Origin of the sequence: Pseudoalteromonas sp. NZS127 (assembly GCF_015864805.1) — a bacterium.
Lineage (GTDB): Bacteria > Pseudomonadota > Gammaproteobacteria > Enterobacterales > Alteromonadaceae > Pseudoalteromonas > Pseudoalteromonas nigrifaciens.
Map to the genome: position 1 here is coordinate 1 of NZ_JADYWN010000024.1, position 56,690 is coordinate 56,690.

Consider the following 56,690-nt stretch of genomic DNA (forward strand, 5'->3'; position numbering starts at 1 on the left):
TGTTACCGCTCGACTTGCATGTGTTAGGCCTGCCGCCAGCGTTCAATCTGAGCCATGATCAAACTCTTCAATTAAAAAGTTTTATGTCTTTCGACAGCTCAATGAATTCTGAATTTATTTTTAATATCTTTCGATATTGAATTGACTGTGCCGAAGCAACTTATAAATAAGTTACTTCTGTTGGTCACTCAGTTTTCAATTGAGACTCTAATTTGTTTGCCTCGCTAATTACCCATAAAGAATAAGTAGTTTGGCTGTTAGAACTCAATCTGTACGAGTGCCCACACAGATGATTGCTTTATATTGTTAAAGAACGTTTTGAGTCGCTTTAGCGTCTCAAGGGATGCGTATAATACATCCTTTATTTTTCGAGTCAANTCAAGGGATGCGTATAATACATCCTTTATTTTTCGAGTCAATACTTAGTTTTAAACTTTCTTTTTGGAAGATTTAAAACCGAAGTTTTATTTAACTCTCTGAGTAGTTGCTGCCTTGCTATGCTTTGGCGTTTCCCTTCTCAGTGGGGTCGCATTATAGGGATAAACGAGTGAGGGTCAACACTTTATTTCCGCTTTATGACAATTAAATGAATATTGTATAAAAGACATACAAACAAAGGCTTGCAATGAAGTTTAAGCTTAAAAAAGCACCAAATAAATGGCAGTAATAGGGAAGTTATAGTTACGCTAGGTAGAAGGTAGGTTGTTTAGTTTAAATGTTATGTTTAAATAATTAAATGCGGCTTAGTTATAGTACTTTACTGAGTAGCTCTAAATAAATTAAGAGCCGGTACTTTGCACCTTTTAAGGTTTAGCAAAATACTCAGTTAAATATCTGATGTAGAGTAGGGGGCTCATATCGTTCAGACAATAAAAAAGCGAGTTAATAACTCGCTTCTATCTACTTATACTTTTTAACTAAATATAAGTCGTTATTTTTTAACTGGGCGTTTCCAGCCATCTAAATTACGCTGTTTGCCTCGAGCAATAGCTAGTTGCTCATCTGCTACTGTATTCGTAATAACAGAGCCTGCACCAATTGTTGCCATTGCACCAATATTTACGGGTGCAACAAGCGATGAGTTAGAACCAATAAAGGCATTGTTGCCAATAATGGTTTTTGCTTTATTAACGCCGTCATAGTTACAGGTAATAGTACCCGCGCCAATATTAACCTTTTCGCCAATTTCAGCATCACCTAGGTAACTTAAGTGATTAGCTTTAGAGCCTTTACCTAAACGGGTTTTTTTCATTTCGACGAAGTTACCAACATGTGAGTCTTCTTCCATAATTGCACCTGGGCGAAGGCGGGCATAGGGACCAAGCGTACATTTAGCAGCAACTGTTGCATCTTCTATGAGTGTATTAGCTTTTATTATAACGTTATCGCCAATGCTGCAGTTTTTGAGCACACAGTTTGGTCCAATTTCAACGTTATGACCTATAGTCACTTTGCCTTCAAAAATCACGTTTATATCTATTAGTACATCTTCACCGGTGGTGACTGTTCCGCGAACATCTATACGGGCAGGATCGGCAAGTGTTGCCCCATTAAGCATTAATTCTTGTGCTTGCCATGCTTGGTACGCACGTTCAAGGCCAGCTAGTTGTATACGATTATTAGCGCCTTCTACTTCCATTGGGTGATCTGGCTGAGCTGATGTAATTTCGACACCTTCGCTATGCGCCATTGCCACTATGTCGGTTAGGTAATATTCGCCTTGTGCATTATTGTTAGATAAGTTGCCTAACCAGCTTTTTAGCAATCGACCATTAACGGCCATAATACCGGTATTTACTTCGCTAATAAGTAATTGCTCTGGGCTGGCATCTTTTTGCTCAACAATACCCACTAACTTGCCATCAACACGTAGCATACGTCCGTAACCATTTGGATTGGCTAAATTTACGGTTAATACCGCTAAACCATGTTTAGGTGTCGCAGCTAATAAACGTTCAAGCGTTGATTGCTTAGTTAAAGGCACGTCACCGTATAAAATCAGCACTGTATCATCGTCATTAACATGAGAGTTGGCTTGCGCTACTGCATGACCCGTACCTAACTGCTCAGCTTGGAGTACCCAATTTACGTTGTTGTTGGCCAGTTGTTGTTGTAATAGTTCGCCACCATGACCGTAAACTAAGTTAGTAGTAGTTGCACCTAGTGCTTTTGCGTTATCAATAACGTGCTGCACCATAGGTTTGCCAGCCACTTTATGAAGAACTTTAGGTAGCGCTGAGCGCATGCGAGTACCTTTACCCGCTGCAAGAATAACCGTTGTTAGAGACATTAAAACAATTTCCTTTTTTCGTTGTTTTAGCTAAATAAGCGCGTACTGGTGCACAGTAGATTATGTAAATCACATCATGTGCAAATACTCAGTAGCTTAATTACTGACTACTGAATCTTGGCTGAAACACTCAGACACTTCAATGGCGTTATTGTAACGGGGATTAGTGATGGATATAAGTAACAAGGGATAAATAGTGAGCACAAAAAGTAAATTTATAATTTTTATAACATTGCTGATTTATATTACAGGCACAAAAAAGCCCACGTTATGTGGGCTTTTAAAAACCAGATAGGCTTACTTTTTACGTAATTGCTGAATAATGCGTAGCTGAGCAATTGCTTCAGCTAGTTGCACTGCGGCTTGATTATAATCAAGTTCAGCAGATGCACCTTTCGCCATTTGAGCTTCAGCGTCACGTTTAGCAGCTTCTGCAGCTTGCTCGTCAAGGTCTTCACCACGAACAGCTGTATCAGCAAGAACAGTCACTAGATTAGGTTGTACTTCTAATGTACCGCCAGCAATGTAGATGAACTCTTCTTCACCAAATTGCTTAACTAAACGTACCATACCAGGTTTAAGGGCAGTAAGTAGTGGAGCGTGACCAGCATTAACGCCTAACTCACCTTCACTACCAGTAACTTGAATCGATTCAACACGGCCAGAGAACAAACTCTGCTCTGCGCTTACTACATCAAGATGTACAGTCATAGCTGCCATACTCCCCTCCTAAGTTACATGCTTTTGGCTTTTTCTTGAGCTTCTTCGATAGAGCCAACCATGTAGAACGCTTGCTCTGGCATGTCATCAAATTCACCGTTTAAGATGCCTTTAAAGCCAGAAATTGTATCTTTTAGTGATACGTATTTACCAGACGCGCCTGTAAACACCTCTGCCACGAAGAATGGCTGAGATAGGAAACGTTGGATTTTACGTGCACGAGATACAAGTTGCTTATCTTCGTCAGAAAGCTCGTCCATACCTAGGATTGCAATGATGTCTTTAAGTTCTTTATAACGCTGAAGAACTGTTTGAACGCCACGTGCTGTATCGTAGTGCTCTTGACCAATTACTTGTGGGTCAAGTTGACGTGAAGATGAATCAAGTGGGTCTACCGCTGGGTAGATACCAAGTGACGCGATATCACGCGAAAGTACTACAGTTGCGTCTAAGTGAGCAAAGGTAGTTGCTGGAGATGGATCCGTTAAATCATCCGCAGGTACGTATACCGCTTGGATTGAAGTGATTGAACCCGTCTTAGTAGAAGCAATACGCTCTTGTAATACACCCATTTCTTCAGCAAGTGTAGGCTGGTAGCCTACCGCTGATGGCATACGACCAAGAAGTGCAGATACTTCTGTACCAGCAAGTGTGTAACGGTAGATGTTATCTACGAAGAAAAGTACATCGCGACCTTCGTCACGGAACTTTTCAGCCATAGTAAGACCTGTTAACGCTACGCGTAAACGGTTACCTGGAGGCTCGTTCATCTGACCGTATACAAGCGATACTTTATCAAGTACGTTTGAATCGTTCATCTCATGGTAGAAATCGTTACCTTCACGTGTACGCTCACCAACACCGGCGAATACTGAGTAGCCGCTGTGCTCGATTGCGATGTTACGGATAAGTTCCATCATGTTTACGGTTTTACCAACACCGGCACCACCGAATAAACCAACTTTACCACCTTTAGCGAATGGACATACAAGGTCGATAACCTTGATACCAGTTTCTAAAAGCTCAACTGAACTTGATTGCTCTTCGTAAGTAGGCGCTGCACGGTGAATAGACATACGGTCTTCTTCGCCGATTGGGCCAGCTTCATCGATTGGCTCACCAAGTACGTTCATGATACGACCAAGTGTTGCTTTACCAACTGGAACTTGAATCGACTCACCTGTATTCATTACCGAAGCACCACGACGCAAACCGTCTGTAGTACCCATAGCGATAGTACGTACCACACCGCCACCTAACTGTTGTTGAACTTCTAGAGTCAACCCAGTTAAATCGCCATCTGTTACTCTTAGCGCGTCATATACGGCTGGCACGTTGTTTTGTGGAAATTCAATATCCACAACGGCACCGATAATTTGGACGACCTTACCTAAACTCATGTCTATTCCTCTCGTTAATCTTTGCCTGAAGCATTAAACTGCTGCTGAACCAGAACAAATCTCACTAATTTCTTGTGTGATTGCTGCTTGGCGAGCTTTGTTATAAATAAGCTGTAACTCATCCATAAGGTCGCCGGCATTGTCTGTTGCAGCTTTCATTGCAACCATGCGGGCAGCCTGCTCAGATGCAGCATTTTCAACTACACCTTGGTATACTTGAGACTCAACAAACCGTACTAACAACGCTTCTAAAATAGCGTCTGGGTTTGGCTCATACAAGTAATCCCATGTGTGGGCAGATACTTCTTCTTCAGCTTTTGGCAAAGGGAGTAACTGATCTACTGTTGGCTCTTGCTTCATGGTATTTACAAACTTGTTGTATACCAAGAATAAACGGTCAATTTTACCTTCAGAGAATGCATCAAGCATTACTTTTACAGGACCAATTATATCCTGAATTGAAGGTTTATCTCCTAAGCCTGCTTTTTTAGCAAGGACTTGACCACCAAAGCGTTGGAAGAAACCAGCAGCTTTACTGCCTAAAGTTGCAAACTCTGCGCTTACACCTTTTTCTTTCCATGCTTTAATATCTAGTGCAACTTTTTTAAACTCATTTGAGTTTAAACCGCCACACAGACCACGGTCTGTAGAGATAACAATATAACCAACTCGTTTTACTTCACGCTCTTCTAAAAAAGGGTGGGTAAAATCAAGATTTGCCTGAGCAACACGACCAATCACTGTGCGTAATTTTGCAGCGTATGGACGGCTTGTAGCAACGCGTTCTTGCGCCCTTTTCATTTTAGACGCAGCAACCATTTCCATTGCGCTAGTGATCTTTTGAGTATTTTTAATACTACCGATCTTGCTTTTAATCTCTTTTCCGCTGGCCATGACTCTCTCTCCGAATCAAGGTGTGCTTTAGTTTCCTAAAGCGCACCATTAATAACTATATTACCAAGTTTGCGTAGACTTGAACTTCGTTAGAAGTTCTTTAAGTTGCGCTTCGATCTCGGCGTTGTAGTTACCAGTTTCATTGATTTGAGCCACAAGCTCTGCGTATGTGCTATTTGCATACGAAAGTAAAGCCGCTTCAAAATCCATGATCTTAGCGATCTCGATATCTTGAAGGAAACCTTTTTCAGCAGCAAATAACGACAAAGACATTTCAGCAACAGACATTGGCGCGTACTGTTTCTGCTTCATTAGCTCTGTTACACGCTCACCATGCTCAAGTTGAGCACGAGTTGCATCATCAAGGTCAGACGCGAACTGCGAGAACGCAGCTAATTCACGGTACTGAGCTAGGGCTAGACGAATACCGCCACCTAGTTTCTTAACGATTTTAGTTTGTGCAGCACCACCAACACGCGATACCGAAATACCAGCGTTTACTGCCGGACGGATACCTGAGTTGAATAGGTCAGTTTCTAAGAAAATTTGACCATCGGTGATAGAGATAACGTTAGTCGGTACGAACGCAGAAACGTCGCCGCCTTGAGTTTCAATGATTGGCAATGCCGTCAATGAACCAGTTGTACCTTTCACTTCACCATTAGTGAACTTTTCAACGTATTCAGCGTTTACACGCGAAGCACGTTCTAAAAGACGAGAGTGAAGATAGAATACGTCACCTGGGTATGCTTCACGACCTGGTGGGCGCTTAAGTAGTAATGAAATTTGACGATAAGCAACTGCTTGCTTAGACAAATCATCATATACGATTAAAGCGTTTTCACCGCGGTCACGGAAGTATTCACCCATAGTACAGCCCGCGAACGGTGCTAAGTACTGAAGTGCCGCTGATTCAGAAGCAGATGCAACAACTACGATAGTATTTGCTAATGCACCGTGCTCTTCTAATTTGCGAACTACGTTAGCAATAGTAGATGCTTTTTGACCAATCGCAACGTACACACACTTAACGCCTGTGCCTTTTTGATTGATGATTGCATCGATTGCTAGTGCAGTTTTACCTGTTTGGCGGTCACCAATGATAAGTTCACGTTGACCACGACCAACTGGAATCATCGCATCGATAGATTTATAACCAGTTTGTACTGGCTCATCTACAGATTTACGCTCGATTACACCTGGTGCAATTTTTTCTACAGGTTCAAACCCGTCATTATCTAGCGCGCCTTTACCATCGATCGGAGCACCTAGTGTGTTAACAACACGACCAAGTAGACCAGGACCAACAGGCACTTCTAAAATACGACCAGTTGTATATACTTTTACGCCTTCAGTAAGATCCGCGTACGGACCCATTACTACTGCACCAATTGAGTCGCGCTCAAGGTTTAGTGCGATAGCATAACGGTTGCCTGGAAGCTCAATCATCTCACCTTGCATACAGTCAGCTAGACCGTGGATGCGGATGATACCGTCTGTAACAGATACAATAGTACCTTCGTTACGAGCTTCACTTACAACTTCGAACTGCTCAATACGTTGTTTGATCAGATCTGAAATTTCAGTGGAATTAAGTTGCATGCTCTTTTTCCCAATTACGATTGTAGTGTTGTGGCTAAGCGGTTTAATTTACCGCGAATAGAGCCGTCGATTACAGTGTCACCCGCCTTAATAATAAGGCCTCCAACTACTGCTGCGTCTTCACTACAATTCAGCTTAACTTTGCGTGCGAAACGTTTTTCAAGTGCCGCTACCAATGACTCTTGTTGCGCTGCAACAAGAGGGGTTGCCGAAATCACATCAACGTCGATTTCTTTGTCGTATTCTGCTTTAAATTTAGCAAATAACTGTGCAACTGCTGGTAGTGCGATCAAACGTCCATTTTCAGCCATCACCTTAACTAGGTTCTGACCTTGTTCGTTGAGCTGCTCAGCACAAATTTGAATAAATAATTCAGCTTGTGTAGTAGCAGTAGGCATACCCGCTAGAAGCGCAGATGCTTTTTCATTGCTAGCAACGTGGCCAGCAAAAAATAACATCTCGTTCCAACTTTCAATAGTGCCTTTTTCAACGGCAAGTTCAAAAGCCGCTTTAGCGTATGGGCGAGCGATAGTAGTCAATTCAGACATGCTCATACCCTCCTAGTTACAGCTCAGCGACAAGTTTTTCAACGATGTCACTATGTGCAGCTTGATTAATTTCACGCTCTAAAATTCTCTGTGCGCCAACCACTGCCAGAGTTGCTACTTGCTTACGTAGCTCTTCTGTCACACGGTTACGCTCTGATTCAATTTCAGAGTGCCCTTGAGCAATGATTTTTTCACGCTCTTGTTGACCACGAACTGTCTCTTCGTCAACAATTAGCACAGCACGCTTTTTAGCTTGGTCTATGATATCAGCCGCTTGAACTTTGGCATCTTTAAGCTGTTCTGCAGCTTTCTTTTGCGCTAGTTCTAAGTCTTTTTCGGCTCTATCAGAGGCAGCTAAACCATCTTCGATTTTTTTCTGGCGAGCTTCAATTGCACCGTTTAGTGGTGGCCATACGAACTTCATACAAAAAAGTACGAACACCGTAAACGCAATCAATTCACCGATAAGAGTGGCGTTTAAATTCACAACCGCTCCTCCTTAAATAGTAAGCTGTTCAAAAAATAAAATTAAAGTACGAACAACAATACCATAGCGATACCAACACCAATCATTGCTACAGCATCGATTAGACCAGCAAGGATAAACATTTTAACTTGTAGCGAAGGTGCAAGCTCAGGTTGACGCGCACATGCTTCAAGGAATTTACCGCCCATGTTACCAAAACCAACTGCTGTACCGATTGCACCGAAGCCAATTAGTAAAGCTACTGCGATGTACTTAAGACCTAATACTAGTTCCATTTTTTTCTCCAAAGTTTCAATTGTAATTAAAGTTAAATATTAAAGGTAAAGATTATAAATTAGTGATTATCTGAACTTGCCATGCTTAGGTAAACAATGGTCAGCATCATAAATAAGAATGCTTGCAGTGTAATAACTAAGATATGGAATACTGCCCATACAAAGTGCAGTGGTAACTGCATAAAACCAATTGCGCCAATCAAGATGAAAATCAATTCACCTGCATACAAGTTACCAAATAAACGTAGTGCTAACGAAAATGGCTTAGAAACCAATGCGATAAGCTCAAGTAACAAGTTGAAAGGAATCAATAAAATTTGCACAAACACGTTATTAGAGCTAAACGGGTGAAGCGTTAGTTCTTTAATAAAGCCGCCAATGCCTTTGATTTTTATTGCAAAACCAACCATTAAAATAAATACACCCAGCGCAAGTGCAGAGGTCATATTAATATCGGTAGTCGGTACAATTTTCATGTACACGTCGTGTGAGTCCATACCGAATGCTGTTTCACCAACGAAACCTGCAAATGATGGTAAAAAGTCAACCGGGATTAAGTCCATTAAGTTCATTAAGAACACCCAAACGAATATCGTTAGGGCTAATGGCGCAATAAGCTTACTTTTACCGTGGAAGGTATCGCGTACGTTGTCGCCAACGAACTCAACGATAATTTCAATAAAACACTGAAATTTTCCTGGTACACCAAGTGTTGATTTTTTTGCGGCACTACGGAAGATCCATAAAAATATTAGACCTAATCCGATAGACCATGCGAGGGTATCCACATGCCATGTCCAGAATCCACTATCCGCACATGCTTTATTGAAGGCTAAACCGGCATCGGTCGAACACATCTTCGCATTGGTCAAGTGGTGCTGAATATGGCTAGATAGAGTAACTTCTTCTGCAGCCATGTTATATCCCAAAGTTAATGTTTAAAAAAAACGGGTGCAAACAATCCAGTAAACAACACCAACACATAAGCACTAAAAAAAGGCAGTAACACTACCGGGTAAAGCTTTAGTATTAGCGCGAACAATATGATTGTTAGCATAAATTTTAGTCCGTTGCCGCGTTTTAACGAGGCATACGCTTGATTTGCTTTACTCGCACCCATATATCTGAATGCGTAGAGGGCAAATACTAAGTGGGGGAGTACTGCTACGGTGCCTCCAGCAAATGCTGATAGCCCGGCATTTATTCCCCAACCTAAAAAAATAATTACTGTAGTAACTAACGCTACTACTCCCTGCAGAAGAATTAATTTCAATGCGGCAAGCCTATACGGTCTTGCTAACTTATTCGTCACGTTTAGTTAACCTTAATGGCGTTCTAATTGTCAGGGTATGAAAACTGGCGAAATTATACTTAATCCTGCCAGTTTTGCAACTTGAGTAGCTGTATTGTGGTGTAAAATAACGACAATTGTCTCATTTTAGACATGTTATTTATTAATGCTGGGAATAGTCTTGGTTGATACGATTTAAAATGCCATCTAATTCATCAAGGTTTGTGTAAGAAATAACCAACTTACCTTTGCCTTTTTTGTTATAGTTTATTTCTACTTTGGCACCTATGTTTTCAGCGAGTTGTTGCTCTAACTGTTTAACATCTGGATCTTTTTCTGTTGCTTCTTTAGCGGCTACAGGCTCTAAAATTGAACGTACAAGCTTTTCGGTTTCTCGCACTGTAAGTGCTTTAGCCACAGCTAAACGCGCCGCATCAGATTGCGTATCTCCCTCAAGCGCTAATAAACAACGAGCGTGGCCCATTTCAATATCGCCGTGTTCTAACAATGTTTTTACGTCATTATTTAAATTATTTAAACGCAATAAATTAGTCACTGTAGTACGAGATTTACCAACGGCATCGGCTACTTGTTGATGGGTTAATTCAAACTCATTTAGTAAACGGTTTAAAGCAACCGCTTCTTCCATGGCATTTAAATCTTCACGCTGAATATTTTCTATTAAAGCAATAGCAACCGCAGCTTCATCGGGTACATCTTTAATAATACAAGGTACAGTATCAAGCTTAGCTATTTGTGCTGCACGCCAACGACGTTCACCGGCAATAATTTCATAGCTATTTTGAGCAATAGGGCGCACTACAATTGGCTGAATAATGCCTTGTGCACGAATTGAACTTGCTAACTCTTCTAATGCTTCTTCCGACATATCTTTACGCGGTTGATATTTACCCGAGTGTAAAAATTCGATCGGTAATTTTTGTAATTCGCTTTGTTGAGATTGCGTTACATTGTGCATAATGTCAGTTGTATTTGACGAATTTTGCTCATTGCTACTTGTTGGTGCAGGTTTTGATGAACTTAACAGCGCATCGAGTCCTCGGCCTAAACCTCTTTTTTTAGCAGACATATTATTTTTTTACCTCAAAGTTAGGCGACAACTGGCGTTGTTTTTTCTTTTCTGCGTAACATTTCACCAGCCAGTGCTAAATATGCTTTAGCACCACTTGATGCCCGGTCATAATACATCGCTGGTGCACCAAAACTTGGTGCCTCGGCTAAGCGAACATTACGCGGGATCACTGTGCGGTAAACTTTATCGCCAAAATGTTGTTTTAATTGTTCTGATACATCATTAGCTAATCGATTACGCGGGTCGTACATAGTACGAAGTATGCCTTCAATTTGTAGCTTAGGATTAACTAACTTGGCAAGTTGCGTAATGGTGTCCATTAATGCGGTTAAACCTTCTAACGCATAATATTCACATTGCATAGGGACTAAAATAGAGTCGGCTGCAGCCATGGCATTTACTGTTAACATATTTAAAGAAGGAGGGCAGTCGATAAAAATGAATTCATATTGGTCTTGAATTTTTTCCAGCGCATTACGCAAACGTACTTCGCGGGCAAATAATTCCATTAATTTTACTTCTGCAGCGGTTACATCACCATTTGCAGCAATCATATGATATTCACCAGAGGTTTCTTTAATTATAACCTCTTCAATTGGCTTGTTTTCTATCAGCAAATCGTAAATAGTTGGCACGTCGCCATACTTATCTACGCCACTACCCATAGTGGCATTACCTTGCGGATCGAGATCAATTAACAACACTTTTCGTTTTGTTGCAGCCATAGATGCAGCGAGGTTAACAGCGGTTGTAGTTTTACCTACACCACCTTTTTGATTTGCTAATGCGATGACTTTTGCCACAGTGTCTCTGATCCCTAGTCTTTAGAAAGAATAATTAAATGTCGTTGTGCATCTAAATTAGGTACTTCTAATGCAATTTTTTGCTCAAACTTAACGCCAGTCGGTAATGACTCTAGCTCTTCGCTAGGGAACACACCTTTAAGGGCAATAAATTTTCCTGAATGATCAATTAAGTGTCCACACCAGTCAACCATATCTTGCAATGAAGCAAATGCGCGACTGAGTACACCATCTAATTTAACACTTGGCTGATATTCTTCAACTCTTGACTGCACCGGAGTGACGTTATCAAGTCCTAGCTCATGTTTAACATGCATTAAAAAACGTACACGTTTACCTAAACTATCAAGTAACACAAAATGAGTGTTAGGTAATGCAATCGCTAATACAATACCAGGTAAGCCAGGGCCAGTTCCTACATCAATATAATGATGACCGGGTAAATGAGGTGCAACAACTAAGCTGTCCATTATGTGCTTAACCATCATTTCTTCAGGTAAGCGTACTGAGGTTAAATTATAAGCTTTGTTCCACTTAGTTAATAACTCAACGTAACGAACCAGCTGTTGCTGTTGTTTTTCGGTTAGCGCAATATTAGTTTGCGCTAACAATGTAGTTAATTGTTGCTGTAACACTAGGTACCCTCGCCGTTATGCTGATTTGCGTAACAAGCCTTGCTTCTTCAGATACACCAATAATAACGAAATCGCCGCTGGGGTGATACCAGAAATACGCGAAGCTTGACCAATAGTGTCTGGACGAGCATCAATCAGCTTAGCAACAACCTCATTTGATAAACCCGATACGGTTTTATAATCAAACTCTTTTGGTAAAATTGTTTGCTCATGGCGTAACTGTTTATTGATCTCATCTTGCTGGCGCACAATATAACCTGCGTACTTTGTATGGATCTCAACTTGTTCAAGCGCGGCTTGATTAGTAAATTCAGATCCTAAGCCGTCAATTGCCATTAGATCGTTATAACGAATTTCAGGACGACGTAATAATTCCTCTAAACTAGCTTCACGCGTTAATGGCGTTTTTAGCAATGCATTAACTTGATCTATCATAGTATGATCTTTGTGGATCCAGGTATCTTTAATACGCTGTTTCTCTTTAGCGATCACTTCCATTTTTTCGTTATATGCCTGCCAACGTTCGTCATTCACTAAGCCTAATTCGCGGCCTTTTTCAGTTAAACGAATATCGGCATTATCTTCACGTAATAATAAACGGTATTCAGCACGGCTAGTAAACATACGATAAGGTTCTTTCGTTCCCAAAGTAGTTAAGTCGTCAATAAGTACACCCACATAAGCTTCGTCACGACGTGGAGTCCAAGACTCTTTACCCTGAACTTTTAAAGCAGCATTCATACCTGCAATTAAACCTTGAGCACCCGCTTCTTCATAACCGGTAGTACCATTTATTTGGCCCGCAAAAAATAAGCCATCAATAAATTTAGTTTCTAATGAACGTTTTAAATCGCGCGGATCAAAAAAGTCATATTCAATAGCATAACCAGGACGACAAATATGAGCGTTTTCAAAGCCAGTAATAGATTGCACAATTTCAATTTGCACATCAAACGGTAAACTGGTCGAAATACCATTTGGGTATAACTCATATGATGTTAAACCTTCTGGCTCAACAAAAATTTGATGTTTGTCTTTATCAGCAAAACGAACAATTTTATCTTCAATAGAAGGGCAGTAGCGCGGGCCTATGCCTTCAATAACACCACCATACATTGGCGAGCGATGTAAGTTTTTACGAATAACATCATGGGTCTTTTCATTAGTAAAGGTGATGTAACACGGTATTTGTTGTGGGTGATCACTTGGTTTACCCATAAATGAAAATACCGGTATAGGCGTATCACCTGCTTGTTCTTGCATTTTACTAAAATCAACAGTACGGGCATCAATACGTGGTGGAGTACCGGTTTTTAAACGATCCACTCTAAAAGGTAATTCACGTAAACGATCAGCCAATGCAATTGAAGGAGGATCGCCTGCACGACCACCTTTAAAGTTTTCTAAACCTATATGTATTTGGCCACCTAAAAAAGTACCTACGGTTAGCACAACACTTGGAGCACTAAAACGTAAACCCATTTGGGTAACCACACCAGTAACACGATCGTTTTCAACAATAAGATCATCACACGATTGTTGAAAAATCTTTAAGTTATCTTGGTTTTGCAATGTTGTTTGAATTGCCGCTTTGTACAAAGCGCGATCAGCCTGTGCTCGGGTTGCACGAACGGCTGGGCCTTTTGAAGAATTAAGTGTGCGAAATTGGATCCCGCCTTTGTCAATGGCCTGTGCCATTGCACCACCTAGAGCGTCAATTTCTTTAACTAAGTGACCTTTGCCAATGCCACCAATTGCTGGGTTACATGACATTTGACCAAGGGTATCCATATTGTGAGTTAGCAGCAGGGTATTCATCCCCATACGTGCGGCTGCCAATGCGGCTTCAGTGCCAGCATGTCCACCACCTACTACGATAACGTCAAAATTTTCGTGAAAAATCATTAATGGGATCCTACTTAAATCAAACCAGTAAACTTCAAAAGGGAGCGTATTCTACCTAGAATTTAGCAGAAGATAAATGATTAACAGCGGTCAAGATCTAAGTGTGTGATCTCTAATAATATAAAGGATCTTTTAAAGAGATCTTTTATTACTATTACTACTACTGAAGCACTTTTCTGTTGATAAGGTTTAGATCTTTATTTAAAACATGCGATTAGATCAGATCTAAAGTTGTGAACATGATCGGATCATCCAGCGAATAAGCTCTGATCAAAAAGGCACTTTATGCACAGGGCAATATCAACCGGATCTTATCCAATGGATAAGCATAGCTATAAATGCAGTTTAATCAGTGTTTATCCACAAAAACTATTAAATTATTAGTAAATTGTGGGTAACTTTAATTTGGTTTTTTAGCTTGATCTATTAATTTAAGCCTGTTTTAGCTAGCCAAGAGTCAAGCCAGGCCAGTGCAGTATCCTCTGGTAGCGCTTCATCAAGAATATTAAGCTCTAAGCGTTCGGCTACTCTAAGTGCACCTTTTTGTGCTAATAACTCATCTATATTGCGCCCAGCAAGGTTATAAGTATCGTAACTGGTATCGCCTAAACCAATGACTGAGTATTTTATATTAGATAAATCATCAGCTTGTGTTAAATCGTCAATAAAGCTAATCAGATTTTCAGGGTAATCCCCTGCACCATAAGTAGATGTACATATTAACCAAATAGTATTTTGCTGATCTATATCGTTAAATACAGGCTGTTCATGTAGTTGCGTACTAATACCTTGAGCATTAAGTTGATCAGCTAATTGTTCTGCAACATATTCAGCGGATCCCATTTGGCTGCCAATAATAATATTTACTGCACTCATTAATTTTTGTGATCACATAGCTTTTAATTACCGCTCATAATAACTGAGTTTGTATAACAGTAAAGTTAAGAGTGCTTTTTTGTATAACTATTTTAGCTGTAATTTTAGCCTTGGTTATTTATAACGACTCAAGTTGTTGATTAAATAGGGTTTAACAAATAATCTTTAAATGTAATCTTCTGATCAAGTTGTTGATAACAGTGGGGAAAGCTCTGTTTAAAGCCACTTTTTTATTTATGATTGATCGCTAAGTTATTGATTTAAAGAATATGAAAATGCTTAAATAGAGCTTATTAAGCAATAATATATACCCTGATCATAATGTGGATAGAATGCCTGTTGATAAGTGCTATTTAGATCATAAAATAAATTTAAATGAGATCAAATAAAGCTGATCTTTTTATTAAATGAGTCAATTAACAGTAAATAGTTAGTTTTAATGGCGGATCTAGGATATTTACTTAGTTAAATACGGAAATTTAAGTCTCTATAAAAGGTAATAAAGGCTAATTGTGGATAACTGATCTGAGATTATTTATTTTTTCAGCGCAGATCATCATTAATTTTAGCTAACTTGGCCGACCAAAAATATAATTCATGCTTACTTGGTGTTGTGTTGCTCTACTCAATTTTATAAATATGCGTAATTTAGAGTCAATAAAAGCCTAAAATAGGCTCCTATATTGAATGAATTATAAACATATATTGCAGTTCTTAAGCTTAATTAAGGCTATTTTAATAGGAAGTATTACCATAATAGCCACCGTAAAATTGATCCACTGCAGTTAAAATAGCAGTCTGTTTTGTAAAAAACAGACTGCATTAATGCTATAAATTAGCCGTTTTATAGCTATTAAAGTGGCATTATTTTTAGTTAATAACGACATTACTCTAACAAATAAAGACTGGCCAGCTCTTATCAGGCATTAATATTAGCGCAATAAAGCTGTTTTTAGGGAGGAAATAGGTAGTGAAAGCAGGGGATTTTGACAATAAAAAAGAGCCTCTAGGGCTCTTTAAAATATATTTGGCAACTTATTTACCAATACAAAACGAGCTAAATATTTTTCCAAGTAGGTCATCTGAGGTGAATTCACCGGTAATTTCGTTTAGATATTGCTGGGTTAAACGCAATTCTTCGGCGAGTATTTCGCCCGCTATATGCATTTCTAACTGAGCTTTACCTGTATCTAAGTGGTACGCTGCATGCTCAAGCGCATCAAGGTGGCGACGACGTGCCATAAAGCCGCCTTCTGTTGCACCATCAAAACCAATACAGGCTTTTAAATGCTCGCGAACCAGCTCAATACCGTCGGCATTTTTAGCACTTAAACTGATGACCGGGTATTGCTGATTTTGCTCCATACCAACAACATCGCCCGATAAATCGGCTTTATTTCTAATCACTGTAACCCCTAATCCAACGGGTAATTTAGCCATAAATTCTGGCCAAATTTTATGGGGATCAGTATCAATAGTGTCGGTTCCATCAAGCATAAACAGCACTCGGTCGGCTTGGTTTATTTCATCCCATGCGCGCTCAATACCTATTTGTTCTACTAAATCAGGGCTTTCACGCAGACCTGCTGTGTCTATAATATGCAGTGGCATGCCATCTATATGTATATGTTCACGTAGTACGTCACGTGTAGTGCCGGCAATTTCGGTTACAATAGCGGCTTCGCGCCCAGCAAGGGCATTTAATAAGCTTGATTTACCCGCATTAGGGCGACCGGCAATAACAACCCGCATACCTTCGCGCATTATGCTGCCTTGCTTAGCTTGATCGGTTACCGTATTGAGCTGGGCAATAATGGCATCTAAATCGCCAGAAACTTTACCGTCAGATAAAAAATCGATTTCTTCATCGGGAAAATCAATTGCGGCTTCTACGTACATACGCAAGTGAATTACTTTTTCTACAAGTGTTTCTATGTGCTTAGAAAATTCACCTTGGAGAGACTGTAGGGCGCTTTTAGCGGCTTGCTCGCTTGTAGCATTAATTAAATCGGCGATGGCTTCTGCTTGTGTTAAATCAAGCTTGTCATTCATAAATGCACGTTCAGAAAACTCCCCAGGCTTTGCTAAACGAACGCCCTCTATTTTACTAATTTCTTTAAGTAACATATCCAGTACTACAGGACCGCCGTGGCCTTGTAGTTCAAGTACATCTTCACCAGTGAATGAGTTAGGGCCGGCAAAGTAAATGGCAATACCTTGATCAAGTTGCTCGCCAGCAAGGCTTTTAAATGGCACATAATCGGCGTAGCGAACTTTAGGTATTTTACCTACTACTTTTTCGGCAACACTTTTAGCAAGGCTGCCTGAAACGCGAATAATACCAACACCACCACGTCCGGGGGCTGTTGCTTGTGCTGCAATTGTGTCTTGATTGATCATGCTATTAATTTGCCAACAATGAGTAACTTTATGGCGGTATTGTAACCTATGGATTTATTTGTAGCGAATAGCTGTGGTGAAAAACAGGTAATAAAAAAGGCGACCGAAGTCGCCTTTATATAAGTAGGAGCTTAATTAGCCTCTTACTTTAATACCTTTCTTTTCCATGCCGCGGTAGATGATGAGCATCTGGACAATAGAAATAAGGTTAGACACTAACCAGTAAAGAACTAAACCAGATGGGAACCATAAGAAGAACACAGAGAAGATAACCGGCATAAAGGTCATCATTTTTTGCTGCATTGGATCGGTAACCGTCATAGGCTGTAATTTTTGCGTAATAAACATACTGGCGCCAAATAAGATTGGTAACACGTAGTATGGGTCTTTCGCAGAAAGGTCAGTTAGCCAAAAAATAAATTCAGCGTGGCGAAGTTCTGTTGATTCTAAGAACACGTAGAACAAGGCTAAGAAAATAGGCATTTGTAGCAAAATAGGGAAACAGCCACCCATAGGGTTCACTTTTTCTTTTTTGTACATTTCCATTGTGGCTTGGCCGAATTTTTGACGGTCGTCACCAAATTTTTCTTTAAGCGCTGCCATTTTAGGCTGAAGGGCACGCATTTTAGCCATTGAAGTATATTGCGCTTTAGTCAGTGGGTACATTAACGACTTAACGATAATAGTAATGGCAATAATAGCCACACCCCAGTTACCTAAAATACTGTGTAACCACTTTAACAATACAAATAAAGGTTGTGAGATAAACCATAACCAACCGTAATCTACGGTTAAATCTAAATCTGGGTGAATAGCTTCAAGTACATCAGACTCTTTAGGGCCCATATAATAAGTCGCAGTAAGTGTTTGCTCACTACCAGCTTGAATATTAACCGCTTCGTCTTTAACACCAATGATGGCAGCATTACTCTTAGTAATTAAACTATAAAGTGTATTTGACTGATCCTGCATTGGAACCCAAGCACTTACAAAGTAATGTTGAATAAACGCAACATAGCCACCAAGTGTAATTTTATTTAGGTTTTTGTCAGCCATATCTGAAAAACTGTACTTTTCGTACGGGTCATCATCAGTACCGTATGCTGCACCTAAATAGTTTTGATCAACCATGCTGCCTTTGTCTTGTACAGTGCGCTTAACTTGTGTGTAAAGCTGTACTTGAAGTGGCGTGCTAGTGGTGTTGTTAATTGTGTATTCTAAAGCAACATCATATTGACCTTTTTTGAATACATAGGTTTTTGTAAAGTTAACACCATTACTATCAGTAAACTGTAGCGGCACTCTAAGCTCATCACCCGTTAAAGTGTATGACTTTTGCTCTACGTGGTAAGTTGGGCGACCTTGTGCAGAAGCATCAGGACCATTTAAGCCAATTAAACCACTTTGTGAAAAGTATTGTTTACCATCAAACTCACCAAGCAGCATATAAGGTGTTTCACTGCCTTTAGTTTCTTCATATTGAAGTAAGTAAGTTTCAACAATATCACCGCCTCGGGTATCAATTTTAACTTTGAAAACATCTGTTGTAATTTCAATTACAGAGCGTTTTGCTAAAGTTGCTGAGGCAGGTAACGCAGAGTCAGATGAAGTTGGTACATAATCTTCTGATTCTGATGATGTTGGGTTTAATGTTTGTGTGGTGGCACTCGGATCGGCTTTTGGCGTGTTGTAATCAGTATTCCATTCTTGAAATAATAAAAACGACACCAGCATCAGGCCAATGAATAAAAACGTGCGTTGCGATTCCATAACAGCTCTTATTTCTCGTGTTGGTGGTTAATATGGGTTAATTTTTCAGGAACGGGGTCGTTCCCACCTGAATGTAAAGGATGGCATTTTAATATGCGTTTAACTGCTAACCAACTGCCTTTTACTGATCCATGCAAATTAATTGCTTGAATAGCGTAACTAGAGCACGTTGGATTAAAACGACAATGCGGACCTAATAGCGGGCTAATCCACTTTTGATAACCGCGGATAAATAAAACTAAACAATACGTTGGCAAAGCAACAAGTGGTTTAAGTAACCTCATGATATATATGCTCCTACGTAAGTTTAGTAAATAGATACCATGTATTTAAAGACTCAATATGAGATTTCAAATGCATGATTAAAAGGTGAGCTAAAGATACCTTAATTAACCCTGTAATTCTATTGCTATTAGGTCTGTTTATTTGATTTAACTGATTTATTAGGGCGCTTTTTAAAAGGTGGTGGTTTGGGCGCACCCGGTTTGCAGCGCTCATTAATTTTACGCCACAACTTGGTCAGTTGTTTGGTTAATTCTTCATTAGACTGCTCATCAATACCACTTTTAACCATAAGCACAATATCTATATTGTCGATGTTGTGTTTATTTAAACGAAAGCATTCGCGAGCTAAACGTTTAATACGGTTACGTTGACATGCCTTTTTAACTCGTTTTTTAGCAACAGTAAGTCCTAACCGAGGTTGATCTTGGTCATTAGGTTTAGCTAAAAGAGTAAAGAAAGGAGTTGCAGCCCGGGCGGGTTCATTAAATATGCGAGAGTAATGCGAGGGAGTTAACAGACGTAACTCCCTGCCAAAGTTAAAGTCTTCCACTTATAAATTAAGCAGAAAGAACTTTACGGCCTTTAGCGCGGCGACGAGCTAATACTTTACGGCCATTTACAGTTGCCATGCGAGCACGGAAACCGTGAGCACGTTTGCGTTTTAAAACGCTTGGTTGAAAAGTTCTTTTCATAACAATCTCTTCCGATCGGTTAAAGTTAAAACATCCTATGCAGGTCGCGATCCTGGCACAGGTGCCATTGCGAGCGCGAGATATTATAGATGAAGTGTATTAAAGTCAATCATAATTACGCACTACCCTTAGAGTATACCAGCTATTTAATGTAGATCATAAAGAGTGATCTATTAGGATCATCATTAATAAGAAGTTTTCCACAGCCCCTGTATAAAAAGTGAATAAAAGCAGGGGAAAACTAAATTAGATCGCAGATTTGTTTCGCGATCCAGAGCTAATTTTGTTATGATCTATGCTCAGGCTTTAAAATTAAACTTGTATTAAATCATTGTGTTAAGTGTTTTATACCGTGATATCAACAATTTTATAAAAATCAGTCTTTTACTTGTGGATAAAGTGTCTTCATAATAGCCGGTCTTGGGTCGCTTATTGGGCCATTTAAACGCATTACAGAGGTGATTTTTAATCATTAATGATGTGCGGGAATAAAAATTATATCTCTGGGAGTTTGACTGTGTATCTGTCGGTTTGGCAAAGTTGTTTATATGTATTGCAAGATGAATTGCCTTCGCAGCAGTTCAGTATGTGGGTGCGACCACTACAAGCAGAAAGTACCGAAGATACCTTGACGATTTATGCACCTAATCGCTTTGTACTAGATTGGGTAAGAGAAAAATACCTAAATAGAATTAATGAATTATTAGTAGAGATTTGTGGTGTTGAAGCTCCAGAGCTACGGTTTGATGTAGGCAGTAAGCCTTTATTAAATGCACAGCCTGTATCTGTTGCTGGAACGCAATCGGCGCCAACTACACAAGCCAAACAACAATCACGACAACCAAAACCTGTTGTAGAGCCAGCGCCAAAATCTGAATATAAATCGAATATAAAAGAAAATTATACCTTTGACAGTTTTGTTGAAGGTAAATCAAACCAGTTAGCAAAAGCAGCAGCAACACAAGTTGCAGATAATCCAGGTGCCGCTTTTAACCCTGTATTTATATACGGTGGTACAGGTTTAGGTAAAACGCATTTATTGCATGCTGTAGGTAATGGTATTTTGGCTAATAAGCCAGATGCAAAAATAGTTTATATGCATTCAGAGCGCTTTGTACAAGATATGGTAAAAGCACTGCAAAATAACGCGATTGAAGAATTTAAGCGTTACTATCGTAGTGTTGATGCGCTAATGATTGATGACATTCAATTTTTTGCTAACAAAGAGCGCTCACAAGAAGAGTTTTTTCATACCTTTAATGCGTTATTAGAAGGCAATCAGCAAATAATTTTAACCTCTGATCGTTATCCAAAAGAGATAGAAGGCGTTGAAGACAGACTTAAATCGCGTTTTGGTTGGGGTTTAACTATTGCAATTGAGCCTCCTGAGCTTGAAACACGCGTTGCTATATTGATGAAAAAAGCGCAGCAGAGTAAAATTAATTTACCGCACGAAGTCGCCTTTTTTATTGCTAAAAAATTACGATCTAATGTACGCGAACTAGAAGGTGCGCTTAATCGTGTTATTGCCAATGCTAACTTTACCGGTCGTCCTATATCTATCGACTTTGTAAAAGAAGCGCTACGCGATTTACTTGCCTTACAAGATAAGCTAGTTACCATAGATAACATACAGCGCACTGTGGCAGAGTATTACAGAATTCGTATTTCTGATCTGCTGTCTAAACGCCGTAGTCGCTCTATAGCAAGGCCTCGACAAGTTGCTATGGCATTATCTAAAGAGTTAACCAATCACAGTTTACCTGAGATTGGAGACGCCTTTGGTGGCCGCGATCATACAACTGTATTGCATGCGTGTCGTAAGGTTAAATCACTACGTGATGAAAGCCACGAAATTAAAGAAGATTACCAAAATTTAATAAGAACATTGTCATCTTAAGGCTGACTTTATTATGCAAATAACAATATCAAGACAACAGTTTTTAAAGCCATTAGTGCAAGTATCGGGCGCTATTGAGCGTAAGCATACATTGCCAATTTTATCTAACGTATTGTTAGCAGTAGAAAACGGGCAACTTTCAATGACAGGTACCGACCTTGAAATTGAACTCGTTGCAAGCGTGTTTGTAGGTGATGATATTGCCGATACTAAGTTAACATTACCGGCTAAAAAATTACTCGATATTTGTAAAAGCCTACCAGATGGTTCAGACCTAACGTTAAGCTTACAAGAGCATCAGTTATTACTAACCAGCGGTAAAAGTCGTTTTTCGTTAACGACCTTAGCCGCCGAAGACTTTCCTAATTTAGAACAGTGGGATGGCGAAGTTGAGTTTCAACTAACGCGTTTAGAGCTGCGAAAATTACTAGAAAGCACGCATTTTTCGATGGCGAATCAAGACGTACGTTACTATTTAAATGGTATGTCGTTTGAAGTAGACAATACTGACATTAAAACAGTGGCCACTGATGGACATCGCTTAGCTATTGCACAAAAGCAATTAAAGCAATCGCTTAATACGCAGCGTCAGCTAATTATACCTCGTAAAGGGGTGCAAGAAATTATGCGCCTTATGGTAGCCGACGAAGAACTAGTCACTATTCAGTTTGGTGCTAATCATATTCGTATTATCGATATAGAGTTTACCTTTACTAGTAAGTTAGTTGATGGACGCTTTCCTGATTACCGCCGTGTGTTACCTCGTGGTGGCGATAAAGTCATTACTGCTAATCGCGAATGGTTACGTAGTGCGTTTCAGCGAGTCTCTATTTTATCTAACGAAAAGTTTAGAGGTGTGCGTTTAAACTTATCTAATGGTTTGTTAAAAATCACTGCTAATAACCCTGAGCAAGAACAAGCTGAGGAAGTAGTAGAGGTTGGTTACGAAGGCGCCGACCTAGAAATAGGCTTTAACGTTTCTTATGTACTTGATGTATTAAACACATTAAAAACAGAAGATGTACTGTTTACATTGGCCGATTCAAACAGCAGCGCACTAATTGAAGGTGCAGGCGATGAAGAAGCAATGTACGTAGTTATGCCTATGCGTTTATAAGACTATAAGTACCCAATGAGCTTAAGTCATTTGAGCCTCAAATATTTTCGTAATATTGAGGCGCTGACGCTAGAACCAGTTAACGGCGTTAATATAATTTATGGTGAAAACGGCAGCGGAAAAACCAGCCTTTTAGAAGCTATTTATTACCTTTCACACGGCAAATCTTTTAGAACATCAAAGCATAAAAGTATTATTGCGCATCAGCAAGAGCAGTTTGTAATTCATGGCCGCAAAGCTATACACGACTTATCTATTCCTATTGGTATTAGTAAAACCCAAGCGGGCGAAACGAATTTAAAAATTCAAGGTAAGGCGAGCCGAAAAATATCAGAACTTGCACAGCTTATGCCGGTACAAATAATTACTCCAGAGAGTTACTCGTTATTTTTTGGTGGGCCTAAAGAGCGCAGAAAGTTTTTAGATTTAGGTTTGTTCCACGTGGAACATGAGTTTTTCTTTTTATGGCAATCGTTCAATAAAGTGTTAAAACAACGAAATGCGCTACTAAAAAGTAAGCCAAAGAATTATTTTGACCAAATTAAGTTTTGGGACAAAGAATTTGTTAGACTGGCTGAGCAAATAAATAAATTAAGAATGGCGTATATAAGTAGGTTTAAGCAGCAGTTTTTTGATAAAATGTGTGCAGAATTAACGCTAATACGCGATTTAGAAATAAGCTTTAATGCCGGCTGGAAAGAGAGCGAATCTCTTAGCGATGCATTAGAGTTAAACTTTGAGCGAGATGCTCGCCAAGGTTTTACTAGTAAAGGGCCTCATAAGGCTGATTTTAGTTTTAGTGTCGCTGGCAGTAGCGTTGAGAATATTTTCTCTCGTGGACAATTAAAGCTATTACTTTATGCGTTAAAAGTAACGCAAAATAGTTTAATTGAGTCAGAGACAGATAAGCAATCTATATTGCTAATAGATGATTTACCTTCAGAGTTAAGCGAAGATACAAAAGAGAAAGTGGGGCAACTATTAGCTCACTGCAGTTCTCAAATTTTTATATCTTCAATTTTGTCTGAAAGTATTTCTGCTGTGGTGGAACCCATGCAACGAGAACTGCAAATGTTCCACGTGAAACATGGCAACCTAATAACAAGATAAGTGGGATTAACCATGTCTGAGAATTATGACTCGTCGAGTATAAAAGTACTTAAAGGATTAGACGCAGTAAGAAAGCGTCCTGGAATGTATATAGGGGACACCGATGATGGCACGGGCTTACACCATATGGTGTTTGAGGTCGTCGATAACTCTATAGATGAAGCCTTAGCAGGTCATTGTGATGATATTTTTGTAACGATTCACTTAGATGGTTCGGTATCTGTACGAGATAACGGCCGTGGTATCCCAACTTCAATTCATGAAGAAGAAGGTGTATCTGCAGCCGAAGTAATCATGACGGTACTGCATGCCGGTGGTAAGTTTGATGATAACTCTTATAAAGTTTCAGGTGGCTTACACGGTGTTGGTGTATCGGTTGTTAACGCATTATCAGAAAAGCTTAAATTAACAATTCGCCGTGAAGGTAAACTTCATGAGCAAACATACTCTCATGGTGTACCAGATGCGCCATTAGCCGTAATTGGCGACGCAGACACAACTGGTACAGAGTTACGTTTTTGGCCAAGTGATCAAACATTTACTAACTTAGATTTTCATTACGACATTTTAGCTAAGCGCTTACGCGAGCTTTCATTTTTAAACTCTGGCGTAAGCATTATTTTAAATGATGAGCGTGAAGAGAATAAAAGTGATCACTTTAAATACGAAGGCGGTATCAGAGCGTTTGTAGAGTATTTAAACCGTAATAAAACACCTATACATAAAGGTGTATTTCACTTTACGCATACGCGTGAAGAAGATGGTATTGTTGTTGAAGTGTCAATGCAGTGGAATGATGCTTATCAAGAAAACATATACTGTTTTACAAATAACATCCCACAACGTGATGGTGGTACTCACTTAGCCGGTTTTAGATCTGCGCTAACACGTACACTTAACAACTATATGGAAAAAGAAGGCTTTAACAAAAAAGCTAAAACAACCAGTAATGCAACGGGTGATGACGCTCGTGAAGGCTTAACTGCTGTTGTAAGTGTTAAAGTACCAGATCCTAAGTTTTCATCACAAACTAAAGACAAGCTAGTTTCGAGCGAAGTTAAGTCTGCGGTTGAACAAGCAATGGCTGAAAAATTCACTGAGTTTTTATTAGAACACCCAACAGATGCCAAAATTGTTGTAGGTAAGATAATAGATGCGTCACGTGCGCGTGAAGCTGCACGTAAAGCACGTGAAATGACACGTCGTAAAGGTGCAATGGACTTAGCCGGTTTACCTGGTAAGTTAGCCGATTGCCAAGAAAAAGATCCAGCACAATCAGAACTATACATAGTGGAAGGAGACTCTGCTGGCGGATCAGCCAAGCAGGGACGTAACCGTAAAAACCAAGCTATTCTTCCGCTTAAAGGTAAAATATTAAACGTAGAAAAAGCACGTTTTGATAAAATGCTTTCATCACAAGAAGTAGCAACACTCATTACGGCATTAGGTTGTGGTATTGGTCGTGATGAATATAATCCTGAAAAACTGCGCTATCACCGTATCATTATCATGACGGATGCTGACGTGGATGGTTCGCACATTCGTACCTTATTACTTACGTTCTTTTATCGCCAAATGCCTGAAATTGTTGAGCGCGGATATATTTATATTGCACAACCACCACTTTATAAAGTGAAAAAAGGTAAGCAAGAGCGTTATATTAAAGATGATCCAGCACTAGTTGAATACCTAACAACACTTGCTTTAAATAATGCAACTTTGTACACCAGTACAGATGCAAGCGGTATTGAAGGCGAAGCACTAGAAAAAATTGTTCACGATTATCAAAATACCGTTAAGGTAATTGAGCGTCTAAAACGTAAGTTTCCTAATACTGTAATGAACCGTCTTATTTACCAAAGTGAACTGAAAAAAGAAGATCTTTCAGATGAAGCTAAAGTAATAGCATGGACTAAAGAATTAGTTGATGACTTAATTGATCGTGATGAAGATGCTACTATTTTCCAAGCTGCAACAGAGCACGATACTGAGCGCAATTTATACTACCCAGTAGTGAAAATTCGTCAGCACGGTGTAGATAAAGCGCACGTACTTCATTATGATTTTATAGCTTCACGCGATTATCAGCGCATTGCTGTTACTGGTGTAAACATTGCAAATATCATTACTGAAGGCGCTTATATTCAACGCGGTGAGAAAACACAACCTGTTGATAACTTTGTGGATGCTTTAGAGTGGCTAATTGCTGAATCTAAGCGTGGCCTCTATATACAGCGCTATAAAGGGTTGGGCGAAATGAACCCAAGTCAGCTGTGGGAAACTACAATGGATCCCGATGCACGTCGTATGCTACAAGTAACCGTTGAAGATGCAGTAGCTGCTGATCAGTTATTTGCAACGCTAATGGGTGACCAAGTAGAACCTCGTCGCGAGTTTATAGAACAGAACGCGCTACGCGTAGTTAACCTAGACGTATAATTAGTAATACTACTCACAAAAAAGGAGCCAATGGCTCCTTTTTTATTTTTTCAATTGCACAAACTGCTTAAAACCTGCGTGTGCACAAGGTATACTGAGGGTAATTTTCACGCTACTTCTCAGATAGTAAAAAGCCAAATATGCAAAAATATGACGTTAAAACCTTTCAAGGTTTGATCCTGGCTTTACAGGATTATTGGGCGCAGCAAGGCTGCGTTATTATTCAACCACTTGATATGGAAGTGGGCGCTGGGACATTCCACCCGCAAACATTTTTAAAATCGATTGGCCCAGAGCCAATGTCGAGTGCATACGTACAACCGTGTCGACGACCTACCGATGGCCGTTACGGCGAAAACCCAAACCGCTTACAGCATTATTACCAGTTTCAGGTTGTGCTAAAGCCTTCGCCAGATAATATTCAAGAGCTTTATTTAGGCTCTTTAGCGGCCGTAGGCATAGATACCTTAACAGACGAAGTGCGCTTTGTTGAAGACAACTGGGAATCACCTACCTTAGGTGCGTGGGGCCTAGGTTGGGAAATTTGGTTAAACGGCATGGAAGTAACCCAGTTTACCTACTTTCAACAAGTGGGCGGCATTGAGTGCTCACCGGTAACTGGCGAAATCACTTACGGCCTAGAGCGTTTAGCCATGTATATTCAGGGCGTAGACAGTATTTACGACCTAGTTTGGGCTGATGGCCCGCTTGGGCGAGTAACTTACGGCGATGTGTTTCATCAAAATGAAGTAGAACAATCTACTTATAACTTTGAGCACGCCAACGTAGAAGATCTATTTGCTCAGTTTGATAAATGTGAAGCAGAGAGCCAAAAGTTAATTGAAGCAAATTTACCGTTACCGGCTTATGAGCAAGTAATGAAGGCATCGCATGCATTTAACTTATTAGACGCGCGCCACGCCATTTCGGTAACCGAACGCCAACGTTACATACTACGCGTTCGTGCTTTATCAAAAGCGTGTGCACAAAGTTATTATGATAAACGTGAAGCGCTTGGTTTCCCGCTGTGTAAGGATAAGTAGGCATGTCAGCACAAAACTTATTAGTAGAAATTGGCACCGAAGAGTTGCCACCAAAAGCGCTGCGTAAATTAGCAGAAGCATTTGCTGCAAACTTAACTGCAGAACTAGAGACATTAGAATTAGCGCATCAAGGCGTAAGCTGGTATGCATCACCACGTCGTTTAGGCCTTCGCGTAATAGCGCTTGATGCAAAACAACAAGATAAAGAAGTAGAAAAACGCGGCCCAGCAATTAAGGCAGCGTTTGATGCAGACGGCAATCCTACTAAAGCTGCAATGGGTTGGGCACGTGGTTGTGGTATTGAAGTAAAAGATGCGCAAACACTTGAAACCGACAAAGGCGCGTGGTTGCTGCACCTTGCTAAAGTAGCAGGGCAAGAAACTAAAACGCTGATGGTTGACGTTATTAATAAAGCGCTGGCTAAATTACCTATTCCTAAGCCAATGCGTTGGGGCGCGAATAAAACACAATTTATTCGTCCAGTGCATACGGTAACTATTTTATTGGGTGATGAGTTAGTAACAGGTGAAGTGCTGGGTAAGCAGGTAAGTAACCAGCTTCAAGGACATCGCTTTCATCATCCTGAAAAAATTACCATTAACCATGCTGATGATATTTTTGATGTTTTAAAATCAGCCTACGTTATTGCCGATTACGAGCAGCGTAAAGCGCAAATTCGAGCGCAAATAGAAGCTGCAGCAAAAGCAATAAATGCGGTTGTAGCCATGGATGAAGATTTACTTGAAGAAGTAACATCACTGGTAGAATGGCCAGTAACATTAACGGCTACATTTGAAGAAGAGTTTTTGGCAGTACCGGCCGAAGCGCTTATTTACACGATGAAAGACGATCAAAAATACTTTCCGCTTTTAGATCAAAACGGCAAACTTTTAAATAAGTTTTTGTTTGTGTCTAACATAGAAAGTAAAGATCCTAGCGTAGTGATTTCGGGTAACGAAAAAGTAGTGCGTCCTCGATTAGCCGATGCGCAATTCTTTTTTGAAAGCGATAAAAAGAAAACACTAGAAAGCCGTTTAGAATCTCTCGATAGCGTATTGTTCCAAAAACAGTTAGGTACACTTAAAGACAAGTCTGCGCGTATTAGCGAGCTTGCCGGTTATATTGCCCAGCAACTTGGTGCAGATAAAGAGCTAGCACAACGTGCTGGTTTATTGAGTAAAACTGACTTAATGACCGAAATGGTGATGGAATTTACCGACATCCAAGGTGTTATGGGAATGCATTACGCACGTTTTGACGGCGAAGCTGAAGATGTAGCACTAGCGCAGAATGAGCAATATATGCCACGCTTTGCAGGCGACAGCTTACCTACCAACTTAATTAGTTGCGCAGTAGCGATTGCCGATAAGTTTGATACCTTAGTGGGTATCTTTGGCATAGGGCAAGCGCCAAAAGGCGACAAAGACCCATTTGCTTTACGCCGTGCTGCTATTGGCGCATTGCGCATCATGGTAGAAAAAGAGCTACCGCTTGATATTTTAGACCTAGTTGCTAAATCGCAAACCTTGTTTGGCGATAAGCTAACTAATCTTAATGTATCAACCGATGTGTTTGAGTTTATGCTAGGGCGTTTCCGTGCTTGGTATCAAGACGAAGGAATAGAAGTAGATGTGATTCAAGCTGTGCTTGCACGTCGTCCGACTAAACCTGTTGATTTTGATCGCCGTGTTAAAGCCGTAAGCCATTTTCGCACATTAGACGCAGCAGAAGCGCTTGCAGCCGCTAATAAGCGCGTAAGTAATATACTTGCTAAAAATGACATTACCAGCGAAGGTAATGTAGATGAAAGTTTACTAACCGACGACGCTGAAAAAGTACTTGCGGCACAAGTAGCAAAATTTGCTACTGAACTTGCACCACTTTACGCCAGTGGCAATTACCAAGAAGCATTAAGCCAATTGGCTGGTATTCGTCAAAGTGTTGATAGCTTTTTTGATAACGTGATGGTTATGGCCGACGACGAAGCAGTTAAGCAAAATCGTCTGGCGCTTTTAAGTCAGTTAAGCGGATTGTTTTTAGGTATTGCAGACATTTCTGTACTACAAAAATAACATTATTCGATAATGTAAAAAGCCAGCGTTTTGCTGGCTTTTTAGTTTTAATTTTGGTGTATTATTAACCTGCATATATAAAGTAAGGATCTCGAATGAAAAGCCCAATAAAACGTATTTTAACCTTAGCACTTGTTAGTTTTTTAACTGCTTGTTCTACGCAAATAACGCTTGATGATGTATTGCCACAACAAAAATTAGATCGTACCGTGTATTTAAGGGGCGACTTTACCTTATGGGATGCAGAGCCACAGTACCAATTTACCCAAGTAGCGCGATCGCTGTATCAAGCAGAAGTTAAATTTTCAACGCCTGGTAAAGTATACGAATTTAAAATTGCCGATGCCGACTTTAGTGAAGGTTACAACTGTGGCTACAGCGATACTCAGCCAGCAGGGCAAAAACTAACACTAGGCCAACCTGCAGTTGCCGACTGTAATACTATTTATAATTACTTTAGCTATACGCCCGCAATAAAAGGCACCTACATAGTAAGTATTGATTACAGTAATTACGACAAGCCACAAGTGACGATAACTAAAAAATAAAGGTTTTAGGTAATAGGTTTTAGGCTCTAGGATTGAGCCTAGGATCAAGAAGGTAGTTTATTATGCAACTTGAGTATGCAACACGAAGTGAGTTTCAAAGAGTTCTTAACGAGGCTGTTTTCTTATTCCAAGAGACATTCAACTCATATTACCAAGACTCGGAGGAGGGGAAGCTACAATACCTTTCTATAAAAAAGTTACTTAATCATTGTCAGAGTATTTCAGTAATTCTAAATGGAACATCATTTGAAGCTATAGAGAATAGCACTCAAATTGACCATGCCTCAGCAAAGGTGCTGCTGAGAAGTGTAATTGAAATATACACAACTCTAACGTCATTATTTTGGTTTGAAGGGAAAGAAGATTTAAGAGAGCTAAAGTTTAGGTTTTTGGTTTATAAATACTCTGGTTTGAAAAGCAGGCAAAAACTAAATCATGATAAAATTACTAGTGACAGATTAAGAAAAAAATTAGCAAAGAAGAAGTGGATGAAATTGAAAGTCTAAAGAGAATGATAGAATGTAAAGGGTTAGAGTTAGGTAAGGATAAAGTTTATATAAAGAATGTCATAGCAAAAGGCTGGCAGGCTAAACCCATAAATAGAAGACTAGAAGAAACGACATTGCCTAAATGTATTAAAATACAATATTCATATTTATGTGGCTATTCACATTCTGGCTTTGATTCATACATGCAGTTAGCCGAAGATGAAAGTAGTGACATAAGAAAGAAAGCTAGTAAAGAAATGCTCTACTTCTTCACCTCACTTCTGCTAGCTAAGTTAAACCAAACCTTGTTGTTTAATTTAGCTGAAAATGTAGAAGTCAAAACAGATTTAAATGAAACTTATAGGTTATTAAATAAATATGGTACAAATAATTTTGATTAGACCTAGTACTTATTCTTAAAGCCCTTTCTTAACTACATATCTATACGGTGCTGCTTCTGCATCTTTAGCCACCAGCGTGTGATCCATAAACGTACAAAAGCTCGGAATGTCGCGAGTTGTTGATGGGTCATCAGCGGTTATTAATAACGTTTCACCATCATTCATTTTACGAATAGCAGCGCGTACCATCATCACTGGCTCTGGGCAGCGAAGGCCTATGGCATCTAATTGGTGATCGGGGTTATTAAAGCTCATAATAAATTTGCCTGTTTAGTTAAAGCGATTGCTGCACATTAGGGTTTTACATTTTATAAGTTGTAGAGTTTAGCGCAATTTAAAGTGTTATTTAACTATTTTACTCATATCTAAATTACACACCATATTTAATCAAAGGGTTTAATCAATAGAGCGTGGCAATAACAGATAATACACCCGATCACAGTATTCCAGTTTTTCAATATAACCATATAAAACAACTAAAAATAAACCAATAAAAAAAGGCGAACTGCATAAAATCAGTTCGCCTTTTTAATCACCAAGATGGTTTTACATGTTTAAACTAATTAGTCTTGAACACGTTCAAATACAGTGGCAATGCCTTGGCCTAAACCAATACACATAGTTGCTAAACCGTATCGTACATTTTTGTCTTCCATTAAGTGAATAAGCGATGTGCTAATACGCGAACCCGAACAGCCTAGTGGGTGTCCAAGTGCGATTGCGCCGCCGTTTAAATTCACTTTTTCGTCAACTACATCCATTAACCCTAAATCTTTCATTACAGGTAATGATTGTGCTGCAAAGGCTTCGTTAAGCTCAACTACGCCTAAGTCATCAATTGTAATACCTGCTTGTGCAAGTGCTTTTTTGCTTGCTGGTACTGGGCCGTAACCCATGATTGATGGATCGCAACCCGCTACTGCCATTGCTTTAATGCGTGCGCGAATTGGTAAGCCAAGTTCTTTTGCTTTTGCTTCGCTCATTACTAACATTGCAGATGCGCCGTCAGAAAGTGCAGAAGAAGTTCCGGCTGTTACCGTACCCGATGCAGGATTAAACACTGGGCGCAGCTTTGATAGGCCTTCTACCGTTGTTTCTGGACGAATTACTTCGTCGTCTTCAACTAAGATAAGTGAACCATCTGCTGCGTGACCTTCCATTGCTAAAATTTCGCGGCGAAAACGTCCCTCAACAGTTGCAGCTTGAGCACGTTGATGTGAGCGGTACGCAAATTCATCTTGCTGCTCACGGCTAATGCCATGCAGTGTTGCTAGGTATTCAGCTGTTAAGCCCATAGAGCCAGCAGCTTGTGCAATGCTTGTTGCTAAACCTGGGTGAAAGTCGTTACCGTGAGTCATAGGTACGTGGCCCATGTGCTCAACACCACCAATTAGGTAAGTGTCGCCAGCGCCAGTCATTATTGCGCGTGCTGCGTCATGCAATGCTTGCATTGACGAGCCACATAAACGGTTAACTGTTACTGCTGGTACGCTATGCGGAATACCGGCAAGTAATGCAGCGTTACGTGCAACGTTAAAGCCTTGCTCTAATGTTTGCTGTACACAACCCCAATAAATATCGTCAATTGATGCTGGATCAACTGCTGGGTTGCGATCGAGTAAGCCTTTCATTAAATGTGCGCTTAAGTCTTCGGCACGTTTATTTTTGAATACGCCACCTTTAGAACGACCCATAGGTGTGCGGATACAATCTACAATTACTGGATTATTCATGATATTAACCTTCCACCTTATAGAAAACACGACCTTCTTCGGCCCATTGACGAGTTTGCTCTGATACTTGATAAATCGCACCTAAGTGAGCATATTTGTCGGCAGTTGCCACAAAGTTAGCTAAACCGGTTTGATCTAAGTAACGGAACGCGCCGCCTCTAAATGGAGGGAAACCAACACCGTAAACAAGTGCCATATCAGCTTCTTGTGGTGATGCAACAATGCCTTCTTGTAAACAAAGTAGCACTTCGTTAAGCATTGGGATCATACAACGGTCAATGATTTCTTGTTTATCGAATGCTTTTTCTGCTTCAGTAATTGGCTTAAGTAGCTCAATTGCAGTTTCGTCATGCGATTTTTTAAGACGACCGCGACGATCTGTTTCGTACTTATAAAAACCAGCTTTGTTCTTTTGGCCAAAACGTTTTTCGTTAGCAAAAATAGTCACTGGGTCTTTATCTGCACGCGCCATGCGCTCAGGGAAGCCATCGGCCATTACGCCAGTACAATGAAAAGCAGTATCAATACCTACAACATCAAGTAGGTAAGCCGGACCCATAGGCCAGCCAAATACGTTTTCCATTACTTTATCTACTTTTGCAAAGTTAGCACCTTCAACTACTAATTTACTAAAACCTGCAAAGTAAGGGAATAAAACACGGTTTACAAAAAAGCCAGGGCAATCGTTAACAACAATAGGAGACTTGCCTAATTTAAGCGCGTAATCAACTACGGCGTTAATGGTTTTATCAGAGGTTTTTGCACCACGGATAATTTCTACTAACGGCATTTTTGGTACTGGGTTAAAAAAGTGCATACCACAGAAGTTTTCTGGTTTATCTAACGCTTCTGCTAGCAAATCAATACAAATAGTCGAAGTGTTTGAGGTAAGTACCGTGCCCTCTGGCATGGTCTTCTCAAGCTCTGCAAGTACTGCTTGCTTAACTTTAGGGTTCTCTACTACGGCTTCAACAATAATATCGGCACTTTGTAGATCAGAATCATTAAGGGTCGGTTTAATTTTGCTTAGCGTACCAAGCATTTTTTCCATCGACATATGGCCACGTTTAACTTTTTGGCCAAGTAACTTAGAGGCTTCGCCCATACCTAAGTCAAGTGCATCCTGTTGGATATCTTTCATTATAATAGGTGTACCTTTATAAGCAGACTGGTATGCAATACCGCCGCCCATAATGCCAGCACCTAACACTGCAGCTTGTTTAATTTCTACATCGCTTTGTTTAGCAAGTTTACGTGATTTACCTTTAATGTACTGGTCGGCTAGAAATATACCAATTTGCGCGGCAACTTCTGGCGTGCCTGCTAATTTAGCAAAGTTGGCATTTTCGATTGCCATTGCTTCATCACGAGTACAGTTAGCAGCTGCTTTAATGGTTTTTACAGCCATTACAGGTGCAGGATAGTGGCCTTTAGTTTTAGCCATTACCATGCCTTCAGCCATTGCAAAGCTCATGCCTTGCTCAACACGATTTAATTTAAGTGGTTGTAGCTTTACATTGCGTTTTGCTTGCCAATCGAGCTTGCCAGCAATTGCTAATTCAAGTGTTGATACACTTGACTCTATAAGTTTGTCAGCACTAACTACTGCGTCAAAAGCACCTACTTTAAGGGCATCTGCTGCGCGGTTAGTAGAACCTGAGGTAATCCACATCATGGCGTTATCGGCACCAATAATGCGCGGTAAGCGTACTGTGCCACCAAAACCAGGCATTATGCCAAGGGTTACTTCTGGAAGACCCATTTGTGCAGTTTCGCTTGCTACACGATAATCGGTAGCAAGTACCCACTCACAGCCACCGCCAAGTGCTAAGCCATTTACAGCGCTTAGAGTTGGGAATGGTAAGTCTTCGATAGCGTCAAAAACGTCAGTGGCTTCTTTTATCCAAGTTACTAGTTCTGCTTCAGATCTAGTAAATATAGGTAAAAATTCGAATACGTCGGCACCAATAATAAAGTGTTCTTTATCACTGGTAAAAATCATGCCTTTTATATCAGTATTTGCAGCTAATTGTTTTAATGCTGTTGCGCAATCTGAAAGGGTTTGCTGAGATAGTGTGTTTACAGAACCTGTAGCACAAAACTTAAACTCGGCGATGTTTTCCTTTATGAAGCTAACTTCAAAGGAATCGCTTTTATATAACATTATTATTCTCCCTAGTTGACGAACTAAGACTGGTACGATGAGTTGCGATTTAATCAGTGTGCTTGCTTTGAATTAAAAATGCAACGAAAAATTTAACCTGGTTACAAAACAGTTGGTTAAAATATAGCTTGTTTGGTGCTATGGTGGAACAAAAGTTTTTGCTTATTATTTTAATTTTATTATGAAGGCATTATGAAAAAATATTTATTAAATGCTATGGCAGCGGTTTTTATTTTCCCTCTTCACTGCGTTGAGGCAAACATCGATAACGATGCATTTTTAGACGCTGAAAAAAAAGTTCGCTATGGTGATTACCAAGACTTTAAAATGGCTATAAGTAATCTTGATCATCCATTAAAGCCTTATGTTGAAAAAGTATATTGGCAACGACATCCCGATATAAAACACCAAGCAGAAATAGAGGATTACCTCACTATTTATCAGCATACGCCGCTAGAGTGGCCAGTGCGTAAAGCATGGTTAAGCTATTTAGAAAAGCATAATAAAAAAGCAGCGTATATTCGCAATTACCGTAAAACCTCTGATACTGAACTGACTTGTACATATTTAGATTATCAACTTGATTTAGGTGCGCCAGAAAAAGCGATATTTAACCAAGTAACTGATTTATGGACGGTAGGAAAGTCGCAACCTAAAGCGTGCGATGGGCTTTTTTCGTTATGGCGTAAAAAAGGCTATATGAGTAAAGAAGCTGTTTGGCAGCGGGTGACTATGGCGGCAGAAGGCGGTACTCAAAGCCTATTACCTTATTTAAAAACATTACTACCCAGTAATGAAGGTTACTTAGCTGATTTATACTTAAAAGTACGCCGCGATCCAAGTGCTGCAGCCGGATTATACAGATACAAAAATAAGTCGGTTAAAGAAGGGCAAATTGCTCTTTATGGTGTAAAGCGTTTAATTTGGCGCGATAAAGAGCTTGCTTTAAAAGCATGGGAAAAGCTAGAGCAAATATTTACTTACAGCGATGCAGCTAAAGCAGATGTGTATTATACCTTTGCACTGTCGCTTGCTTCCAGCGGACATAAACAAGCAAGCTTTTGGCTAAACAAAGTGCCAAAAGATCGCCAAGACAGCAAACTAATTCAGTGGCAACTCGGTAATATGCTTAAAACCCAAGACTGGGAGGGTATTGCAGCCTTTTTTACTGGTAAAGATAACTTAAGTCTTGGCCAGCAATACTGGTTAGCGTACAGCTACGCAAAACGTGGTGAGCAACAAAAAGCAGACGCTATTTGGAAAACAGTAGCAGCTAATCGCGATTATTATGGTTTTTTAGCCGCGGCACGATTAGGGTTACCGGTTGATTTAAATAACCAACCTTTAGTTGTTGATCAGGCGCTTGTTAATAAAGTAAAAAATGCCCCGGGCTACAAGCGTGCGAAAGCTTTTTATGAGCTTGAGCGCTTTACCTCGGCACGTCGCGAATGGAATTACCTAACAAACACCTCGAGTGACGAAGAAAAGTTAGCTGCTTCAATACTCTCCACAGAGCTGGGTTGGCATGACAGCACTATTTTTACACTGGCAAAAATAAAAGCGTGGGATAACGTAGAGCAGCGTTTTCCGTTTGCGTTTCAAGATGTATTTGAGCGCTACAGTAAGCGCAGTAAAATAGACGTGGCGTGGAGTATTGCCATTGCGCGCCGTGAAAGCTCATTTGCCCCCGATGCACGTTCATCAGCAAATGCGCGAGGGTTAATGCAGTTATTGCCCAGTACTGCCGATTACGTAAATAAAGGCAGTGTGTCGAGCCGCCGCTTATATCAACCACAAACAAATATAAGATTAGGTACGCGCTATTTGCAGTATTTAAAAAAGAAAAACCACGGCAATGAAATATTGGCAACGGCTTCATATAACGCAGGGTATCATCGTATTAAACGCTGGTTACCAGATGAAGCTATTCCAGCAGAGCTATGGATTGAATTGATCCCGTATAGAGAAACTCGCGATTATGTTAAAAACGTATTTGCCTACAGGCAGGTTTATCATACGCGTTTACACCGCGAGGGAAATATACTGGCGCCGCTACTCGAAATGAAAATGGGCGGATAATTAATAAAGGTAAGGGGATGCTAATAAGGTTAGATGCTGCCCTTATTTTGAGCGCTTTGGGTATGGATTATGTGTGTGGTAGACTCAAAGCAAGTTAAATACAACAGATGGGTTTATTATGGATAAATTAGCCGTTTTATACGCCGAACATATTGCAACACTGCAACAACGTACTCGTACAATTTGTGAACGTGAAGGGTTAGAGGGATTAGTTATTCACTCGGGCCAAGCTAAGCGTCAGTTTTTAGATGATATGTATTATCCGTTTAAAGTTAATCCACACTTTAAAGCTTGGTTACCTGTACTAGACAATCCACATTGCTGGATTGTGGTAAATGGTAGCGACAAGCCTAAACTTATTTTTTATCGTCCGGTTGATTTTTGGCATAAAGTGCCAGATGAGCCGCGCGATTTTTGGGCTGAGTATTTTGACATTGAATTGTTATTACAGCCCGATCAGGTTGAAAAGCTATTGCCCTACGATAAAGCTAACTACGCTTATGTGGGCGAATACTTAGAAGTAGCACAAGCACTAGGCTTTAGTGTTATGAATCCTGAGCCGGTACTAAATTACTTTCATTACCACCGCGCTTATAAAACCCAATATGAGCTTGAATGTTTACGCAACGCCAACCGTATTGCAGTAGATGGCCACAAAGCTGCCCGCGATACCTTTTTTAATGGTGGCAGTGAGTTTGATATTCAGCAAGCTTACTTAATGGCAACTCGCCAAAGTGAAAACGAAATGCCTTATGGCAACATTGTGGCGCTAAACGAAAACTGCGCCATTTTGCACTACACGCACTTTGAGGCAAAAGCACCGCAGCAACACAACTCATTTTTAATAGATGCAGGCGCTAATTTTAATGGCTATGCGGCAGATATTACCCGTACGTATGACTTTAAAAAACAAGGCGAATTTGCAGAGCTAGTGCAAGCAATGACTGCAGCGCAAATAGAGTTAGGTACGGGGTTAAAACCCGGCATGCTTTATGGTGATTTACATGTTGAGTGTCACAATAGCGTTGCACAAATACTTAGCGACTTTGATATTGTTAAGCTACCGGCTGAGGAAATAGTTGAACGTAAAATTACCTCTACCTTCTTCCCACATGGTTTAGGGCATCACCTAGGTTTACAAGTGCACGACATGGGTGGTTTTATGGCTGATGAAATGGGCGCACAACAAGCAGCTCCAGAGGGACATCCATTTTTGCGTTGTACTCGCATAATTGAAAAAAACCAAGTGTTTACTATTGAGCCTGGGCTATACTTTATCGACTCTTTGCTAGGCGATTTAGCACAAACCGATAATAAACAGTTTATTAATTGGCAAAAGGTAGAGTCGTTTAAGCCTTATGGTGGTATTCGTATTGAAGATAACATCATAGTACACGAAGATAGCCTTGAGAATATGACACGAAATTTAGCGCTAGATTAATCACGCGTTAGACTAGCTGTATTATAAAGAGGGGCCTGTTGGCCCCATTTTTTGGTTTATAACTTGGTTCATCAACGAATGTCAGAATATAAATACCCAGCAGCAGATGCTTTTCATCAAGAAGAGATTAAAAAAAGCACCTTTATTGTGCATATTGCACATACCCCAGATTTAAGTTCAGCTAAAGCGTTTATAAAAAGTATTGAAACTAAGTATGCCGATGCACGGCATAATTGCTGGGCTCACGTAGCGGGTAAACCAGGAGGAAGCCATGTGTATGGGTTTTCGGATGATGGTGAGCCAAATGGCACCGCCGGTAAACCCATGTTAAATGTGCTTATGGGCTCAGGGCTTGGTGAAGTTACCGCTGTGGTTACGCGTTATTTTGGTGGTATAAAGCTAGGTACAGGCGGTTTAGTACGTGCTTATGGAGGCACATTAAATAATGCATTAGCTAACTTATCAACGATAAATAAAGTGCCAAGTATTGAGCTAATTGGTAGTAGTGAATACAGTATGCAAGGCGTTATTGAGCAACTATTAAAAACGAAGTATCAAGTGCTTAACATCGATAAGCAATTTACTGCTAATATTGAATGGGTTATTACTATTGATAGCCGCCAAGCGACGCAAGCAATTAAAGATATTTTTGATTTAAGCCACGGCGCGGTTGAGTTAACCATTAAAGAGTAAGACAATATCTTACTCGTTAAACTTACTAATAATAAAAGCGATACGCTAAATGCAATTTCGTACCATTATAAAAATCCTTGGGCAACTTGTTGCACTGTTTAGTATTACCATGGTGCCTCCGGCAATCGTGTCTTTAATTTATAAAGACGGTGGTGGTGTTCCTTTTGTTTTGGCTTTTATTTTTAGTGTCACTATTGGCTTAATGGCTTATTACCCTAACCGCCACGAAGATGGCGATTTAAAAGCGCGGGAAGGGTTTTTAATTGTTGTGTTGTTTTGGTTGGTACTTGGCGCGTTTGCATCCTTACCGCTGATATTTTTACAAGAGCCAAACCTATCACTGGCTGATGCGGTATTTGAAGCGTTTTCGGGGTTAACCACCACCGGAGCAACGGTACTAACCGGTATAGAGTACCTGCCTAAATCGGTGTTATTTTATCGCCAACAATTACAGTGGTTTGGCGGTATGGGGATCATTGTATTGGCGGTTGCTATTTTACCTATGCTAGGGGTCGGTGGTATGCAGCTATATCGCGCCGAAATACCAGGGCCGGTAAAAGATTCTAAAATGACCCCGCGAATTGCCGACACCGCAAAGCACCTTTGGTATATATATGTGTCAATTACGCTTGCGTGTACCTTAGCGTATTGGATTGCAGGCATGGATTGGTTTGACGCAATAAGCCATGCATTCTCAACGGTCGCCATTGGTGGGTTTTCTACTTATGATGCCTCTATGGGGCATTTCGATAGCCCCGTAATTAACTTTATTTGTGTGTTCTTTTTAATTATTGCAGCCATTAACTTTTCACTGCATTACGCTGCGGTAGCAAGTAGAAATATCAGTGTTTATATTCGCGACCCTGAGTTTAAAGTGTTTTTATGTATTCAGTTAGCGCTGGTGGTTATTTGCTTTACCGTGCTTTCGTCTCATGAAGTGTATGCCAATGGCGATGAAACACTCGATCAAGCGTTATTTCATGCTGTTTCAATTAGTAGTACGGCTGGGTTTGCCACTGATAACTTTTCGGCTTGGCCATTATTTTTACCAATACTGCTTATATTTTCGAGCTTTATAGGTGGCTGTGCGGGCTCTACCGGTGGCGGTATGAAGGTGGTGCGCGTATTCTTACTATACTTACAAGGCGTGCGAGAGCTTAATAGGCTAGTGCATCCTCGGGCTATATATTCTATTAAGTTAGGCAGCAAGGCGTTGCCAGATAAAGTAGTAGAAGCTGTATGGGGGTTTTTCTCAGCGTACGCATTGGTGTTTATAATTATTATGTTAGCGCTGATGGGAACCGGTATGGATAACATTACAGCGTTTTCTGCTACTGCAGCGTGTTTAAATAACCTTGGCCCGGGCTTAGGAGATGTTGCATCGCACTATGGATCTATTAGTGATGGTGCTAAATGGTTGCTTACTATTGCTATGGTATTTGGCCGTTTAGAAATATTTACTTTATTAGTGCTGTTTACGCCTACATTTTGGCGCGGATAATTTAATTGTTAGTTTATAAAGAGTATTAGGGAAAAGGATATGCCAACAATGCCGACAACAAACTTAGAAAAGCTACACCAAATAATGCCTGGTGCCATGGTTGATCTTGAAATTTTAACACCAACGGCTAGCAAGCGTGTAAAAACAGAGTTTATAGGTTTACTCGAAAATCGATTTATTATTTTAAACTATCCGAGCTCAAAGCGCCTGCCTACAGCAAGCGACTACCTGCACGATGGGGAAATGGTGGTAGTAAGAGCATTAATAGAGGGGAGTGGTGGACAGGTCATCGCATTTCGTCAGCAAATAATGTCTGTTGTATCTCATCCCGCACGATTACTTTTTATTAATTACCCAAAGCAAGTGCAGTTATTCGACTTACGCTCGCAAGCTCGTATACCTACCTTATTATCGGCAAAGCTAAAACTTAGTGATGACAGGATACTCGATGGGGTAATAAAAGATATTTCGCTAACCGGTATAAAGTTTGATCTTAAAGACAAAGCTTTGGCCGAAAACATTAAAGGGATGCAATGCTCAATCATCCTCGATAGCAGTAATAAGCAAGTTAAAGACTTTCAGGGAGAAATTTGTAGCGTGAAAGAACACGCTCAAGGTGCTTACTGTGGAATAAAGCTATTAGCCAGCGAAGAAGAAATGAAAAGCTTTATGGGGGATCACTTTATTGACCCTTCAATACTCGAATCAGAAACCGAGTAACTGTACATTTCGCTATTTTGCAACAAAGTAGCGATTTATTAAATTTAATTTTAAATAACGCATGTCTGTGTTTATAAAAACAAAATAACCAATATAAAACAATTGCTTAGAGGAATTTAAACTATTGGTTATTTTCATATCAAAAATTATTCAGCTATAACCGAGTTGAATACCCCAGCTAAACAGTTTCCTTACAGTGTGAATTTATAATCTGTGGCGTTTTTTCTTTTTATAAGACACTGAATTTATTGGGATTTATTTTTTGGGTTTAAAGTGTGTTGCAAAAGGGCAACAAAAACAGACGGTTAATTATCTCCTTTAAGTACATATTACCTTTAACCAACTGAAATTATTGATATTTTAAATGTTGGCACCGAAGTTGTAATAGTTAAGCTGTATTGCATTAAACGTGATTTAAAGTGAAACACTTAATCGCAGTTAACATAAACTTTGAAGGAAGATTGATTATGAAAACATTAAATAAAACGTTAGCACTTATCGCTCTAGCATCGTCATCAGCCGCTTTTGCAGCAAGTGATTTTGATACCCTTGATGTAGATGGTAATGGCGCAATTAGTCAAAGCGAAGCCGCTGTAGATGCAGAGTTAATGAGTATTTTCTCAGAGCTTGATACTGACCAAAACGGTGAGTTATCAAAAGAAGAATTTTCTAAAGCATAAGCAAAATGCAAGGTTGATAAAATTCTGTGTTGCCAAAGACAACCTAAGTAAGCAAGGGAGCTTATGAAAAAGAATAACAAGGAAAGTATAAACCTTAGCATATCTAATTTTTTGATAAACCATTGAATAACATAGTAAAGGATTAAATTATGAAACAGTTAAATAAAGCACTCGCACTTATCGCTCTAGCATCGTCATCTGCCGCTTTTGCAGCAAGTGATTTTGATACCCTTGATGTAGATGGTAATGGCGCAATTAGCCAAAGTGAAGCGTCGGTAGATTCCGATTTAATCGCACAATTTGCAGAGTTAGATACAGATGGTAACGGTGAGCTTTCTAAAGCAGAGTTTGCTAACTACTAATTACTTTTTTTCGGTTATTTTTCACAGTCAGGGATTTCTGAGAAGGACCTCTCATTTTTAGGAGATTATTATGAAAGTATTAAATACATCACTTGCGATTTTAGTTTTAGCGTCTTCAGCAGCAGCCTATGCAGCAGTGGATTTTGCTTCTTTTGATACCAACGGCGATGGTGTTATTTCACAGCAAGAAGCTGCGACAAATACACAGTTAGTAAAAATATTTGATCAGCTAGATACTGACGGAAATGGCGAGCTTTCTAAAGAAGAGTTTGCCAAAGTACAATAAAGATTTAGTACCTTATATTAAAAAAGCAGCTTAACTAAGCTGCTTTTTTGTGTTTAAAGTAGCAACAATATGCTGCTATAAAAATATAGCGCTCACCTGAAATAGTTTTTCTACAATATTAATGTGCTTTTTATCAATTAAGAACATGATGACATGGTCGCCCGACATAATAATGGTATCGTCGTGGGCAATAAGCACGTCGTCGTTACGTACTACAGCGCCAATAGTAGTACCTGCTGGGAGTTTTATATCTCTTACAGTTCGGCCAACTACTTTAGATGTATTTTCATCACCATGGGCAACAGCTTCAATAGCTTCAGCTGCACCTTTGCGCAGTGAATATACGTTAACAATATCGCCGCGGCGAACATGAGTAAGTAATGCCGAAATAGTGGCTTCTTGTGGTGAAATTGCAATATCAATATCGCCGCCTTGTACTAAGTCAACGTATGCACTGCGTTGAATAAGTACCATGGTTTTTTGTGCGCCCATACGTTTTGCTAGCATGGCCGACATTATATTTACTTCATCATCGTTGGTTACCGCAATAAACACATCAACCTGATCAATATGCTCTTCTGACAATAGCTCTTGGTCTGACGCATCACCGCAAAAAACAATCGTGTTGTCGAGCATTTCAGAGAGTTGCTCGGCGCGCTCTTTGCTGCGCTCAATTAATTTTACACTGTGATTTTTTTCCAGTGAGCGCGCTAGGCCTGCACCTATATTACCGCCACCAGCAATCATAATGTTTTTATATGAACGCTCTAACCTTTGGAGTTCGTTCATAACGGCGCGGATGTGTTTAGTGGCTGCTATAAAAAACACTTCATCATCGGCTTCAATAATTGTTGTGCCTAGAGGTTTTATTGCTTTTCCTTGGCGATAAATAGCGGCTACACGAGTTTCTACATTGGGAATATGCTGTTTAAGCGTAGATAGCGCATAACCTACTAATAAACCGCCATAGTAAGCTTTTACAGCAACCAAAGAGAGCATGCCATCGGCAAACTGCAGCACTTGCAATGCGCCTGGGTAGTCTATTAAGCGGCGAATGTACTTAGTTACTAATGCCTCAGGAGCAATATAGTGATCGACCGGTAAGTCATCGTTATGAAACAGCTTTTCACGATACTTTAAATATTGCTCAGAACGAATTCGGGCTATTTTAGTCGGGGTATTAAAAATACTATACGCGACTTGGCAGGCAACCATGTTTACTTCATCTGAACTGGTTACCGCGATAATCATATCGGCGTCTTCCGCGCCGGCTCTGCGAAGTACATCTGGGTGAGCACCGTGACCAGCAACGCCTTGTAGGTCATACTTATCTTGAAGCTCGCGTAAGCGGTTGCCGTCAATATCAACGACCGTTATTTCGTTTTGTTCACCAACTAAATTTTCAGCTAGCGTGCCGCCTACTTGGCCAGCTCCGAGTATGATTATTTTCATTATTTACCAGTGTTATAAGTACCTATTGCTATGAAGTATTAGCTATCTAAAATAAGATAGATAGCTAATTGTTGTGTGCTGTATAGGTTATATTTTTTTAACTAGTTTAGCGTAATAAAAGCCATCGCTTTCACCAGGTAGCAACTGCAAACCAGGTGTAGTGGGCGTGTCTTTATCATGTAGAGGAATATGCTCAACATCATTGTTATTAGCTAAAAACTTAGCAACTTGTTGTTGGTTTTCTTGGGGGAGTACTGAACAAGTAGCGTATACCAAGGTGCCACCTGGCTTTAGAAGCGGCCAAATACTATCGAGTATATCGCCTTGTAATGCTGCTAAATCGGCAATGTCTGATGCACGACGCAACCACTTTATATCGGGGTGGCGGCGAATAACACCGGTAGCCGAGCAAGGTACGTCGAGTAAAATACGATCAAACTGTTTTTCATCCCACCAAGTGTGTGGTTGTGATGCATCACCACATTGTAGGTCGGCACCTAAACCTATACGAGTTAAGTTTTGCTTAACACGCTCTAGGCGAGTTGCATCGCTATCAAGGGCAAGTACCTCAGCATCAGCCAATTCTAAAATATGGCATGTTTTGCCACCCGGCGCGGCGCAGGCATCTAAAATAGTGTCGTCATCTTTAGGATCTAAAAAACGCGCTGCTAACTGTGCAGCAGCATCTTGTACAGAACAAGCACCGGTATCAAACTCGGGTAATGAAAACACATCTCGTGGCTTGGCTAACTTTATCCCATCTATAAAATCGGGGTTAAGTGTATGCTCAATTTCGTTAGCTGTTAGCATATCGCTGTATTCTTGCGTGCTGTATTGCGCTTGATTTACACGCAGCCACATAGGCGCTTGCTGTTGATTTTCTGCAAGCAGCTCTTCCCAACTATCAGGATAAGCTTCTTTAACTTGTTTGATAAACCAGTTTGGATGATTGTATAAACACACCGGAATAAGTTTGGCTTTTTCTTCAAGCTCAAGTTGTTGGCGCTGAAAACTACGTAGAATAGCATTAATAAGCCCTTTCAAACCCAAAGCACGCAATTGTTGTAGTGCATTTACAGTTTCTGAAATTGCTGCATGTGGCGGAACACGCATGTGTTGTAGTTGGTAAATGCCCACATACAATAAAAATTGAAATATTCTACGCTTACCTTTTAACGGCTCCTCAACTAAATGTTGGCAGTAGTTTTCAAGGCTAGGTAAATAGCGTAAAACGCCATAGCAAATTTGCTGCAGCAGGGCTTTATCTTTAGGTGGCAAGCCTTGGCTGGCAAATGGCAGTTCTTGATTAAGCGAAGCGCCTTTATCAACTACGTTATATAAAGTTTCAGCGGCAAGCGCTCGTACGTTTGGAACATTACTCATTATTTTCGCCTAATATTGTGCCAGGAGTAACCCAGTCACTACGACCATTTAAAAAGTCGTTAATTGCCATTGGTTTTTTACCTTGTGGTTGTAATTGCGTAATACATAAAGCATGTTCGCCACAACCCACAATAACGCCATGCTTGTCGCTCGATAGAACGCGCCCGTTATTATCAGGCTGGTTGCTTGATTGCTCTACAACATGTGCTTGATAAATTTTTACAGGCTGCCCCCCCATTTGGGTGAAGCATACCGGCCACGGATTAAACGCGCGAATGTTACGCTCAATTTGCACCGCGCTCATAGACCAGTCAATATTGGCTTCGTCTTTTGAGAGCTTTTTAGCGTAATTAGCCGCAGCATCATTTTGTGGCTCAGGGGTTATTTTACCATTAGCTAAGTTGTTAATAGTGTCAATAAGTGCACCTGGGCCAAGGTCAGCTAATTTAGTATATAAACTGGCACTGGTTTCGGTGGCACTAATAGGGCAGCGGCTTATATGCAACATGTCGCCGGTATCTAACCCCTCATCCATTTGCATTATGGTGACGCCGGTTTCTTCATCACCTGCCCAAATAGCACGTTGAATTGGGGCAGCACCACGCCAGCGTGGTAAAATAGAACCATGCACATTTAAACAGCCTAATCGCGGCGCATCTAAAATGGCTTTAGGTAAAATTAAGCCATAAGCCACTACAATCATGATGTCGGCATTAAGACTGGTAAGCTCATTTAAGGCGTCTTCTGTTTTCAGTGATTGTGGCTGAAAAACCGGTAAGTTGTGCTCAAGTGCGCGTTCTTTCACTTCACTGGCTTTTAATTTTTTACCACGACCAGCAGGGCGGTCTGGTTGACTATATACACCCACTATTTGGTGTTCGCTTTGTATCAGCGCTTGTAAATGACGTGCGGCAAAGTCCGGCGTACCGGCAAATATAATGCGTAATGGTTGAGTCACTGAGTTTTCCTAAGGTGCTTGTTACGGTGCTAATTACTATTCTGCAAATTTGGCTTCTTTTTCAAGCTTTTTACGAATACGTTGGCGCTTTAATGGCGATAAGTAATCAATGAACAGTTTACCTTGAAGGTGATCTAGTTCGTGTTGAATACAAATAGCGAGTAGTTCATCTGCATCTAGTACAAATTCTTCACCTTGCTCATTAAGCGCGGCAACAGTAACCGTTTCTGCGCGATCAACTTTTGCGTAAGAGTTAGGCACCGAAAGGCAGCCTTCTTCGCTTACGGTTGTACCGGCTTTTTTAATAATTTGTGGATTAATTAATACCAGCGGTTCGTTGCGCTCTTCTGATACGTCAATCACTACAATGCGTTGATGAATATTAACTTGTGTAGCAGCAAGACCAATGCCATTTTCATCATACATAGTTTCTAGCATGTCTTTTATAATCACACGGACTTGGTCGTCAACATGTGCAACTTCTTGTGCTATTGTACGTAAACGTTCATCTGGGAATCTTAAAACTTCTAACGTAGCCATAGTTACCTTTTACACTTATGCTTAATTTAGGGTATTGTATGCTCTTATTTTAGCCATTCGCGTTCCCCTTTAACAGGTTTTGGTCAATAATAATGAAAAAACAATACAAGGAAGCCCAATGAAATCTCCATTAATTGCAATTATAGTTGCATTAGGTGCTGCATTCTCTACTTATGCTGATGTGCTAAAAATAAAAAAAGATGCGCCTAAACAGTATGTTGTGAAAAAAGGCGATACACTTTGGGATATTTCTGGGGTTTATTTAAACGAACCTTGGCTATGGCCTGAGTTGTGGCAAATGAACCCGCAAATTAATAACCCTCATCTTATTTATCCCGGCGATGCCTTAGCATTAATCTACGATGCGCAGGGAAACCCACGTTTAGTGATAAATAAAGCGTACCGAAAGCTGTCTCCTCAGGGGCGAATTACCCCTAAAGGCAAAAATGCAATTACCACCTTGCCACTAGAAATGATCAGACCTTATATAACTTACGAGCAAGCTATAAATAGCGACGATATAAAAGCTAAACCTTATATTTTAGGGGCAAACGAGAACACGAAAACACAAACGTTAGGGCATATTTTATACGTTAAAGGCGATTTAAAATTACACCAAGCTTATGCAATTTATCATAAAGGTAAGCCATATTTAGACCCAGAAACAGGAAGGGTACTTGCTAATCGTGCTGCTTATGTTGGTATGGCTCGTGCCTTTAGAAAAGGTGATGCCGCTAATGGTGAGCCTGCATCGGTCAGAGTTGAGTCGGTGAAGCGCGAAATAAAACAAGGTGACTTTTTACTTCCAGCAATGGAAGGGCAAATGCTACCAGCGTATTTTAATATGCATCGTCCCCCCCAGGCTGTATTGGGCTATGTTATTGCTTCGCCAAGCGATTCTAGAGAATTTAGCACTATGGATGTAGTGGTGCTAAACTTAGGATCAGAGCAGCAAGTAGAAGTGGGTCATGTACTTGATATTGAACGCCAATCACCAAGCGTTATAGATGGTCCTCGTGGCCCTCGCTACACCGAGGACTCAAGTCGCTTTGAAAAGTTAATGTCAAATGCTAACGAGTTTTTTGGTGCTGAACCCGATGATGGAAGTACGGTTTGGAAAATGCCGAAAGAAAAAGTAGGTGAGTTAATTGTATTTAAGGTGTATGACAACGTAAGTTATGCGCTAATAACTAAAAATCAGCACCCAATTCGCGTTGGAGATATTGCAGTTATTCATTAAGTAGCGAGTCGGTGCTCTAGGAGAGAGCATGGATCAGTCATCTGGCAAGCTTGCCCACTGGCTTGCCTTTTATATGTGTAAAGGGTTGGGTATTAAAACCCTTTTAGCACTATCTAAAAACCATTCCCTTGAGTCATTGTTTGGCTTATCTCATCAGCAATTACTGCAATTAGGACTAAGTGCTAATCAAGCTACTAATTTGTTGCACACTAATTGGCAGCAAATTACGCATTATGAACAGTTAATCCTACACAATAATATAACGGTTATTAGTATTTTTGATGCCGCTTACCCCGAAGATTTAAAACAAATAGCCAGTGCGCCTTTATTGCTTTTTTGCAAAGGCGATGTGTCGTTATTAACTAGCCCACAAATAGCCATAGTTGGGAGCCGTAACGCCACCCCCACGGGGCTGGAAATAGCTGCTGAGTTTGCATATCAACTTACCTTAGCTGGAATCACTATTACTTCAGGCATGGCCCGCGGTATAGACGGATCTGCGCATAAAGGGGCCTTAGCTGGCAGCGGAAAAACCATTGCCGTGCTGGGTACCGGTGTTGATATTTACTACCCTAAGCAGCATAAGCTACTTACAAATCAAGTATTAGAGCAGGGCTTGCTTGTAAGTGAGTTTTTACCTGGTACTGCCGCGAATGCGCATAACTTCCCGCGTCGTAATCGTATTATATCGGGGTTATCGCTGGGGGTACTTATTGTTGAGGCTGAAATTAAAAGCGGTTCGCTCATTACCGTACGCTATGCGCTGGAGCAAAATAAAGAAGTATTTGCTGTTCCCGGCTCGATTAAAAACCCACTTGCCCAAGCGAGTCATTTTTTAATTAAGCAAGGTGCTAAGCTCGTGGAAAATGTAAGTGATATTCTTGATGAGGTGAGCTTTACTTATCAAAGTAGTTTTTTAACTACAGAGCAGTCAACCCAAACCAATAAAGACTCCCAGTGTGAGGTATTAAATAGTATTGGCTTTGAGGTAACCAGTGTTGATGACATTGTTCGCCGTGCTCAGTGGCCAATTGATAAAGTGCAAGCCAGATTGCTGGACTTGGAGCTAGATGATCAAATAGAGCGAGTTTTAGATGGTTACATCAGGTTAAGTACTTAAGCTAAATGCGAGGTGGTGATATGTTTGAGGTGCTTATGTATCTTTTTGAAAACTATATTCACAACGACGCTGGGCTCTTCATTGAACCTAATGAATTGACCGATGAATTATTACGAGCTGGTTTTAATCAAGCCGAAATATTTAAAGCACTAGATTGGTTAGAGCAGCTAGCCGAATTACAGCATAGTGACACATCACCATATTTAATCACTGACTCGCCACAAACAATAAGAGTATTTACCGACCATGAATGCAAAATGCTGGATGTGCAGTGTCGTAATTTTTTAATGTTTGTTGAACGCATTGGCGTTACTAATGGTGTTACCCGTGAAATGGTAATGGACCGCTTAGCAGCGCTAGATAAACCTTTTATAGGGTTAGACGATTTAAAGTGGGTAGTGTTAATGGTGCTATTTAATGTACCCGGAGCAGAAGTGGCTTGTGAGCAAATGGAAGATCTTATATTTGACCAGCCCGGCGACTTACTTCACTAATACCTAAATTCAAGATACCTATTAATACCTATTTAATTAAAATATGAGCATACGAGTAAATTAAATTGCTTAAGCACTTTCTTAAAAGTAATTTATACAGCAAGTATATGCCATAATCTTTGCCTTGTTATTACACCACACTTTTTACGCTATAATTGGCCGCTAATTTAATGTAATAGGTATAGCTATTGTATCTTTAAGTGTTTTGGGTATATTAGGCGAAAATTCACCAACTAGGATCACCATGAGTAAAATCGACCATTCGCTTTTCTCGGCGAATAAGCACGCCCTAGAAAAAGAATATGAGATATGCCCACAATGTGGTTCAGAGCTAGTGATCCGCAATAGTAAATCAGGCCCATTTTTAGGCTGTGCCAGCTACCCCAAGTGCGACTTTATTCGACCGCTGGCGCACCACGATAGCAGTGAAATAAAAGTGCTAGAAGATTCCGCATGTCCACAATGTAGTAAGCAGTTGGTGGTAAAAAATGGCCGCTACGGTATGTTTATTGGTTGTACTGGGTATCCAGAGTGTCATTACATCGCCAATGAAAACGAGGCAAAGCAAAATGAAGAGCCATTACCTAGTTGCCCTAAATGTAAAAAAGGCCGTTTAGTTTCACGTAGTAATAAATTTGGTAAAATATTTTATTCATGCGATTGCTACCCAAGCTGTAAATATACGCTGAATAATAAACCGGTTGAGCAATCGTGCCCAAAATGTAACTGGCCACTGCTGATTGAGAGAAAAATGGCTAACAGCACTGTGTTACAATGCCCACAAAAAAGTTGTATGCATAAACTTGCAGCCACTGAATAACGTTTAAAACTCCTGGAGACGATTTTGTCAGATCTATCTACTATATCTGCTGCTATAACGTGCTTAGCGCAAGGCGAAGTGATTTTATACCCTACAGAAGCTGTATATGGCTTAGGTTGCGATCCTGATAATCAACAAGCGGTTGAGCGACTACTGGCTATTAAACAGCGCCCGGTCGAAAAAGGCCTTATTTTAATTGCCGATAACTACGGGCAGTTATTAAAATACGTAGATGATGCCAAAATTCCAATGGATAAACGTGCCGAGATTTTTTCAAGTTGGCCAAATGCCATTACTTGGGTTATGCCCGCATCTAAAAGCACCCCAAAGTGGTTAACTGGGCAGTTTGACACCATTGCAGTTAGGGTGACTAACCATCCAACCGTAAAGCGCTTATGCCAAGAGTTTGGTAAGCCACTGGTATCAACTAGCGCTAATTTAAGCGGTCAAAATACAGTATTAAGCATTGCCGAGGCTAAAAGCCAGTTTGCTGAGCAGGTAGGTTATTATGTTGATGAGCCACTCGGTGGTAACACGCAACCAAGTACAATTAAAGATGCCATGAATGGCAAAGTATTTAGAGGTTAATATGCAAAGTGAATTATTAGAGCAAGTAAAAGCCTACTTTATGGCTTTGCAAGACACTATTAGCCAAGGCCTTGAAGCAGCCGATGGTAAAGCTAAGTTTATAGAAGATAACTGGCAGCGAAGCGAAGGCGGCGGCGGGCGTACACGCGTTATCACTAATGGTAATATTATTGAGCAAGGCGGTGTTAACTACTCGCATGTATTTGGTGCCTCTATGCCGGCATCTGCAACCGCACACAGACCCGAACTTGCAGGGCGCAGCTTTAATGCTTGCGGTGTGTCGTTAGTTATTCATCCAAAAAATCCACATATACCGACCAGCCATGCCAATGTGCGCTTTTTTATTGCCGAAAAAGAAGGCGAACAACCAATATGGTGGTTTGGTGGTGGTTTTGACTTAACCCCTTTTTATCCTGTATTTGATGATGTAGTACATTGGCATCAAGTAGCACATGACTTATGTGCACCATTTGGCGATGAGTTGTATCCAAAGTATAAAACCTGGTGCGATGAATATTTTTATTTGAAGCATCGCGATGAAACACGCGGTGTAGGTGGGTTGTTTTTTGACGACCTAAATGAACTGGGCTTTGAGCAAAGCTTTGCCTTTACGCAAGCAGTCGGTAATGGCTTTTTAGAGGCTTACTTACCTATTATAGAGCGTCGTAAAAAAGATGAATACACAGCGCAGCAACGCGACTTCCAGCTTTATCGTCGTGGCCGCTATGTAGAGTTTAATTTAGTCTGGGACAGAGGCACTCTGTTTGGTTTGCAAACGGGGGGTCGCACCGAATCTATATTAATGTCTATGCCACCGTTAGCGCGTTGGGAGTATAACTACACTCCTAACGCAGAGAGTGCTGAGGCTAAGTTATATGACGAGTTTTTAAAGCCGCAAGATTGGTTATCATTACGCTAATTACCAATCATTTCAACACTAAACAGTAAGGTATAAATTCTTACTGTTTAGTTTGTTAATTTAAAGCTCCTTACTTGTTCATCTAAAGTGCGAGCCAATGTTAATAGCCCTTCACTTACTTTTTGGTTATCGTTAGCGTCTAATAAAGACTGCTCAGCATTATCGCTAATACCAACAACACTTCTATTTATTTCCTCAGCAGCTAAACTTTGTTGTTCTGTTGCTTGTGCTATTTGCACGTTAAGCTGATTTATCTCATTCATCTGCATTGAAATATCTTTTAAAGCAACAGCTACGTTTTTTACTTGTTGCGCTCTTTCATCGGCCTCTTTACACGACTCACCCATTGTTTTTACTGTTTGCGCGGCTTCGGATTGAAGCTTATCAATAGTACGTCGAATTTCATCCGTTGATGCGTGAGTACGGGTGGCTAAAGTGCGCACCTCATCTGCAACTACTGCAAAGCCTCTACCAGCCTCGCCGGCTCGAGCTGCTTCAATTGCAGCATTCAATGCAAGTAAATTTGTTTGTTCGGCAATACTGCTGATCACCTCAAGTACTTTACCTACTTCAAGTGTTTGCGCTTGTAGTTGACTGACTTGATTTGCAGCTTGGCGCACATCGTGTGCTAACTGATTGATGCTCTGCTCTGTATGCTTGGCTATATGCATACTATTTTTGGCAAGTTCGTTACTGCTTTCTGATTTTTCGGAAGCAAACAAGGTCGTGTTTTTTACTTCGTTAGATGAGCTTTCTAGTTCGTTAATGGCAGCAGCAACCGAGTCGGTATTTCTTTTTTGCTCTAAAATAGCGCGCTCTGTGGTATCGGCGGAGGTATAAATAGTTTCAGCAGAGTGAATTAACACTTTTGAAGAATGAGAAACTTGAGCAATATTTTCTTTAAACGTCTCTATCATTTGGTTGAAGCTTTTTGCCAGCCATCCGAGTTCGTCTTCGGCATTATCGTCTACACGTAAGCTTAAATCTTTATTTGTTGTTGCCAAGTGCATGGTATGGCCTAGCTTTTTAAGCCTAACAATAAAAAGCTTTCTAAACATTATACCAAGTAACACAAAGGCAATAATAAAAATGGTTGATAATAATAGCGTATTTATTAAAGTGTTTTTTGTAACGGCGGTATCAATATCAGCTAAAGAATAGCTAATTTTAACGACACCAAGTACGTCGCCTTCTTGTGCTTGATGACAAGCTAAGCAGTTGGTGCCTTTATAATCGCTGCTCGCAAACATGGGGCGTAAATAGGTCATTATCCGTGTATTATTTTGCGGATGAACTTGTAATAGTTCTTCGCCTTGTAGTGCCAAGCGTTCCAGTTCATTACTGGGGGCTTGGTTTTTATTTCCGGGGCCATATAGTTTAGTCACTATTGGGCTGCGGATAATGTGCGCATCTTTTATATTAGGATGTTTTTGGAGTTTATCGCTGAGAATCTCTCTATTGGCCATAGTGCCAGTTAGCATCATGGTATTAACTGAATCAAAGTAGTTATCAGCTAAAATTTTTATATTGTCTTGTACTGTGTCTTGAGCAAGCGAGTGTTGCTGCTTAGCACTACTAAAAATGCTCGCAACCAATACGAGCAAACCAGTTATAGCAAGTAATGCATAAATTTTATGTTGAATGGATTTCACACGCAGGCACTTTTTTTAAACAATGGATGCTTATTATGCGTGTTTAAAAAAAGTGAATTTTGACTTGGCGCAAACAATAGTAATAAAAAGTGGTGCGCTTATTTCTTTAATGCTGGTTAATCATATGGCTCGCTAGCTGTCCAAACGATTGTTTTAGGCCTTCTCGTAGTAATGGATTATCTACTTCAAGGTCTAATGTTTTATTCATGCAGTACATCCATTGGTCGCGCAAGTCTTGATCAATGGCAAAAGGCATATGGCGTTTACGCAGCATAGGGTGGCCATGTTTTGCTACAAATAGGTCTGGACCACCTAACCAGCCAGATAAAAATTCAAAAAACACTTGGCGAATTCTATCTAATGGTAGAGGATGCATATCATATAACGGTTTAGCGTATTCATCTGTGGCCATAATATCGTAGAATCTATTTGCAATAGCGAGTGCACCGGCTTCTCCACCTAGTATTTCATAAGGTGTTTTTTCTGGTGTGGGTGTTTGCTCTATTGTAGCGGGCTTAGATTTTGAAAAAAGTCGTTTAATCATATTATTTATCATCGTTTATAGGCAGTGTTACTACTGCAAAGAGGTTGCTTTAAAATGGACAAATATGCGGTTTTTGGAAATCCAATAAAACATTCAAAATCCCCCGCGATACATAAACAATTTGCTATCTCTTTAGGTGAGCAAATCGACTATCGCGCAATCTTAGCACCTATCGATAACTTTGAAAAAACAGTATCGAATTTTTTTGCTCAAGGCGGTAAGGGAGCTAATATAACTATGCCCTTTAAAGAACAAGCTTTTGCAATGGCAGATGAGCTCACACCATTAGCTAAAATTGTCGGTGCAGTAAATACCTTAAAAAAACAAACAGACGGCACTTTACTAGGTGATAACACCGACGGCATCGGCTTTGTAAACGATCTGCTGGCAAATAATGTCAGCATTACTGGTAAACGTATTTTAATAATAGGCGCAGGCGGGGCAGCAAGAGGGGTTGTTTTACCCTTGTTGGATCATCAGCCACAGGAAGTTGTTATTGTTAATCGTACCGCCGAAAAAGCACAAAATTTAGCAAAGTTGTTTGCGCAACATGGCAAAGTGTCGGGTTATGGTTTTAACAACCTACCAGAAAACGATTATGCGCTTATCATAAACTCCACCTCTAGCAGTATGAATGACGAGCTTCCAGCACTTGATCAAAAACATATTACTAACTGTGAAGTAGCGTATGACATGTTTTATTCATTGCAAAACACCATTTTTATGAATTGGGTAGCGCAGTATAATAGTAATACTAAACTATTGGATGGCAGTGGTATGCTAGTTGGTCAGGCTGCCCAGGCATATTATGTATGGCGTAATAAAATGCCTGCAATATTACCTGTCGTTAATGCACTAAAACAGGGAACACTTACATGAACCAAGCAATACAATTTATAGATAGGCTAGAATTTAGAGAGCCAGCGCACCAATTAGTCTTTTTTGCACAAGTAAATGGCATGCTGGTGGAATGTGTTATTGCAGTAAGTAGTTTAGGTTTGACCGATGAAAGTCATGCAACAAGTTACTTTGAAAAAAATCGTTTTGATTACGAAGAGCGCGCCGAGCAACTTATCGAAGATGAAAGTTACAACTCGGCAGGCCAAATAGAAGTCAGCTTAATTAGCTAAGTGCTCATATAACGTCGTCACTCAAGTACTCATTTTTAAGCAGTACATAGTTATCCGCAGATACTTTTAAAAATGTAAGCTCTTGCTCGGTAAGCGCTCGGGCTTGCTTAACTGGGCTGCCTACATATAAATAACCAGACTCCAAACGCTTATTTGGTGGCACCAATGAACCCCCGCCAATAATCACATTATCTTCAATAATGGCATTGTCCATAATAATTGCGCCCATTCCCACCAATATACGGTTACCTAACTGACAACCATGTAACATAACCTTGTGCCCAACCGTTACATCATCACCAATAATAAGCGGATAACCTTCGGGGTTACTTTTGGTTGCTCGCGATAAATGCAGCACGCTACCATCTTGTATATTAGTACGTTCACCAATGCGTATATAGTTTACATCGCCACGGGCAGCAACTAACGGCCACACGCTGCTATCATCACCCAAAGTAATATCGCCAACCAATACCGATGATTCATCTATATAAACAGACGCATTAAATGAAGGGGTAACACCTTTATAAGAACGGATTGTCATATCTGCACCTTTAACTAACAGTTATATTAAATTATGAGTGTAACAGCAGAGCTTATTTAAGTGCCACAAAAGCAGTAATTGTTTATAAAACTATCAGTTTTAGGCGCTTTAGGTCAGTAACTGAGCGAACGTCATTTTTTTTTAGTTTTTCAGTAAAAAATGCTTGCGTAAAATCTGCGGCTCCCTATAATGCGACCCCACTGAGAAGGGAAACGCCGAAGCATAGCAAGGCACGAACTACTTAGAGAGTTAAATAAAACTTCGGTTTTAAATCTTCCAAAAAGAAAGTTTAAAACAAAGTATTGACTCGAAAAATAAAGGATGTATTATACGCATCCCTTGAGACGCTAAAGCGACTCAAACGTTCTTTAACAATATAAAGCAATCATCTGTGTGGGCACTCGTACAGATTGAGTTCTAACAGCCAAACTACTTACTCTTAATGGGTAATTAGCGAGGCAAACAAATTAGAGTCTCAATTGAAAACTGAGTGACCAACAGAATAGTTATTTCGGTAATTATTCGGCACAGTCAATTCAATATCGAAAGATATTAAAATAAAT

Annotated in this window: 55 protein-coding genes and 1 rRNA gene; 25 read left to right on the plus strand and 31 right to left on the minus strand. The window is 40.2% G+C overall.

The window, feature by feature from the left end; all coding sequences use genetic code 11:
• From I6E78_RS16330 to rpmH, 21 genes are all read right to left on the minus strand, one after another.
• A 16S ribosomal RNA gene (locus I6E78_RS16330) occupies positions 1–74 on the minus strand; the annotation flags it as partial.
• 857 nt (positions 75–931) lie between these two features.
• Positions 932–2,290, minus strand: a complete 1,359-nt coding sequence (glmU, locus tag I6E78_RS16335; RefSeq protein WP_086996480.1) for a bifunctional UDP-N-acetylglucosamine diphosphorylase/glucosamine-1-phosphate N-acetyltransferase GlmU — start codon at positions 2,288–2,290, stop codon at positions 932–934.
• A gap of 297 nt (positions 2,291–2,587) precedes the next feature.
• Positions 2,588–3,010 (minus strand): F0F1 ATP synthase subunit epsilon, encoded by a 423-nt coding sequence (locus tag I6E78_RS16340; RefSeq protein ID WP_011329625.1) that lies wholly within the window; start codon positions 3,008–3,010, stop codon positions 2,588–2,590.
• Positions 3,011–3,024: 14 nt separating this feature from the next.
• Positions 3,025–4,410: a F0F1 ATP synthase subunit beta gene (gene atpD / locus I6E78_RS16345; protein WP_011329626.1), complete on the minus strand. Its 1,386-nt coding sequence runs from the start codon at positions 4,408–4,410 to the stop codon at positions 3,025–3,027.
• A gap of 33 nt (positions 4,411–4,443) precedes the next feature.
• On the minus strand, positions 4,444–5,304 hold the full coding sequence (atpG, locus tag I6E78_RS16350; RefSeq protein ID WP_011329627.1) for a F0F1 ATP synthase subunit gamma: 861 nt from the start codon (positions 5,302–5,304) through the stop codon (positions 4,444–4,446).
• A gap of 60 nt (positions 5,305–5,364) precedes the next feature.
• A complete protein-coding gene (atpA, locus tag I6E78_RS16355; RefSeq protein WP_011329628.1) occupies positions 5,365–6,906 on the minus strand; it encodes a F0F1 ATP synthase subunit alpha in 1,542 nt (513 codons plus the stop codon).
• 14 nt (positions 6,907–6,920) lie between these two features.
• A complete protein-coding gene (atpH, locus tag I6E78_RS16360; protein WP_011329629.1) occupies positions 6,921–7,454 on the minus strand; it encodes a F0F1 ATP synthase subunit delta in 534 nt (177 codons plus the stop codon).
• A gap of 16 nt (positions 7,455–7,470) precedes the next feature.
• Positions 7,471–7,941, minus strand: coding sequence for a F0F1 ATP synthase subunit B (gene atpF, locus I6E78_RS16365; RefSeq protein ID WP_011329630.1), 471 nt, complete (start codon positions 7,939–7,941; stop codon positions 7,471–7,473).
• Between the two features lie 41 nt (positions 7,942–7,982).
• On the minus strand, positions 7,983–8,216 hold the full coding sequence (atpE, locus tag I6E78_RS16370; RefSeq protein ID WP_011329631.1) for a F0F1 ATP synthase subunit C: 234 nt from the start codon (positions 8,214–8,216) through the stop codon (positions 7,983–7,985).
• A gap of 59 nt (positions 8,217–8,275) precedes the next feature.
• Entirely contained in the window at positions 8,276–9,133 is an 858-nt protein-coding gene (gene atpB, locus I6E78_RS16375) for a F0F1 ATP synthase subunit A (protein WP_011329632.1), read from the minus strand.
• A gap of 14 nt (positions 9,134–9,147) precedes the next feature.
• On the minus strand, positions 9,148–9,528 hold the full coding sequence (locus tag I6E78_RS16380; protein WP_011329633.1) for an ATP synthase subunit I: 381 nt from the start codon (positions 9,526–9,528) through the stop codon (positions 9,148–9,150).
• Positions 9,529–9,670: 142 nt separating this feature from the next.
• Positions 9,671–10,597: a ParB/RepB/Spo0J family partition protein gene (locus I6E78_RS16385; RefSeq protein WP_086996472.1), complete on the minus strand. Its 927-nt coding sequence runs from the start codon at positions 10,595–10,597 to the stop codon at positions 9,671–9,673.
• Positions 10,598–10,617: 20 nt separating this feature from the next.
• Entirely contained in the window at positions 10,618–11,403 is a 786-nt protein-coding gene (locus I6E78_RS16390; RefSeq protein WP_011329635.1) for a ParA family protein, read from the minus strand.
• 14 nt (positions 11,404–11,417) lie between these two features.
• Positions 11,418–12,038 (minus strand): 16S rRNA (guanine(527)-N(7))-methyltransferase RsmG, encoded by a 621-nt coding sequence (gene rsmG, locus I6E78_RS16395; RefSeq protein ID WP_011329636.1) that lies wholly within the window; start codon positions 12,036–12,038, stop codon positions 11,418–11,420.
• A 15-nt stretch (positions 12,039–12,053) separates the two neighbouring features.
• Positions 12,054–13,943: a tRNA uridine-5-carboxymethylaminomethyl(34) synthesis enzyme MnmG gene (gene mnmG / locus I6E78_RS16400; protein ID WP_011329637.1), complete on the minus strand. Its 1,890-nt coding sequence runs from the start codon at positions 13,941–13,943 to the stop codon at positions 12,054–12,056.
• 426 nt (positions 13,944–14,369) lie between these two features.
• Positions 14,370–14,819 (minus strand): FMN-binding protein MioC, encoded by a 450-nt coding sequence (mioC, locus tag I6E78_RS16405; protein ID WP_011329638.1) that lies wholly within the window; start codon positions 14,817–14,819, stop codon positions 14,370–14,372.
• A 1,035-nt stretch (positions 14,820–15,854) separates the two neighbouring features.
• Positions 15,855–17,219, minus strand: a complete 1,365-nt coding sequence (gene mnmE, locus I6E78_RS16410; protein ID WP_086996465.1) for a tRNA uridine-5-carboxymethylaminomethyl(34) synthesis GTPase MnmE — start codon at positions 17,217–17,219, stop codon at positions 15,855–15,857.
• Positions 17,220–17,354: 135 nt separating this feature from the next.
• A complete protein-coding gene (yidC, locus tag I6E78_RS16415; RefSeq protein WP_011329640.1) occupies positions 17,355–18,989 on the minus strand; it encodes a membrane protein insertase YidC in 1,635 nt (544 codons plus the stop codon).
• A gap of 8 nt (positions 18,990–18,997) precedes the next feature.
• Positions 18,998–19,273, minus strand: a complete 276-nt coding sequence (gene yidD, locus I6E78_RS16420; protein WP_011329641.1) for a membrane protein insertion efficiency factor YidD — start codon at positions 19,271–19,273, stop codon at positions 18,998–19,000.
• A 128-nt stretch (positions 19,274–19,401) separates the two neighbouring features.
• Complete coding sequence (gene rnpA / locus I6E78_RS16425; RefSeq protein WP_011329643.1) at positions 19,402–19,824, minus strand: ribonuclease P protein component; 423 nt, start codon at positions 19,822–19,824, stop codon at positions 19,402–19,404.
• 7 nt (positions 19,825–19,831) lie between these two features.
• Positions 19,832–19,966, minus strand: coding sequence for a 50S ribosomal protein L34 (rpmH, locus tag I6E78_RS16430; protein ID WP_004335215.1), 135 nt, complete (start codon positions 19,964–19,966; stop codon positions 19,832–19,834).
• A 517-nt stretch (positions 19,967–20,483) separates the two neighbouring features.
• Here rpmH and dnaA point away from each other — a divergent pair.
• The 9 genes from dnaA to I6E78_RS16475 all read left to right on the plus strand — a co-directional run bounded on the left by dnaA (position 20,484) and on the right by I6E78_RS16475 (position 31,084).
• Entirely contained in the window at positions 20,484–21,866 is a 1,383-nt protein-coding gene (gene dnaA / locus I6E78_RS16435; protein WP_041454303.1) for a chromosomal replication initiator protein DnaA, read from the plus strand.
• Positions 21,867–21,879: 13 nt separating this feature from the next.
• The gene (gene dnaN / locus I6E78_RS16440) at positions 21,880–22,983 is read left to right on the plus strand and encodes a DNA polymerase III subunit beta (RefSeq protein ID WP_011326734.1); all 1,104 of its coding nucleotides are present in this window, start codon (positions 21,880–21,882) and stop codon (positions 22,981–22,983) included.
• Between the two features lie 15 nt (positions 22,984–22,998).
• Positions 22,999–24,093 carry a DNA replication/repair protein RecF gene (recF, locus tag I6E78_RS16445; protein ID WP_011326735.1) on the plus strand — a complete coding sequence of 365 codons (1,095 nt, stop codon included), beginning with the start codon at positions 22,999–23,001 and terminating at the stop codon, positions 24,091–24,093.
• Positions 24,094–24,105: 12 nt separating this feature from the next.
• Positions 24,106–26,532: a DNA topoisomerase (ATP-hydrolyzing) subunit B gene (gene gyrB / locus I6E78_RS16450; protein WP_011326736.1), complete on the plus strand. Its 2,427-nt coding sequence runs from the start codon at positions 24,106–24,108 to the stop codon at positions 26,530–26,532.
• Between the two features lie 140 nt (positions 26,533–26,672).
• The gene (gene glyQ, locus I6E78_RS16455; protein WP_011326737.1) at positions 26,673–27,575 is read left to right on the plus strand and encodes a glycine--tRNA ligase subunit alpha; all 903 of its coding nucleotides are present in this window, start codon (positions 26,673–26,675) and stop codon (positions 27,573–27,575) included.
• 2 nt (positions 27,576–27,577) lie between these two features.
• A complete protein-coding gene (glyS, locus tag I6E78_RS16460; protein ID WP_011326738.1) occupies positions 27,578–29,647 on the plus strand; it encodes a glycine--tRNA ligase subunit beta in 2,070 nt (689 codons plus the stop codon).
• 95 nt (positions 29,648–29,742) lie between these two features.
• Positions 29,743–30,195 carry a hypothetical protein gene (locus I6E78_RS16465; RefSeq protein WP_011326739.1) on the plus strand — a complete coding sequence of 151 codons (453 nt, stop codon included), beginning with the start codon at positions 29,743–29,745 and terminating at the stop codon, positions 30,193–30,195.
• Between the two features lie 62 nt (positions 30,196–30,257).
• Positions 30,258–30,701: a hypothetical protein gene (locus I6E78_RS16470; protein WP_197182912.1), complete on the plus strand. Its 444-nt coding sequence runs from the start codon at positions 30,258–30,260 to the stop codon at positions 30,699–30,701.
• A complete protein-coding gene (locus I6E78_RS16475; protein ID WP_197182913.1) occupies positions 30,680–31,084 on the plus strand; it encodes a hypothetical protein in 405 nt (134 codons plus the stop codon). The genes I6E78_RS16470 and I6E78_RS16475 overlap by 22 nt, the downstream gene beginning before the upstream one ends.
• A gap of 15 nt (positions 31,085–31,099) precedes the next feature.
• Here the strand turns inward: I6E78_RS16475 and tusA are convergent, their stop codons facing one another.
• The 3 genes from tusA to fadB form a co-directional block, all read right to left on the minus strand.
• Complete coding sequence (gene tusA, locus I6E78_RS16480; protein ID WP_086996459.1) at positions 31,100–31,339, minus strand: sulfurtransferase TusA; 240 nt, start codon at positions 31,337–31,339, stop codon at positions 31,100–31,102.
• Between the two features lie 308 nt (positions 31,340–31,647).
• Positions 31,648–32,817: an acetyl-CoA C-acyltransferase FadA gene (fadA, locus tag I6E78_RS16485; protein WP_011326742.1), complete on the minus strand. Its 1,170-nt coding sequence runs from the start codon at positions 32,815–32,817 to the stop codon at positions 31,648–31,650.
• A 4-nt stretch (positions 32,818–32,821) separates the two neighbouring features.
• A complete protein-coding gene (gene fadB / locus I6E78_RS16490; RefSeq protein ID WP_193038878.1) occupies positions 32,822–34,981 on the minus strand; it encodes a fatty acid oxidation complex subunit alpha FadB in 2,160 nt (719 codons plus the stop codon).
• A 192-nt stretch (positions 34,982–35,173) separates the two neighbouring features.
• Here fadB and I6E78_RS16495 point away from each other — a divergent pair, with 192 nt between their 5' ends.
• The 8 genes from I6E78_RS16495 to I6E78_RS16530 all read left to right on the plus strand — a co-directional run bounded on the left by I6E78_RS16495 (position 35,174) and on the right by I6E78_RS16530 (position 42,743).
• Complete coding sequence (locus tag I6E78_RS16495; RefSeq protein ID WP_011326744.1) at positions 35,174–37,060, plus strand: transglycosylase SLT domain-containing protein; 1,887 nt, start codon at positions 35,174–35,176, stop codon at positions 37,058–37,060.
• 118 nt (positions 37,061–37,178) lie between these two features.
• Positions 37,179–38,501 carry a Xaa-Pro dipeptidase gene (gene pepQ, locus I6E78_RS16500; protein ID WP_182684422.1) on the plus strand — a complete coding sequence of 441 codons (1,323 nt, stop codon included), beginning with the start codon at positions 37,179–37,181 and terminating at the stop codon, positions 38,499–38,501.
• Between the two features lie 78 nt (positions 38,502–38,579).
• Positions 38,580–39,194 (plus strand): YigZ family protein, encoded by a 615-nt coding sequence (locus tag I6E78_RS16505; protein ID WP_197108754.1) that lies wholly within the window; start codon positions 38,580–38,582, stop codon positions 39,192–39,194.
• Positions 39,195–39,243: 49 nt separating this feature from the next.
• Positions 39,244–40,695 (plus strand): TrkH family potassium uptake protein, encoded by a 1,452-nt coding sequence (locus tag I6E78_RS16510; RefSeq protein WP_011326747.1) that lies wholly within the window; start codon positions 39,244–39,246, stop codon positions 40,693–40,695.
• A 48-nt stretch (positions 40,696–40,743) separates the two neighbouring features.
• Complete coding sequence (locus tag I6E78_RS16515; RefSeq protein ID WP_058374468.1) at positions 40,744–41,415, plus strand: flagellar brake domain-containing protein; 672 nt, start codon at positions 40,744–40,746, stop codon at positions 41,413–41,415.
• A 467-nt stretch (positions 41,416–41,882) separates the two neighbouring features.
• A complete protein-coding gene (locus I6E78_RS16520; protein ID WP_058372236.1) occupies positions 41,883–42,095 on the plus strand; it encodes an EF-hand domain-containing protein in 213 nt (70 codons plus the stop codon).
• A 149-nt stretch (positions 42,096–42,244) separates the two neighbouring features.
• Positions 42,245–42,457, plus strand: coding sequence for a calmodulin (locus I6E78_RS16525; protein WP_011326750.1), 213 nt, complete (start codon positions 42,245–42,247; stop codon positions 42,455–42,457).
• A 70-nt stretch (positions 42,458–42,527) separates the two neighbouring features.
• Positions 42,528–42,743 carry an EF-hand domain-containing protein gene (locus I6E78_RS16530; protein ID WP_058372238.1) on the plus strand — a complete coding sequence of 72 codons (216 nt, stop codon included), beginning with the start codon at positions 42,528–42,530 and terminating at the stop codon, positions 42,741–42,743.
• A gap of 75 nt (positions 42,744–42,818) precedes the next feature.
• Here I6E78_RS16530 and trkA read toward each other — a convergent pair whose 3' ends face one another.
• The 4 genes from trkA to def form a co-directional block, all read right to left on the minus strand.
• The gene (trkA, locus tag I6E78_RS16535) at positions 42,819–44,195 is read right to left on the minus strand and encodes a Trk system potassium transporter TrkA (RefSeq protein WP_011326752.1); all 1,377 of its coding nucleotides are present in this window, start codon (positions 44,193–44,195) and stop codon (positions 42,819–42,821) included.
• A gap of 87 nt (positions 44,196–44,282) precedes the next feature.
• Positions 44,283–45,578 (minus strand): 16S rRNA (cytosine(967)-C(5))-methyltransferase RsmB, encoded by a 1,296-nt coding sequence (rsmB, locus tag I6E78_RS16540; RefSeq protein WP_058372239.1) that lies wholly within the window; start codon positions 45,576–45,578, stop codon positions 44,283–44,285.
• Positions 45,571–46,536, minus strand: coding sequence for a methionyl-tRNA formyltransferase (gene fmt / locus I6E78_RS16545; protein ID WP_197182914.1), 966 nt, complete (start codon positions 46,534–46,536; stop codon positions 45,571–45,573). Before fmt ends, rsmB begins: the two co-directional genes overlap by 8 nt.
• Before the next feature lie 36 nt (positions 46,537–46,572).
• Positions 46,573–47,076 carry a peptide deformylase gene (def, locus tag I6E78_RS16550; protein ID WP_058372241.1) on the minus strand — a complete coding sequence of 168 codons (504 nt, stop codon included), beginning with the start codon at positions 47,074–47,076 and terminating at the stop codon, positions 46,573–46,575.
• A gap of 118 nt (positions 47,077–47,194) precedes the next feature.
• On the opposite strand from def, the gene I6E78_RS16555 reads away from it, so the two are divergent.
• The 6 genes from I6E78_RS16555 (at position 47,195) to hemF (ending at position 52,257) form a co-directional block, all read left to right on the plus strand.
• Entirely contained in the window at positions 47,195–48,316 is a 1,122-nt protein-coding gene (locus I6E78_RS16555) for a LysM peptidoglycan-binding domain-containing protein (protein ID WP_058372242.1), read from the plus strand.
• 28 nt (positions 48,317–48,344) lie between these two features.
• The gene (gene dprA / locus I6E78_RS16560; RefSeq protein ID WP_197182915.1) at positions 48,345–49,436 is read left to right on the plus strand and encodes a DNA-processing protein DprA; all 1,092 of its coding nucleotides are present in this window, start codon (positions 48,345–48,347) and stop codon (positions 49,434–49,436) included.
• Positions 49,437–49,456: 20 nt separating this feature from the next.
• Positions 49,457–49,930, plus strand: coding sequence for a DUF494 family protein (locus I6E78_RS16565; RefSeq protein ID WP_058374469.1), 474 nt, complete (start codon positions 49,457–49,459; stop codon positions 49,928–49,930).
• A 244-nt stretch (positions 49,931–50,174) separates the two neighbouring features.
• Positions 50,175–50,750 (plus strand): DNA topoisomerase family protein, encoded by a 576-nt coding sequence (locus I6E78_RS16570; protein WP_197182916.1) that lies wholly within the window; start codon positions 50,175–50,177, stop codon positions 50,748–50,750.
• 24 nt (positions 50,751–50,774) lie between these two features.
• On the plus strand, positions 50,775–51,338 hold the full coding sequence (locus I6E78_RS16575) for an L-threonylcarbamoyladenylate synthase (protein ID WP_197182917.1): 564 nt from the start codon (positions 50,775–50,777) through the stop codon (positions 51,336–51,338).
• A 1-nt stretch (position 51,339) separates the two neighbouring features.
• Entirely contained in the window at positions 51,340–52,257 is a 918-nt protein-coding gene (hemF, locus tag I6E78_RS16580) for an oxygen-dependent coproporphyrinogen oxidase (RefSeq protein ID WP_197182920.1), read from the plus strand.
• Positions 52,258–52,304: 47 nt separating this feature from the next.
• On the opposite strand, the gene I6E78_RS16585 is transcribed toward hemF, so the two are convergent.
• Together I6E78_RS16585 and I6E78_RS16590 are read right to left on the minus strand one after the other, a co-directional pair.
• Positions 52,305–53,909 carry a methyl-accepting chemotaxis protein gene (locus I6E78_RS16585; protein WP_197182918.1) on the minus strand — a complete coding sequence of 535 codons (1,605 nt, stop codon included), beginning with the start codon at positions 53,907–53,909 and terminating at the stop codon, positions 52,305–52,307.
• A gap of 106 nt (positions 53,910–54,015) precedes the next feature.
• Positions 54,016–54,453: a group II truncated hemoglobin gene (locus I6E78_RS16590; protein ID WP_058374471.1), complete on the minus strand. Its 438-nt coding sequence runs from the start codon at positions 54,451–54,453 to the stop codon at positions 54,016–54,018.
• A gap of 54 nt (positions 54,454–54,507) precedes the next feature.
• Between I6E78_RS16590 and aroE the strand changes: the two genes are divergently transcribed.
• The gene (gene aroE / locus I6E78_RS16595) at positions 54,508–55,332 is read left to right on the plus strand and encodes a shikimate dehydrogenase (RefSeq protein ID WP_197182919.1); all 825 of its coding nucleotides are present in this window, start codon (positions 54,508–54,510) and stop codon (positions 55,330–55,332) included.
• On the plus strand, positions 55,329–55,583 hold the full coding sequence (locus I6E78_RS16600) for a DUF1488 domain-containing protein (RefSeq protein ID WP_011326764.1): 255 nt from the start codon (positions 55,329–55,331) through the stop codon (positions 55,581–55,583). The genes aroE and I6E78_RS16600 overlap by 4 nt, the downstream gene beginning before the upstream one ends.
• Before the next feature lie 4 nt (positions 55,584–55,587).
• Here the strand turns inward: I6E78_RS16600 and I6E78_RS16605 are convergent, their stop codons facing one another.
• The gene (locus I6E78_RS16605) at positions 55,588–56,127 is read right to left on the minus strand and encodes a gamma carbonic anhydrase family protein (RefSeq protein WP_058372247.1); all 540 of its coding nucleotides are present in this window, start codon (positions 56,125–56,127) and stop codon (positions 55,588–55,590) included.
• Positions 56,128–56,690 lie beyond the last annotated feature (563 nt).

Coding starts and splice junctions, on each gene's coding strand:
- I6E78_RS16510 (WP_011326747.1), top strand. CDS start 39,244: ATGCAATTTCGTACCATTATAAAAATCCTTGGGCAACTTGTTGCACTG.
- I6E78_RS16340 (WP_011329625.1), bottom strand. CDS start 3,010: ATGGCAGCTATGACTGTACATCTTGATGTAGTAAGCGCAGAGCAGAGT.
- trkA (WP_011326752.1), bottom strand. CDS start 44,195: ATGAAAATAATCATACTCGGAGCTGGCCAAGTAGGCGGCACGCTAGCT.
- yidC (WP_011329640.1), bottom strand. CDS start 18,989: ATGGAATCGCAACGCACGTTTTTATTCATTGGCCTGATGCTGGTGTCG.
- I6E78_RS16600 (WP_011326764.1), top strand. CDS start 55,329: ATGAACCAAGCAATACAATTTATAGATAGGCTAGAATTTAGAGAGCCA.
- I6E78_RS16605 (WP_058372247.1), bottom strand. CDS start 56,127: ATGACAATCCGTTCTTATAAAGGTGTTACCCCTTCATTTAATGCGTCT.
- dprA (WP_197182915.1), top strand. CDS start 48,345: ATGGATCAGTCATCTGGCAAGCTTGCCCACTGGCTTGCCTTTTATATG.
- recF (WP_011326735.1), top strand. CDS start 22,999: ATGAGCTTAAGTCATTTGAGCCTCAAATATTTTCGTAATATTGAGGCG.
- I6E78_RS16515 (WP_058374468.1), top strand. CDS start 40,744: ATGCCGACAACAAACTTAGAAAAGCTACACCAAATAATGCCTGGTGCC.
- I6E78_RS16555 (WP_058372242.1), top strand. CDS start 47,195: ATGAAATCTCCATTAATTGCAATTATAGTTGCATTAGGTGCTGCATTC.
- rpmH (WP_004335215.1), bottom strand. CDS start 19,966: ATGAAAAGAACTTTTCAACCAAGCGTTTTAAAACGCAAACGTGCTCAC.
- I6E78_RS16465 (WP_011326739.1), top strand. CDS start 29,743: ATGAAAAGCCCAATAAAACGTATTTTAACCTTAGCACTTGTTAGTTTT.
- pepQ (WP_182684422.1), top strand. CDS start 37,179: ATGGATAAATTAGCCGTTTTATACGCCGAACATATTGCAACACTGCAA.
- atpD (WP_011329626.1), bottom strand. CDS start 4,410: ATGAGTTTAGGTAAGGTCGTCCAAATTATCGGTGCCGTTGTGGATATT.
- hemF (WP_197182920.1), top strand. CDS start 51,340: ATGCAAAGTGAATTATTAGAGCAAGTAAAAGCCTACTTTATGGCTTTG.
- mioC (WP_011329638.1), bottom strand. CDS start 14,819: ATGAGTGCAGTAAATATTATTATTGGCAGCCAAATGGGATCCGCTGAA.
- atpH (WP_011329629.1), bottom strand. CDS start 7,454: ATGTCTGAATTGACTACTATCGCTCGCCCATACGCTAAAGCGGCTTTT.
- I6E78_RS16495 (WP_011326744.1), top strand. CDS start 35,174: ATGAAAAAATATTTATTAAATGCTATGGCAGCGGTTTTTATTTTCCCT.
- yidD (WP_011329641.1), bottom strand. CDS start 19,273: ATGAGGTTACTTAAACCACTTGTTGCTTTGCCAACGTATTGTTTAGTT.
- I6E78_RS16520 (WP_058372236.1), top strand. CDS start 41,883: ATGAAAACATTAAATAAAACGTTAGCACTTATCGCTCTAGCATCGTCA.
- atpE (WP_011329631.1), bottom strand. CDS start 8,216: ATGGAACTAGTATTAGGTCTTAAGTACATCGCAGTAGCTTTACTAATT.
- atpA (WP_011329628.1), bottom strand. CDS start 6,906: ATGCAACTTAATTCCACTGAAATTTCAGATCTGATCAAACAACGTATT.
- tusA (WP_086996459.1), bottom strand. CDS start 31,339: ATGAGCTTTAATAACCCCGATCACCAATTAGATGCCATAGGCCTTCGC.
- I6E78_RS16570 (WP_197182916.1), top strand. CDS start 50,175: ATGAGTAAAATCGACCATTCGCTTTTCTCGGCGAATAAGCACGCCCTA.
- gyrB (WP_011326736.1), top strand. CDS start 24,106: ATGTCTGAGAATTATGACTCGTCGAGTATAAAAGTACTTAAAGGATTA.
- I6E78_RS16505 (WP_197108754.1), top strand. CDS start 38,580: ATGTCAGAATATAAATACCCAGCAGCAGATGCTTTTCATCAAGAAGAG.
- mnmG (WP_011329637.1), bottom strand. CDS start 13,943: ATGATTTTTCACGAAAATTTTGACGTTATCGTAGTAGGTGGTGGACAT.
- glyS (WP_011326738.1), top strand. CDS start 27,578: ATGTCAGCACAAAACTTATTAGTAGAAATTGGCACCGAAGAGTTGCCA.
- glyQ (WP_011326737.1), top strand. CDS start 26,673: ATGCAAAAATATGACGTTAAAACCTTTCAAGGTTTGATCCTGGCTTTA.
- atpG (WP_011329627.1), bottom strand. CDS start 5,304: ATGGCCAGCGGAAAAGAGATTAAAAGCAAGATCGGTAGTATTAAAAAT.
- mnmE (WP_086996465.1), bottom strand. CDS start 17,219: ATGATCAATCAAGACACAATTGCAGCACAAGCAACAGCCCCCGGACGT.
- atpB (WP_011329632.1), bottom strand. CDS start 9,133: ATGGCTGCAGAAGAAGTTACTCTATCTAGCCATATTCAGCACCACTTG.
- def (WP_058372241.1), bottom strand. CDS start 47,076: ATGGCTACGTTAGAAGTTTTAAGATTCCCAGATGAACGTTTACGTACA.
- glmU (WP_086996480.1), bottom strand. CDS start 2,290: ATGTCTCTAACAACGGTTATTCTTGCAGCGGGTAAAGGTACTCGCATG.
- I6E78_RS16385 (WP_086996472.1), bottom strand. CDS start 10,597: ATGTCTGCTAAAAAAAGAGGTTTAGGCCGAGGACTCGATGCGCTGTTA.
- I6E78_RS16565 (WP_058374469.1), top strand. CDS start 49,457: ATGTTTGAGGTGCTTATGTATCTTTTTGAAAACTATATTCACAACGAC.
- I6E78_RS16590 (WP_058374471.1), bottom strand. CDS start 54,453: ATGATTAAACGACTTTTTTCAAAATCTAAGCCCGCTACAATAGAGCAA.
- fadB (WP_193038878.1), bottom strand. CDS start 34,981: ATGTTATATAAAAGCGATTCCTTTGAAGTTAGCTTCATAAAGGAAAAC.
- fadA (WP_011326742.1), bottom strand. CDS start 32,817: ATGAATAATCCAGTAATTGTAGATTGTATCCGCACACCTATGGGTCGT.
- dnaN (WP_011326734.1), top strand. CDS start 21,880: ATGCAAATAACAATATCAAGACAACAGTTTTTAAAGCCATTAGTGCAA.
- aroE (WP_197182919.1), top strand. CDS start 54,508: ATGGACAAATATGCGGTTTTTGGAAATCCAATAAAACATTCAAAATCC.
- I6E78_RS16530 (WP_058372238.1), top strand. CDS start 42,528: ATGAAAGTATTAAATACATCACTTGCGATTTTAGTTTTAGCGTCTTCA.
- rsmB (WP_058372239.1), bottom strand. CDS start 45,578: ATGAGTAATGTTCCAAACGTACGAGCGCTTGCCGCTGAAACTTTATAT.
- I6E78_RS16470 (WP_197182912.1), top strand. CDS start 30,258: ATGCAACTTGAGTATGCAACACGAAGTGAGTTTCAAAGAGTTCTTAAC.
- I6E78_RS16525 (WP_011326750.1), top strand. CDS start 42,245: ATGAAACAGTTAAATAAAGCACTCGCACTTATCGCTCTAGCATCGTCA.